We start from the raw sequence: 44,298 nt of genomic DNA, 5'->3' as shown, positions 1-44,298 counted from the left end.
CGGCACCGGCCGGTGCCGCCGCCGGGCCCGCCCACCGTCAGCTCCGGTTCAGCAGCCTCCCCCGGGGGTTCTCGATGTCGACCCGCTCTCCGCGCAGCCAGGTCCCGCGAACCACCCCCCGCAACTCTCGGCCGTCGTAGGCGCTCAGCGGGTGCCGGTGCTGCAGGGTCCGCGCGTCGACGCGGGCGGACTCGTCGGGCGCCACGACGGCGAAATCGGCGTCGTAGCCGGCCTCCAGACGCCCCTTGCCGCTGACCCCGGCGATCTCGGCCGGCCGGCGCGACATCCAGCGCACGACGTCGGTGAGGGTGTGCCCGCGCCGGTCGGCCTCGGTCCAGATCGCGGAGAACCCCACCTGCAGACCGGAAACCCCGCCCCACGCGGTGCCGAAATCGCCCGTGTCGAGGTCCTTCAACTCGGGAGTGCTGGGCGAGTGGTCGCTGACGACGCAGTCGACCAGCCCCTCGTCCAGTGCCCGCCAGAGGGCATCGCGGTTGGCCTCCCCCCGGATGGGCGGGCAGCACTTGAACTGGGTCGCCCCCGCGGGCACCTGCTCGGCCGCCAGGGTCAGATAGTGCGGGCAGGTCTCGACCGTGAGCGGCACCCCCTCGTCCCTGGCCCGCGCGATCAGCGGCAGGGCCGTCGCGGTCGACAGGTGCAGGATGTGCGAACGGGTGCCGGTGCTGCGCGCGGTCTCGACGACCAGCTCGATCGCGGCGTGCTCGGCCTTGTCGGGGCGCGAGGCGAGGAAGGACGCGTACTCGCGCCCGTGCGCCTGCGGGGCCGAGTCGAGGACGCCGGGGTCCTCGGCGTGCACGATGATCTGCCCGCCGAAGCCGCCGATCGCGGCGACGGCGGCGCGGAACCCCTCCGGCGGCAGGTGGCCGAACTCCTCGACCCCGGAGGGGGAGAGGAAGGACTTGAACCCGTAGACCCCGTGCTCGTGCAGGGCGCGCAGCTCCCCCGCGGTCTCCGGTGCGCTGTTCTCGGGGACGGCCCCACCCCAGAAACCGACGTCGACGGCGACCTTGCCGCGCGCCGCGTCGCGCTTGGCCATCAGCGCCTCGACGGTGGTCGTGGGCGGAACGCTGTTCAGCGGCATGTCCACGATCGTGGTGACGCCGCCGGCCGCCGCCGCGCGCGTGGCGGTGGCGAAGCCCTCCCACTCGGTGCGCCCCGGCTCGTTGACGTGTACGTGGCTGTCGACCAGGCCGGGCAGCAGCACTTCGTCATCGGCGAGGTCGATCGCGCGGGCGGTCTCCATCGGGGCGTCCTGGGGGTTCACCGCCGCGATCCTGCCGTCGCGGACGCCGACCGCGACGGGCCGCTCCCCCTCGGGGGTGACCGCGCGCCGCGCCCGGATAACGAGGTCATAGACGTGTTCTGGCATGCCCTTACGATCCCACCCGCTGTGTCCGCCGCCACAGTCGGGATGGCTTCGCCGGGGAGTGGGGACGCTCAGGTGTGCGCCGCGCACGCCGCGAGAATGCCGTCCCATCTGTCCAGCGCGAAGTGCCCCTCGCCTTCGATCCAGCGGAAGTCGACACCGGGGAGTACGCGCTCCAGGTAGCTCCCCATCCGCCGGGGGACGAACACGTCTCTGTCGCCCAGCCGGACATGCGTGGGCACGTTGACCGCCGCGATGTCGAAACCCCAGTCGCGGTAGGCGATGAGGGCCTCGTGGGCGGGGCCCCGGCCGCCCTGCCGGAAGGCTTCCCGCTGCGACAGGCTCAGACGTTCCCGCAGGCGGTCGTCCAGCAGCGCCGCCCGGTCAGGGGGCGAAACGGCCGACCGCAGCAGGGAGAGGAACAGGCGCGGCCGGTGTTTCGCACACCATCCCAGCGGCGCGAAAGAGGCCCGCATGATCAGGGGGGTACGCCGGGCCAGCCTCGCATAGAACCGGTCGAGGGGGTTGAGGCCGGCCATGATCTCCGGTGTCGCAACGGGCCCCCATGGGGCAAGGGCGCCGATGAACTTCAGCCGCTCCGGGGGGAGGAAGCAGCCGCAGGCGAACAGGTGGGGGCCGGCTCCGGAATGGCCGACTACACCGAACTCGTGGATGCCGAGGGAGTCGGCCAGCGCTCGGACGTCGTCCGGCCAGTCCCGAAAGCTCCTGTTCCGCTGGAACGTGGACAGCCCGTACCCCGGACGGTCGAGGGCGATGAGCCGGAACCCGTGCTTCTTGGCCGCCTGCCCGGCCAAGGCGCCTTCCAGCCGGCTGCCGGGTGTTCCGTGGAAGTAGAACGCCGGGTACCCGTCGGGGTCTCCCCAAGCCGTGTAGGCCAGTTCCCGCCCGTCCTCCAGGGCCAGGACGCGCGTGTCGCCGCTTCGGCCGGAATCCGGTGCCGCACGCTCGTCACGGGTCATCGCTCGGTGCCCCGGGGAAGCGGCCCGGCGGCGCGCTCCGGCCCCCGGCGGGTGGCGTCGAGTTCCCTGATGATCGCGGTCGGCTTGCCGGCCAGCGCGCTGGCGACGTACCGGTCGACCCCGGGCACGCGAGCGAGTTTCATCGCGATGCGGCGCACCCGGAGCCGCATCCGCGAGTCGGGCAGGAACCAGCGGACGCCCTTCCGCGCGACCTGCTGCTTTTCCGCCACGACCGGCCGCCACACCTGTTCGTAGCGTTCCAGGCCGGTTTCGATCGAGCCGGTCCGGGCCAGTTGCTCGGCGAGCACGTAGGCGCCGGCGATCCCGAGTGAGGCTCCCTGGCCGGCGATCAGCGACACGGCATGGCAGGCGTCGCCGACGAGTACGACCCGGTCGCGGCTCCAGCGCGGCATCTCGATTTGGGCGACCTGGTCGTAGTACATCGCGGCGGCCGGCGGGCACCGGTCAAGGGCCCGCGGGACGATCCACCCGAGCGAGCCGTATTCTCGTCGAACGGCGGCCCGCGGGTCGTCCGGCAGCGCGGGGTCGGTGGCCCGGTGCACGGCGAACGCCGCCACCCGGCCGTCGCGCAGCCCGTAGAACCCCATCTGCCTGTCGATGGTCTCGGTGAGACAGAACCGGTCCCGCACCTCGGCGTGGACCTCCGGATCGTCGAAGACGAACGCGGCCGTGTGCAGGCCGAGATAGCGCAGGTAGTGCCGCTCCTCGCCGAAAACCAGAGCGCGCACTGTCGAGTGGACGCCGTCCGCGCCGACGAGCAGGTCGGCCTCCAGCGTGCTCCCGCCGGTCAGCGTGACCCGTACCCCCTGGGAGTGGGTGTCGACGCCGGTGACGCCGGCGCCGAACCGCACATCGACATCGCCCGACAGCGACTCACGCAACGCCCGTTCGAGGTCGGGTCGCATGATGCTCAGCAGCCGGCCCCGCACAACGTCGGCGAACTTCAGACTGGCCCGCCGCCGGCCGGCCCCGTCCAGGTAGCTCGCCTCCTGAACCCGGTACCCGAACTCGTGGAGCCTGGGCAGTATCCCCATGGCCTCGGCGGCGTCATAGCCGGGCCCGAAGAAGTCGATCATGTAGCCCTGTGTTCGCGGGCCGTGCGCCTTCTCCACCACGACGACGTCCCAGCCGAGGGTGTCGAGACGCTGCGCGAGGGCGAGCCCCGCGATCCCGGCGCCGCAGATCACCGCCTTCATCCGTCCTCACCGGCCTTTCCGTTGCGTTCGCCCCCGGAATTGCGGGGGCGCGAGGATCCTGCGCAGGACCGGCGCCACGGTCGCCGCGGAGAGGCTCGGCTCCAAGGCGCGGTGCAGCAGGAAACCGTCGATCGCCGCGGCGAGCACCGCCGCGGTTTCCTCCGGGGTCCGCACGCCGTGTTCGCCGAGCCAGCCGGCGAGCTTGCGGCGGAAGTCCACGACGACACCGCCGACCGCCTGGCGCAGCTCCGCATCACGCGTCGCCGCCAGGTAGGCCTCGGTGAACAGCAGCGACGCGGGGTCGTTCCCGGTGTAGTCGTCCAGCGAGGCGAGCAGCAGGTCCACGGCCTCGGCCGGTGTCCGGGCGCGATCGAGGACCGGCCCCAGGCCGTCGACGACGTCGCGCATCGCACCGATCGCCGCCTCGGTCAGCAGCGCCTGCACCGATGTGAAGTGGTAGTGCACCACCCCCGGAGCGACCCCCGCCCGCTCGGCCAGGACCCGCGTGCTCACCGCCCGCCAGCCGCGTTCGGCGATGAGTTCGGCCGCCGCGCGCAACAGCCTCCGCCGGACCGCCCGGCCCTGTTCCGCCGCCGTGGACACGCGCACCACCCTGATAATTGGACAATCGCCTTGGACAACTGCCCAAACCCTAGCACGCGCAACGCCCCGCCCGGATTCCCCACGAGCGGCGGGGGTCGGAGGCGGCTCCTACGGCCGGTCGGTGGCAGGCGCGGCCCGCCCGCGCCGACGGTGGTGGAGCCGGTGGCGCCCTGACCGACCTGCCCCGGTGGGCGCTCGGGAAACGCTTCCAGCAGGCCAGGAACGAGACGACCGGGCCGGATCACTACCGGGTGCGCCGCTACGTCGCCGCCCGGTCCCGGCTGCGCCGCCTCTTCCGGACCCGCGCCCGCACCTCCTACCGCCGGCGAAGACGCGGAACGAACAACGAAGCACTGGGGACCGGCGCGCGGCCCGTTCGGGCTACCGGTGTCCGCGCACCCGGCGTCCGCCGGGTGCGCGGACACCCTGTGTCGGGCTATCGGGTGTGCGTGGGCTGGAGACCGTGGAGGATGTCGGCTGTCGCCGCGGGTCGGGAGACGTGGGAGCAGTGCCCGGCGTCGATCTCTCTGGGCCGGATGCCCAGGCGCTGCGCGGCGGCCCGGCGCATCCAGTCGGGGCGCAGCGTCCGGTCGGCGGTCGGCAGGATGTGGGTCGACCCGATCCCGGGAGGCACGGGCACGGGAACGTGGCGGTACACCGCAGCGGGAGCGAACTCGCGCAGGGTGCCCAGAGCCCATCGCTGGGTGTCATCCGCGCAGTCGTGGAACAGGAAACGGCGCGCCGCCTGGTGGTCGGCAACGGGGTTGACGCCGATCCAGTCGGGGTGGAACAGCGCCGCCGGGTCGTCCTGGAGTTCACCGATCAGGCTCTTGCCGCCGGCGAAGTCGGGGATATAGGCGGCCAGCCATACCATGGCCGCCGCCTCGACGGTGCCGGCGATCGCCGGGAGTAGCGCCCCCGATCCGGAGTGCGCCACCACGATCGGGTGTTCCACCTGCCCGCCGACCTGTTCAGCCGCCGACCGCGCGTAGTCGCCGACGGTGAGGTCGGGTTGGCCGGTCGGCAGGTCCACGGACACGCTGCGGTGCCCGCGCCGGGCGAGTTCGGCACGCAGAAGGTCCCACCCGGCCGGGGACTGCGTCGTCCCGTGCACCAACACGAACTCCATCAAACTCGCCCCTCTCTGTTCGTCCAGGAAACGTGCCCTGAAGGATGTCTCGTAACCCGGCCTCCCGGTCGGGGGACCGCATCGTTCATGGTCCTGCGGCCGGGGCACTCCCGCACGGGACCGGTGCGATGCCGCCCGGGGGGCGGGTGCGGACAGTCGTTTCCGGTTCGGCAGTGGCGACGCGGGTCGATACCGGAGTACGGCATGTCACACGGCAGGCCGAGGTAGTCTCGCCCGCCGGCTCTCGATCCTTCTCGCCTTCTCGGTGCGCATGGGCCGCCGCTCGTCAGGTCACCCGGCCATGTCGGTCTCGTCGAGCCTGCAGATCGCCGCGGTGGTTTCGACGCCGTCGTCGTGCAGCATCTGGCGCATGCGGGAGATGTCGATGTAGGCGGCGTCGAGGGGATGCATGACCAGGCGCGAGAGCGCAGTGCCGTACTTGGCCATCGAGTTCTTGCCCGGGATGAATATCGACAGTTCGTCGCGGGCCTCGAAGGTCTGCACCTCGACGTCGCCGGATAAAGCTGCGACCGCTTCCTCGTCCGCGGTGACGGGGATCTTCACCAGCCAGTGCGGCCCCTCCATGGTGATGATCTGCCTCTTCTGCTCCGGGGTCTCGCTGGCCCAGGCGCGCCAAGGGGTCCCCGACACCACGGCTCCGCACGACTCCACGGTCTTGACCACGTCCTGGACGGTGACGGTGACGGCGGCATCGGCTTCGGCCCAGTCGTACTGGTCGCCCCCGGTCGAGGGGCCGGGCACCAGCTTCGACACCACGGTCATCTCGGGTACGTGGCGCAGTCGCGCCTCCGGCCACGCGTTGAAGAACTCGCGCGCGTCGCTGATCGCCTCGTCCTGGGCCTGCCGCTGACGTTGCACCTCCGTACTGTGCTGCTGCAACAGGGCGGATGCCGTGTCCGGCTCGTCGAGAGAACGCCGGACGAGCTTGACACTCATCCCCGTGCCGCGCAGGACGGTGATCAGCATGGCCTGTTCGACCTGGTCGAACGTGTACGAGCGGTAGCCGGTCTGCTCGTTGACCTCGGCCGGGAGGAGCAGACCCTCGGAGTGGTAGAACCGCAGTGTCTGCGGCGACAGACGGCACATTTCACTGAATTCGCTGATGGACAACATGGCGCTATGTTCGCCCTTACAGCAACTGCAAGGTCAAGCGCCGAGGAATGGCGCAGCGCACACAGCCCGCGTCCCGTGCGGGCACTGTTCGACGCGGGCGCGGACCTCGCGGGCGGTCGGTCCGCGCGCCTCCACGGGGTCGTTACGGGGTAGGAGGCGCGCGGGGATCGTGGCTCGGTGACGTTGGCCCGTAAGGGCTGTCTTCCGCTTGGTTGTGGTCGGGTCCTGTGTGGTGGTCACATGTGTTCGAGCGGCGATTCCATCCGTTCGAACGGCGATTCCCACTTCAGAGGCGGCCGTCGGGGGCCACGGGTGGGCACCACGCACACGAGCGTTGTGGGCCCGTGGGTGGCGCCCATGACGTCGTTCCCGTCCAGTGTGATCCCGATCTGTTGTACGGGGACTTCCATGGCGCGCGCCCAGTACCGAAGCGTGTCCATGTCGGGCACTTGGCGGATCTCGCAGACGGTGGTCACTCGCCCGACACCTCCCGTAGGGAGTCGCGCAGCGCGTAGACGTCGCCCGCGCGGAAGTAGCGCCAGCCGTGCACGGTGGCGAGGTAGCGGATCCGGCCCTTGCGTGCCCAGCTCTGCATCGTGGAGGGCGAGATGCCCAGGATCTTCGCCGCTTCGCCGTTGCTGAGGTAGTTGTCCGGGGCGGTGTCGTTCACGCGACCACCACCCGGGGACGGTTCCGGCGAGGCGGTCAGCGACGGCGCGGCGCTGCCGCCGGGCGATCCAGGCCGCGCGCAACCGCCGGTCGGCCCGTTGGTGCTGCTCTGCCGTGGCCAGGTAGGGGCGAATCCGCGCGCTTGGGCGCGATGGCAGACTGATCATGTCATCAGCTCCTCGATAGCTGGTGGCCGTGCCCCCGGACGGCCGTCACCGTCGCGGGGGTCCTTCGTGTGGACACCACAATGCAGCCACACACGTACGCCTGCCATAACAGCCACACTTTCATGTCTTTCCGTCCAAACCGGTGGCAGAAAGTGCTGACTATGTATTGGATTGTGGCCATGGCGAAACAGGGTCGGACAACATGGCGGCGATTCGGACTGGAACTGAAGAGACAACGTGAACTATCGGGCGCTAGCCAGGCACAACTTGCCAAAATGACGGGTTGGTCTCCGTCGATGATCAGTGCGCTTCAGCAAGGCACGCGGACCCCCAGGCGCGATCACGCGGAAGCGTTGGACGCTGCTCTCAACACAGGCGGCACTCTGACCCGGTTGTGGCAGGAGGTTGTGAACCAGCGGGACGTGCCGGACTGGTTCCGCGACGCCGTCCTGATTGAACGCCGCGCAACCGAGATTCGCGAGTATGAGCCGCTGGTGATCCCGGGGTTGCTTCAGACCGAGGAATACGCGTACGCCATGCTAGAAGCACGTCGCAACCGACGCTCACGGGAGCAGGTACGGCAGGTGGCAAAGGCGCGAGCTGAACGCCTGCCCGCCATCCGTGAGAGCCTGCCGCTCCTCTGGTTTGTGGTATGCGAGGAGGCGTTTCGACGGGTTGTTGGAAGTGAGGCGATCATGCAGGCCCAGTTGGACCACCTCACCGAGCTTGCAGAGGTAGGAACGATCCAGTTCCAGGTGTTGCGGGACGCTCCCTTTAACCCGGGGCTCTGCCTACCGTTCCGGCTAACTTCCTTGGGGTTAACGCAATCGGTGGTATACGCAGAACATGCACTGGGCGGTGAGACTTCTGACGACCCGGAGCAGGAAGCGGAGATGTCAGCACTTTTCGGGGCGTTGCAGGCGGCTGCAACCGCGCCCGATGACTCCATCGACCTGGTGAAGAGATGGCGAGGAGAACTGTGATGAACGATCGTTGGTACAAATCCAGCTATTCCAGTAACCACGGCGGTAACTGCGTTGAGTGCCGTACCGACAGTGGCACCGTTGACGTCCGTGACACCCAGCACCGTTCCGCCGGGCATCTGTCGTTCCCTACCACCGAGTGGTCGGCGTTCCTCGCCGACGTCCGGACCGACAACCTGTAGACCCCGGTAAGGCGCCCTCGACCCGTGTGGGTCGGGGGCGCTCGTGTGCGGGCCGCCGAGGAGCGCGTCGCAGACGCGCGCGATGGTCGGCTTGGTCATGTCGATCTCGGCGGGAGAACCTGAACCGTTGTCGGGTGCGGTCATCGGCGCGGCCTCTGCGTCACAGGCGGAAACCGTGGGCGCGCCCGCGGGAGCCGGGGTCAGCCCACCCGGCGGTTGGCGAAGCCGGTCAGGACCGCGGCGTCCACCCCGGTGGCCCCGGTGACCTCGTCCTCGCTCAGCGCCCCGCACCGCAGCCCGCGGACCAGTGCCGAGGCCAGCGCCTGGGCGGTCGCCGGTTCGTCGAGGACGCCGTCGCTGCCCGCACCGAGATAGGCCTTGAGACGCTCCGCGGCCGGCGCGAACGCCTCGCGGTAGAACGCGTAGGTGGCCAGGTAGCGGGTCGGCAACTGGTGCGGGTGCATGTCCCACCCCTGGTAGTAGGCCCGCTCCAGCGACCGGCGGACCAGCCCGGCGTGCAGCCGCCAGGCCGCGCGCACCTGCTCCGCGGACCCCACGGGCAGCACGTTGGTGGAACCGTCCGAGAGCCACACCCCCGTCCCGGCCGCCGCGAGCTGCATGACGGCCTTGGCGTGGTCGGCCACCGGATGCGCCATGCTCTGGAACGCCGCGGTCACGCCGCACGCGGCACTGTAGTCGTAGGTGCCGTAGTGCAGTGCGGTCACCCTGCCCGCCCCGGTGTGGATCATCCGCGCCGCGGCGGCCGCGCCGTCAGGGGTGAGGAGCGACTGCGGAGTCTCGATCTGCAGCTCGAACCCGAGACGGCCTTCGGGGATCCCGAGCCGCCTCTCCAGCTCTGTGACCAGCCAGACCATCGCCTCGACCTGCTGCACCGAGGTGATCTTGGGCAACGTGATACGGAAGCCCCCCGGGAGCTCTCCGGTCCCCTCCAGCAGGACGTCCAGGAACATGGACAGGCTGCGCACCCCGCGGCGCCGGCCGGCGGCCTCCATCCCCTTCATCCGGAGGCCGAAGTACGGCGGCGCCTGCCCCGCGGCGAGGTCGGCGCAAAGGCCCGGGCGGCGGCACGGAGGTGCTCGTCCTCCTCGCCGTCGGGGCGGTCGCCGTAGCCGTCCTCCAGGTCGATCCGGAGGTCCTCCACGGGCTCGGCGCGCAGCTTGTCGTGCACCCGCGGCAGGCAGTCGGCGACGGCCGCCTCGTCCAGGCCGGTGGCCGCGGCCAGGGCGGGCGCATCGGGGGCGAACCGCTCCAGCGATCGAATGGCCTGTTCGCCCCACTCCCGGGTGATCCCGGCGCGGATCCGGTCGGCGGGTATGTAGACCGTGTGGACCGGCTGGCGGCGCCCCGACTCGCCCGGGTACCGCTCCAGCAGCCGGGCGTCGGCGTCGGCGAGCCGCGTGTCCAGAGCGTCGTTCAGCTCGTCGAGGCCGCCTCCGGTCATACTGTTGCCATTCGCCGCCCCGGAGCGCTGCACACCCACTACACATGTCCCTTCCCGGCCCGGCCGGGCCGACAGAAGCTCAGATAGTTTTTATATACCGGACACTAACTTTTACGATTCGGAACTACAAGAGGCGGCAAAGGTAGTGAGACCCACGCAGGCGTCATCGCGAAAGGGGTTACCGGCTGCTGCTTCCGTATCGCAGAATGAGAACTCCGAAGAGAGTGACCGCCACCCGAGCGACCCGTCGGAGTGGTCACGTGATGGGAGCTAGAGAGCTTTGGCAACGTCACAGACAGCGACCGGTGGTAACCATACCGGCAACGTAGAGGGTGAACCCGACTCCCGGAGCCGCCCCAGCGGCGTGCAGTCACTGGACCGCGCGTTCGCGCTGCTGGAGATCATGGCCGACGCCGGCGGCGAGATCTCGCTGAGCCAGCTGGCCGACTCCTCCGGGCTGCCGCTTCCGACCATCCACCGCCTCATCCGCACCCTGGTGGACAACGGGTATGTCCGGCAACTGCCGTCACGCCGCTACGCCCTCGGGCCCCGGCTGATCGGTCTCGGCGAGAGCGCGTCGCGCATGCTCGGCACCTGGGCCCGGCCCCACCTGGCGCAGCTCGTCGACGAACTGGGCGAGACCGCGAACCTCGCGATGCTCGACGGCGACAAGGTCGTCTACGTCGCCCAGGTCCCCTCACCGCACGCGATGCGGATGTTCACCGAGGTCGGCCGCCGGGTGCTGCCGCACTCGGCCGCGGTCGGCAAGGCACTGCTGGCCCAGCTTCCCGAGAACGAGGCGCTCTCGACCGTGCGCCGCACCGGAATGCCCGCCGCCACCGACCGCACCATCACCACACAGCAGGCGTTCGCCGCCGAGATGGCGCACATCCGCGATCAGGGGTTCGCCATCGATGACGGGGAGCAGGAGATCGGTGTCCGCTGCGTCGCGGTGCCCGTGCAGGGGGGACCGGCCATGATGGCGGTCTCGATCTCCGGCCCGGAGGCCCGGGTCAGCTGGGATTTCGTGGACAAGGCCGCGCCGATCGTGCAGAGGGTCGCGCTCAGTCTGGCCGGCGACCTCAACAACCAGAGCTGACCGCCGCGACCCCGCTCGGAAACGGCGTTCCGAGCGGGGCGGGGCCGCCGGACACGGCGGCTCAGGTCTGCTGGTCGAACCCGAGCTTGCGCAGCTTCTTGGGGTCGCGCTGCCAGTCCTTGGCGACACGCACCCGCAGGTCCAGGTAGACCCGGGTGCCCAGCAGCGCCTCGATCTGCTTGCGGGCGCGGGATCCGACCTCGCGCAGCCGTGCTCCCTTGTTGCCGATGACGATGGCCTTCTGGCTCGGGCGTTCCACGTAGAGCGAGGCGTAGATGTCGATGAGCTCCCGGTCCTCCCGCGGAGCCATCTCCTCAACGACAACGGCGATCGAGTGCGGGAGCTCGTCGCGCACCCCCTCCAGGGACGCCTCCCGGATGAGCTCGCCGACCAGCATCTCCTCGGGCTCGTCAGTGGGATCGCCGTCCGGATAGAGCGGGGGGCCTTCCGGCAGGTAGGAGCACAGGACATCGGCCGCGACGTCCAGCCGCTCCCCCGACTCCGCCGAGACCGGGACGATGTCGGACCACTCGCCCAGCTCCGACACCGCCAGCAACTGCTCGGCCACCCGGTCCTTGCCGACGGTATCGGTCTTGGTGACCAGGGCGACCACCGGAGTCTGGCGCTGCGCCGCGAGTTCGCGGGCGATGTAGGTGTCCCCCCGTCCGATCGGCTCGTCGGCCGGGACGCAGAACCCGATCACGTCGACCTCGACCAGCGTGGAGCGCACCAGGCTGTCCAGCCGCTCCCCGAGCAGGGTGCGGGGCTTGTGCAGCCCGGGGGTGTCCACGATGATCAGCTGCGCGTCCTCGCGGTGCACGATGCCGCGGACGGTGCGCCGCGTGGTCTGCGGGCGGGTGCTGGTGATGGCCACCTTCTGGCCCACGAGCGCGTTCATCAGCGTCGACTTGCCCACGTTCGGCCGCCCGACGAAACAGGTGAACCCGCTACGGAAACCCTCAGGGTAGGAGGGCATCGTGAGCGGCACCCGCAGTTTCTCAAGATCGAGGTCGTTCATTTTCCCAGTCTCACGCGTTCTCACAGCGAACGGAACCGCGCGGCCCGGCACTCACAGGTGCCTGACGGCCGCCGGCGTACCGTCCGGCGCGGCGAGAACCACGCTCGCGGCTTTCAGATCGCCGGCCACCGCCATGTCCTCATCGGCCGGCTGCTCCGCTTCGGTGACCACCGCGGCCGCCTCCAGGGACTCCGCGCCACCGGAGACGGCGGCGGCGACGGCAGCCCGCAGCGCCGAGAGCCGCAGTGAGGGAAGCGCGACCGTGGTCGCCACGTAGGTGCGGCCGGTCTCGTCCCGTACCGCCGCCCCTTCGGGCGCACCGTTGCGGGCGCGAGAGGCCCGGGCGAGCGTGATGAGCTTCTGGTCCTCGGGGCCGATGCTCGGGTCGGCGGTGTCGCTCACAGGTCGGCTCTCCTCGAAATCACGTGATCACTGCGGGGGCGACGGTACCGGAGGCCAGGCGCCGCCGGTGTCGCCGTTCTGGTCGCCGGGGTCCCACATCTTCTCCACCAGGACCGTCGCGGTCTGGTTCCGGTCCGCCGCGCCGTCCTCGGCCGTCAGCCGCAAACCAGCGTAGACGGCCTGGGAGCCGCTGACGGGCACCCGTCCCAGCGCGTAGGCCAGCAGCCCCCCGACGGTCTCCACGTCGGGAGCGTCCAACTCCGCCTCGAACAACTCGGCGAGCTCGCCCAGCGGCAGCCGGGCGGTGACGCGCGCCCGGTCCTCCCCGAGCCGCTGGATCGGCGGAACCTCGTCGTCGTACTCATCAGTGATCTCCCCGACGATCTCCTCGACGATGTCCTCGATCGTCACGAGCCCCGCTGTACCGCCGTACTCGTCGATCACGACAGCGGCGTGGATCCGCTGCCGCTGCATCTCCCGCAGCAGCTCGTCGATGGGCTTGGAGTCGGGGACGTAGGACGCGACGCGCATGGCGTCGCGCACGGTGAACGTTCCGGCCGCCTCCGGCTCGCCGGCCCACTGCTCGTACATGTGGGCGACCAGGTCCTTGAGGTAGACGATGCCGACGACGTCGTCCTCGTCCTCCCCGGTCACCGGTATCCGGGAGAAGCCGCTTTGCAGGGCCAGCGAGAGCGCCTCGTCCACCCTGGCCTCGCTGTTGACGAAGACGATGTCGGTGCGCGGGACCATCACCTCCCGCACGGAGGTGTCATCGAGCTCGAACACCGACTGGATCATCTGCCGTTCGTCGGCGTCGATCACGTGGCCCCGCTCCGCCAGGTCGACCAGTCGGCGCAGTTCCTCCTCGCTGGTGAACGGTCCCTCGCGCTCCCCCGGTCCGCGCGGGGTCAGCGAGCGGCCGACACGGACCAGGCCCTGCGCGACCGGTCCCAGCACCAGCGCCGCCGGCGCGACGACGGCGGCACTGGTCAGCGCGATGGACTGCGCGAACTGCCGGCCCAGGATCCGCGGCGTAACCCCGATCAGGACGTAGTCGACCAGGGTCATCACGACAGCGGTCAGCGCGATGGCGAGCCAGCCGAAACCGAACCGACCGATGAAGCCGGCCGCCAGCGCCAGTGTCGCCAGCACCTCGCTGCCCACCCTCAGCAGCAGGATGAGGTTGAGGTAGCGGGTGGGATCGGCGGCCACGGTGTCCAGCCGCCGCTGCCCCCTGCCCTCGGCCCGCGGGACTCCCTCCGGCCCCATCCGCGCCGCCCGGGTGACCGCGACCTCGGCACTCACGAAGAACGCCGCGACCAGGGAAAACAGGATCGCGGCGCTGAAAGCGATCCACGGGTCCATCATCGGACGGTATCTTCGTCTATGTCTTCCCCGGCCTGCGCCGCCTCGCTCTCCCGCCAGCCTATGAGCAGCTCACGCTGCAGGGCGAACATCTCCTTGTGCTCATCGGGCTCGGCGTGGTCGTAGCCGAGGAGATGCAGGATGCCATGCGTGCACAGCAGGTCGATCTCGTCCCGCGTGCTGTGGCCGGCCTTCTTGGCCTGACGCGCGGCCACCTGCGGACAGATGATCACGTCGCCGAGCACGCCCGGCTCGGAGACGCGCTCCGGACCGCCGGGACGCAGCTCGTCCATCGGAAACGACAGAACGTCGGTCGGCCCGGGCTCGTCCATCCATCGCACATGGAGTTCGGTCATCGGCTCCTCGCCCACCAGGACGATGGACAGCTCCGCGAGCGGGTGGATCCGCATGCCGTCGAGGACGAAGCGCGCCAGTCGGGCCAGCCGCGTCTCGTCCTCGGGGACGCCGGACTCGTTCGCGACGTCAATACTCATGGTTGCTCAGCGCGCCTATCTGTTCGTGAGGCCCCGCACGGGGCACCGCCCCGCGCCGGGTGTCATCCGGCGTTTCCGGCCGCGTCGTCGGTGTCGGCCGACGCGGGCCGGCCGCGCCTGGCCGCCGAACGGTCGCCCTGCTCACTCTCGTAGCGCCCGTAAGCGTCGACGATCTCGGTCACGAGCTTGTGCCGGACGACATCGGTGCTGGTGAGACGGCAGAAGCCGATGTCGTCGATCCCTTCGAGAATGTTCTCGATGGTGCGCAGGCCGCTGGTCTGCCCGCCCGGCAGATCGACCTGGGTGACGTCACCGGTGACCACGACCTTGGAGCCGAATCCGAGCCGGGTGAGGAACATCTTCATCTGCTCGGCCGAGGTGTTCTGCGCCTCGTCAAGGATGATGAAGGAGTCGTTGAGGGTGCGCCCCCGCATGTAGGCCAGCGGCGCCACCTCGATCGTCCCCGCCGACATGAGCTTCGGGATCGAATCGGGGTCGAGCATGTCGTGCAGCGCGTCGTACAGAGGGCGCAGGTACGGGTCGATCTTCTCGTACAGGGTTCCGGGCAGGTAGCCCAGCCGCTCACCGGCCTCCACCGCGGGCCGGGTGAGGATGATCCGGTTGACCTGCTTGTTCTGCAGCGCCTTGACCGCCTTGGCCATGGCCAGATATGTCTTGCCGGTGCCGGCGGGGCCGATACCGAACACGATGGTGTGCCGATCGATGTGGTCGACGTAGCGCTTCTGGTTCAGCGTCTTGGGGCGGATGGTGCGCCCGCGCGCCGAGAGGATGTTCGTCGTCAGCACATGAGAGGGGCGCTCCTCGTCAGCCGGGGAACGCAGCATGTTCAAGGTGCGGGTCACGGCGTCGGGAGTGATGTGCGCGCCGTTCCCGACGAGCTCCAGGAGCTCCTCGATCAGCCGCACCACTGTGGAGGACTCTTCGGGGCTGCCGCTGATGGTGATCTCGTTGCCCCGGACGTGGATGTCGCAGTCGAAGGAATCCTCGATCGTCTTGAGCAGCTCGTCGCCGGAGCCCAGCAGGCTGATCATGGTGTGCTCTTCGGGCACCTCGATCTTCACCTGGGTGCTGTGTTGTGTTGACTCGACCATGGTGTGGCCTTGCGGCCGTCTCGCCCCTGCCTCTCGCGTCCGTCGCCGTTCTCTGCCGTGTCCGGATTCCGCTGGTCCGCCGCAACCGTGATCACGCTGATCCCGGCAGCCCCGGCGAACGATTGCTGTCACCGGAAATTCTACCAACGGACCGTTCACCGGCCCCGGGCTTTTCACCCGGGCGGCCATTCAAGGCCGCGCCCGCCCAGCACGTGGCCGTGTGCGTGGAAGACAGTCTGCCCGCCCCCGGTACCGGTGTTGAAGACCAGCCGGTAGCCGGTCTCCGTCACGCCTTCGGCGGCGGCCACCTCGTGGGCCTCGCGAATAATCTCGTCCATGATCTTGGAGTCGGCCCGAGTCGCCGAGACGGCGTCCGTGAAGTGCTGCCGCGTAATGATCAGCACGTGGGTCGGCGCCTGCGGGTTGATGTCGCGAACCGCGATCGTGCGCTCCGCCTCCCGCACGATCTCAGCAGGCACTTCGCCCGTGACGATCTTGCAGAACAGGCAGTCGGACTCGCTCATGCTGTGCCCTTTCCTTCGCTCCCCGGCGTATCCGCTCGTCCTCCCATGATGCCGCAGTGACCTCGAAAACCCGTTGCCGTCACCGCCGCGCGGACTCGTCCGAATCGGCCGTTTCAGCCACATGAAGGCGTACCGCACGCGTAGCGTGAGGGCTGACCACTCCGCCGGGCCATCCGGTCCCGGCCGTGGTCCGCAAGGGACCCCACGCCCCTGCTGCCGGGCTATCCTGTTCCTTTGCGTGACTTCGGTCGTGTCGTCGCGTCTCAGGGGGCATTCTTGCGATATCCGAGGAGACCGGGGTGCGTTATACACGTTCCGGGCGAGATCCTACGGCCGCGACCTGTGGACCACAGCGTCGGATCCGACACCCCAACGAGAAGAACCAGGTATGCCCTTCCGTAAACCCGGCGACAAGGGCACGCGTCAAACCAGCGTGACTGAAACGATGGTGGCGGACGCCTCTGCGGCGCCAGTAGCGGTCGAATGGGACGCCGACCAGGCCGTGACCCGGCTGTACAGTGCGCACTACCGGCCCTTGGTGCGGCTCGCGACCCTCCTCGTCCGCGACTTCGCGACCGCGGAGGAAGTGGTCCAGGACGCGTTCGTTGCTATGCACGGAGCATGGCGACGTTTAAGAGACCCCAACAAAGCCTTGTCGTATCTGCGCCAGTCGGTCGTCAACCGGGCCCGGTCCGTGCTGCGGCACCGGGCGGTCGTGGAGAAACACGCCCCCAAGGCGCTGCCGGACGCCCCTAGCGCCGAGCACGGAGCCATGGGGGAACTGGAACGCGCCGCGGTGATTGAAGCCCTCCGCAAACTCCCCACACGGCAGCGAGAGGCCATCGTGCTCCGATACTACGGCGATCTGTCGGAAGCCCAGATCGCCGGTGCCATGGGAATCAGCCGTGGCGCGGTCAAGAGCCACACGGCGCGTGGCGTCGCCGCCCTCCGCTCGGTTCTGGAGCAGACGACATGACCGAACCATTCGACAACCACACTGAAGAGAAGCTTCGCGCCGTCCTCCGGGCCGAGGCCGACTCGGTGGACCCCTCCCCCGAAGCCCTGAATCTGATCCGCGCCCGCACCGAGAAGAAGCACCTGGTCTACTCATGGCTCCGTCCCATCCTGGCCGTGGGTGCGGCCGCGGCGATCGCGGGGTCCGTACTGGTCGGCACCCCACAGGTCCGGGAGCAGGTGCTTCCGGAGTTCTTCCCGGCGGCCGGAACGGAGCAGAGCCCGCCCTCCGGCCAGGACCGCGGCGATCGGCCGGCTGAGAGCCCGGCTCCATCGGTCTCCGGATCCGACGAGGTGGAGAACCCCGCGAACGACCGCGAGCCCGCCACCACCCCCTACGGGAACGAGGATGGCACGGAACCGCCCGAAGAGTCGGGCATGACGATGACGTGCCCGACCACCCCCGGCCGGCCGGACGCCCCGACCACGGCGAACGAGGACGACGAGGCAGAGGTGCCGGACGACGACTGCACCCCGTCTCCCGATCCCAGCGAGGACGACAGCGGCGGTGGAGACGACGGCAGCGGCGACAGCGGTGGAGACGACGGCAGCGGGGACAGCGGTGGAGACGACGGCAGCGGCGACAGCGGCGGAGACGACGGCAGCGGCGACAGCACCGATAGTCCCGGCGGAGGGGACAACGGCAGCGGGGACGACAGCCCCGAGTAGGCACGCCGGCAGCCCGGCCGCATCGGCGGTCGTGTCGGCGCGTCGATGTGCCCGCTGATCCCTCGCTCAGGCCCGCGCTACCAGCGCCCGCAGCGTGTCTGCAGGACGGCGAGCGCGGCGATCCCGGCGGTGGAGGTCCGCAGCACCGTCGGCCCGAGAAGCGCCCTGACCGCGCCTGCCTCGTCAAAGGCCCGCAGTTCGCCGTCGGTGAATCCGCCCTCCGGCCCCACCACGACCACGATTCCGTTCGAGTCCGGCTCCGCGAGGCCATCGGGCAGCGCCAGCGCGGCCAGCCGGACACCCGTGTCCTCGTGCAGTACGATGCCCAGTTCGGCGCGCGCGACCAGCGACGCGGCATCGCGCGTGGCCGCGAGATCGGCGACCCTCGGCACCCGGCTGCGCCGCGCCTGCTTGCCCGCCTCGCGCGCGGTGGCCCGCCACTTGTTCAGCGCCTTGGCCGCCCGCTCCGGCTTCCACCGAGTGACGCAGCGCTCGGCGGCCCAGGGCACGATCGTGTCCACCCCGGCCTCGGTCATGACCTCGACGGCCAGCTCACCGCGGTCGCCCTTGGGCAACGCCTGGACGACGGTGATGGGCGGGCGCGGGGCAGGGTCGGTCGTACGCTCTTCGACCGCGCAGGTCACCGTGTCCTTCCCGACGCTGGTGACCACACACCTCGCGCGGGTGCCGGCGCCGTCGGAAAGGTCCACGACCTCGCCGACAACGATCCGCCGCACCGTAGCGGCGTGCCGCCCCTCGGCCCCCGACAGCACCACCCGGTCCCGGGCGAGTTCATCCGGCTCCGCCAGGAACACCGGAGGTGTCAACGCCCTCCTCCACTCCTCGCACACGCGGCCGGGTCGGCGGAGCCCTCGGCTCCGCCGACCCGGCCGTCACGTCGTCCTCCCCCGCGTAGCGGGTACCCTGGCGGACTGGTCACTTGGTGCCGAACGCGTCGCGCAACCGGGTGAAGAAGTTGCCGTGCCCCGGGCTGAACTTGCCGGGAGGGTGGTCCTCGCCGCGCAGCTCGGCGAACTTGCGCAGCAGCGACTCCTGCTCCTCGTCGAGCTTTCCGGGGGTCTCGACGTTCACCTGGATCCGCAGGTCGCCGCGGCCGCCGCCGTCGAGATGCTTGCTGCCCCGCCCTTCAAGGGTGATGACGTGTCCCGAGTTCGTCCCCGGCCGCAGGTCGATCTCCTCGTTGCCATCGAGCGTCTCGATGGTGAGCGATGCGCCCAGGGCCGCGGCCGTCATCGGCACGGTGACCGTGCAGTGCAGGTCGTCGCCTCGCCGTTCGAAGACCGGGTGCGGGCGCTGCACGATCTCCAGGAAGATGTCGCCGCGCGGGCCGCCGTTCGGGCCGACCTCTCCCTCGCCCGCGAGCTGGATCTGGGTACCGTCCTCGACACCCGCCGGAATCTGCACCTTGCGCGTGACCTTCTCGCGGACCCGGCCCTCGCCGGCGCAATCGGCGCAGGGGTTGGTGATGACGCTTCCCTCTCCCGAGCACTGCGGGCACGGACGGGTGGTCATGACCTGGCCCAGGAACGAGCGTGTGACCTGAGAGACCTCACCGCGTCCCTGGCACATGTCGCAGGTGTGCCGCTGGCTGCCCTTGGCTGTGCCCTCACCCTGACAGGTGTCGCACAGAACCGCGGTGGGGAAAGTCACGTCCTTGGTGACGCCGAACGAGGTCTCGGCCAGGTCCAGTTCGACGCGCACCTTGATGCTGCGCCCGCGGCGCACGCGGTCGCCGGGGCGGCGTGCACTGCCCGGACCGCCGCCGAAGAAGGCGTTCATGATGTCGTCGAACGGGAAGCCCGTCGCGCCGAAGCCTCCGGCGCCTCCCGGTCCGCCGCCCGAAGGCGCGAAGGGGTCCGCGCCCATGTCGAACATCTGGCGCTTGCTCTGGTCGGAGAGGACCTCGTAGGCCTGGGTCACCTCTTTGAAACGGTCCTGGGTCTCCGGGTCGGGGTTGACGTCCGGGTGCAGTTCACGGGCAAGTCGTCGATACGCCTTCTTGATCTCGTCCTGGGTAGCGTCGCGACGTACTCCGAGGATCTGGTAATAGTCTCTGGCCACTTACTGCCCCGCTAGAATCGAACCGACGTACCGTGCCACTGCGCGTACCGCTCCCATCGTCCCCGGGTAGTCCATACGGGTAGGACCGACCACTCCGAGCTTGGCCAGCGATTGGTCACCGATCCCGTACCCGGCGGACACGATCGAGGTGGATCTGAATCCCTCGTGGGAGTTCTCCGCGCCGATGCGTACTGTGAGCATGGAGGGATTGCCAGCCTCACCCAGCAAACGGATGAGGACCACGTTTTCTTCCAGTGCTTCGAGTACCTCCCGCAGGCTAGCCGAGAAATCCATCGCGGCGAGATTCGCGGTGCCGCCGAGGACGACCTTTTCGTCGTGCCGCTCCACGAGGCTCTCCATCAGCACCGAGAGCACGGACCTCGCCAAAGGGCGGTCGTCCGGCGGAACCTGGGAGGGCAGATCGACGACCGCGTCAGGGACGTTGTTCAACCACTTGCCGTCCAATACGCGGTTGAGCAGCTGCCGCAGGTTCTCCACCGCCTCTTCGGGGACCTCGTCCAAGCCGTCGATCACCCGCTGCTCCACCCGGCCGGTGTCGGTGATCACCACCATCATCACACGCTGCGGACCCAACGGCACCAGTTCCACGTGCTGCACCGAAGAACGGGTCAGCGAAGGGTACTGGACAATCGCCACCTGGCGGGTGAGCTGGGCCAGCAGCCGTACGGTGCGGGCCACGATCTCATCCAGATCGACGGCGCCGCCGAGGAACGTATCAATGGCGCGGCGCTCGGCCGCCGACAACGGCTTGACCGTGGACAACCGGTCCACGAAGAGACGGTAACCCTTGTCCGTGGGAACACGCCCGGCGCTGGTGTGCGGCTGGATGATGTAGCCCTCCTCCTCGAGGGCCACCATGTCGTTTCGGATCGTCGCCGGCGACACGCCCAGGCCATGCCGGCCGGCCAGCGCCTTGGATCCCACGGGTTCGTTCGTGGACACGTAGTCCTCGACGATGGCGCGCAAGACCGCCAGTTTCCGGTCGTTGAGCACGCGCTCACCTCCTGGCACTCCGTGGTCTTAAGTGCTAATTCTATGTCGTTACGCAAAGTCGCTGCTGACCGCGTTGCCTCTATCGACACGGTCCCCATGTCCTCCTGCCCGGGTTCCCTCCAAGGATTGGATCCCCGATTCCGAGGCCGATTCTCCCCTCTCACGACAACTGTCCGTATCCTCTCGCGGCGCCTCTTGTCGGCCCGGCCGACCGCGGCACCCGGAGACCGGCACACCGCCCGGAACGCCGGCGGCGCGCTCCCATGGACGCGTCCGACTCGCGGGTGAAAGGACTGGCACTACAATCCAGGGCCGTGCGCAAAAACGCCAGCAAGCGCTACGACGGCGACGTTCTCGCGAGCGGCCATCGGCGCCCGCCCAGGGACCGGGTCGCTGAGGTTCCGGCCGAGCAGGGCCTGGTCGTCGAATCCGCCGACGAAGGATTCTGCGGCGCCGTCGTCGGCTGGGACAAGTGGACCGTCACTCTGGAGGACCGGCACGGCCGGCGCCGGGTGTTCAACCTCGAACCGGCGGCGTTCCTGATCGATGGGGCCCCGTCACGATCGTGCGCCCCGCCGAACGCCCGGCCGGGCCGGTGCGCAGCGCCTCCGGATCGCTCGCCGTCCAGGGCGCGAAGTCCCGGGTCGCCAAGGAGAGCCGGATCTACGTGGAGGGCGTGCACGACGCCGAGCTCGTGGAGCGGATCTGGGGGCACGACCTGCGGATCGGGGGTGTGGTCGTGGAGTACATGGAGGGGATCGACCACCTGCCCGAGATCGTCGCGGAGTTCGGCCCGGGACCGCAGCGGAGGCTCGGTGTCCTGGTGGACCACCTTGTTCCAGGGAGCAAGGAGAGCCGGATCGCCGAGCAGGTCAGCTCACCGGACGTGCTCGTCGTGGGCCATCCGTTCGTGGACGTGTGGCAGGCCGTGAAACCATCTGTCCTGGGCATCAGATCGTGGCCCGATGTGCCGTACGGGGTTCCGTGGAAGGAGGGGGCGCTCAGCGCGCTCGGGTGGTCCGAGGATCCCGGCGCGGCCTGGCGGCGCATCCTCGGATCGGTACGGTCCTTCACCGATCTGGAACCCGAACTCCTGGGACGGGTCGAAGAACTGATTGACTTCGTCACCGCCCCGTACACCGCAGAGAGCTAAGCTCGTGCGGAGCAGCGCGCAGAAACGAGCAGGAACGATACGCGGTGGCCCCCCGCCGGGACGCCGGACGTCATCCATCGCAATCGGCCAAAGCCAAGGGACAAGATGAGCGAGACCCCGCCACACCAACCACCACCCCAGGACCAGCCCTCTGGGGGCCATCCGGTACCGGGCCACACCCCCGCAGGCGGGCAGCCCGGCCAGGGGCAGCCGGAGACCAGTGGCCAGCCGGGCTATCAGGGCCACACGGGCGTACCGGGTGGAACACCGGCTGGGGGGCAGCCCGGAGCCGGGCAGCCGTGGCCCGCGCAGCCCGGATACGGACAGCCCTCCGGGCCGCAGCCCGGATACGGCCCCGCGACCGGCGGGCAGCAACCCTACCCGCAGCAGGCACAGCAGCCCTACCCGCAGGGGTATGGACCGCCGACGGGTGGTCAGCCCGGCTACCCGCAGCGGCCACCGCAGCCGCAGCCCGGCCAGCCCCCGCAGGGCTACGGCCAGCCGTATCCGCCTCAGCCTCCCCAGGGCCCACAGGGCTACGGTCAGCAGCAGGCCTATGGGGCGCCGCCGCAGGGCTACCCGCAGCCGCCCTACGGCCAACCGATGCCCGGCCAACAGCAGGCCGGCGGGGGCTCCGACGCCACCACATGGGCGATGATCGCCCACCTGTCCGGCGTGCTCCTGGCCTGCTTCGGCTGGCTGCCCGCGCTCATCGTCTACTCGGCCAGGAAGAACCACTCGGCTTTCATCCGGCACCACGCGAGCGAGGCTCTCAACTTCCAGCTGACCCTGCTGATCCCGTACCTGATCATGTGGATCGTCTACATCGGGCTCGGAGTCTTCCAGCCCGACATCTCCTGGATCGGCTCGGTGCTGATCGCGGTGATCTGGGTGGTCTCCATCGTGTTCGGGCTCCTGGGCGCCTTGGGGGCCAACAAGGGAGCCTGGTACCGCTACCCGGTCGCCATCCGAATGGTGCGGTGAGCGCCGCCCCGGCGCGCCATCGCCGGGCTGCCTCGGGAACCGCGGCGCCGGCGGGCCCGTCCCATCCACGGTCCCGCCGACGCCTGCGTATCGGCCCTGGTGCGCGATAACGTGAACCGCACCGGCAAAGCAGGCGCGGCCAGCGAATCGAGGAGAGCTGTGAGCACCCCCTACCCACCCAACGACGGACAGAGCGGCCAGAGCCACTACCCGGGCGGCTACGGTCCCCCTCCCGGGGGCAACCCCGGCTACGGCTCACCGTCCGGACCCTACCCCGGGTACGGCGGCCAGTACCCGGGACAGTATCCGGGGCAGGGCGGCCAGATGCCGCAGCCCCCCTACCAGGGGCAGTACTACCAGCAGCCGTACACGCAGGGCCCCGGCGGCCCGGTCTCGTCCGACGACCGCACGATGGGGCTGATCATCCACCTGGGCGGGTTCCTGCTCGGCTTCCTGCTGCCGCTGGTCCTCTACCTGGTGAAGAAGGACGAGTCGCCGTGGGTGCGGTACCACGCCGCCCAGGCGTTCAACTTCCAGATGACGATGCTGATCGGCATCATCGTGTCATCCATCCTGATGGTCGTCATCATCGGGATCCTCCTGCTGCCCGTCGTCCTGATCGCCGACCTCGTCTTCGCCATCCTGGCCGCGGTAGCCGCCAACAGGGGCGAGTGGTACCGCTACCCGGTGGCGATCCCGATGCTCACGTGACCGCTTCCGCGTTCAGGTCAGGTCCCGGACCACGGCGTCGGCCAGCAGCCGGCCGCGCCGGGTGAGTGCGGCGCGGCCGCGCGCGTGCGCCTGAGGGTCGAGCAGACCGTCGGCGACCGCGCGGGCCGCGGCGGCCCGCCCGGCGCCGTCCAGCAGCTCCAGCGGGCAGCCCTCCGCGGTCCGCAGTTCCAGCAGGACGCGCTCGAACCGCCGCTCCTCGTCGCCGAGGACCTCGCGCGCCTGGCCCGGGCTCAGCCCCTCGGCGAGCCGGGCCGCGTACGCGGCGGGGTGCTTGACGTTCCACCACCGGGTGCCGCCCACGTGGCTGTGGGCCCCGGGGCCGACACCCCACCAGTCACCACCGGTCCAGTACAGCCGGTTGTGCCTGCTCCGCCCCGCCTCGCTGCGAGCCCAGTTCGACACCTCGTAGGCATGGAACCCCGCCGCGGTGAGGGCGTCGTCGGCCATGAGGTAGCGGTCGGCCAGGGTGTCCTCGTCCGACGCGGCCAGCTCGCCCCGGCGGACGCGCGCCGCGAGCCGGGTGCCCTCCTCCACGATCAGCGAGTACGCCGAGACGTGGTCCGGGCCCGCGCCGATCGCGGTCCGCAGCGAGTCCTGCCAGTCGGTATCGCTCTCTCCCGGTGCTCCGTAGATCAGGTCCAGGTTGACGTGCGCGAACCCGGCCTCGCGCGCCCAGGCGACGCAGCTCTCTGCCCGTCCCGGGGTGTGCGCGCGGTCGAGCACCCGGAGCACGTGCGGCCGGGAACTCTGCATGCCGAACGACACCCGGGTGTAGCCGGCCGCACGCAGCCGCCGCAGGTACTCCCGGTCGACCGTTTCGGGATTGGCCTCGGTGGTGACCTCCGTGTCCGGTTCCAGGCCGAACTCGGCGTCGACCGCCGCCAGGATGCGTCCCAGGTCCTTCGCGGGCAGTAGGGTCGGGGTGCCGCCGCCGACGAAGACCGTGCTCACCGGGATGTCGGCACCGCCGAGGACCCGGCGCGCGAACCGGATCTCGGACACGGCGAGGTCGGCGTAGGTCTCCCGGGAGACGGTGGCTCCGCCCCCGGCGGAGTGGAGCTCGCTCGCGGTGTAGGTGTTGAAGTCGCAGTACCCGCAGCGGGTGACGCAGAACGGAACGTGGACGTACACCCCGAACGGGCGCCGCCCGGCTCCCGCGACCGCGGCGGCCGGCAGCGCGCCGTCGGCGGGGACGGGGTCGCCGTCAAGAACGACAGAGGGCATGCCTCCAGTGTCGGCCATCCGGCGAGGTGGTTCGATCGGGGTAGCCGGGGCGGGTGGGCCGCTCCGGGGGTACCGGCGCCGCCGAGCGCGCACGGCCCGGCCGGCGGCTTCGGGATCGTTGTCCGGACCGCTCCGCGCCCGGGATCAGAAACCGGCTCCTGAGAGCTTTCGCGGAACTCCTCCACTGCCTCGCTGGTCCGGCGGGATGGCGATCGGTACGACGCTCCACCACGTCACGCAGCGCCACACCCATTCCACCGGCCCATAGCGGAAACGCCTCAGCCAGCACGTACTGAGGACCCACTGGACCAGCAGAACGCACGCGGCAAGCGCCCCCAGTATGGTCCAGTCGACCGGGCGGTCCTTCAGCCCCAGCAACGCCCCGGTCAAGAGCACCGCGACCGTCGCCGAAAGGTAGTTGGTCAGTGCCATCCGCCCCATCGGGGTGAACAGCTTCCGCAGGAACCGCGACAGTGGTGTACGCATCAGCAGGCAGATGCCGGCGGTGTGGACGGCTGCCATGAGAAGGCCCGCGACGGCTCCGGACGAGGCGAAGCCGGTCCGCTCGATCTCCTGGAAGTGCCAGACCATGGCGGGGACCGAGGAAGCGAGCAGGAGCACGAACACGGCCGCCACCTGCCGCGTGCGCTCCGGAAGCGTGTGCGGAACGCGGTACCGGGCAGTCGCCGAACCGAGCAGGAACAGTCCCGGGGTAAGCGCCGCGCCGCCGTGGACGAGAGTGACGGCGGCCGCCGACCAGACGAGGCCGGCTCCGAGGACCAGCCGCCGCGGCAGGTACGAGGCGGGGAGCAGGATCACCAGGCCGAATACGGCGTAGCTGAGCAGTACCTCACCCGGATAGAGGAGACTGTGCAAGGCACCGATGACCGCGAGTGCCACCAGCCGCCGGACCAGTGGCAGCCGCGGCCGAGGATGCCGCTCGGCGGGGGATTCGAGGAACATCGCGAACCCGGCGCCGAAGAGGAAAGCGAAAACCGGTATGAACCGGCCCTCGGCGAGCATGCTCAGCGCCGCTTCGGTCATGTGCGGCGGACCCGCCGCGGCGGGCGGCGGCGCGGCGAATCCCATGCCGGTGATGGGCTGGACGTTGACCAGCAGGATGCCGCACAACGCGAACCCCCGCAGCACGTCCAGTTCCTCGATCCGGGGTCTCGAACCAGTCATGTCCCGCCTTCCGCTCGCTCCAGCGATGTGGGGAGCGGTCAGGCTAGGTTTCGGCGGCCGTGGGCCACATCGGCCTTTCGGCCGGTTCGGCGGCGGTCCGGAGCCCGCAGTGGACGCGGGGCGAGTGCCGTGCCGCGCACGCCGTGGCCGATAGGGCTCGCGGCGGCTAGGGCACGAGTCCCCTCTCCCAGACCCACGCCGCGATCTCCACCCGGTTACGGGCCCGCAGCTTCTCCTGGATACGCGTCAGATGACTCTTGACCGTGCCTAGGGAGATGAACAGGTCACCCGCGATCTCGTTGTTGGTGCGGCCTCGCGCCACCTGCACGGCCACCTCTCTTTCGCGGGCGGTGAGCGGCTCGACGGTGTCGGTCGCCGTTGTGTCCCCGTCGGCCCCGGTGAAATGGCACAGCAGCCGAGTGGTGACGGCCGGAGAGACCAGCGCCTCACCGTGCACGGCGGTGCGGACCGCCTCGGCCAGCAGCCGAGCCCCGGAGTTCTTCAGGATGAACCCGGCCGCCCCCGCCCGCAGAGCACCGTAGACGTACTCGTCGATGTCGAACGTGGTGACCACGACGACCCGGGTCGTCGTGGTCTCCGGAAGCCGGCGGATGGCCGCCAGGGCGGCGAGGCCGTCCATCACGGGCATACGGATGTCCATCAGGCACACGTCCGGACGCAGTCGGCGCACGCGCTCGACGGCCTCGGCGCCGTCCGCGGCTTCCCCGACAACGTCTATGTCGTTCTGGGCGTCGAGAATGAACCGGTACCCGGTGCGGATGGTCTCCTGGTCATCGGCGATCAGCACGCTGATCGACATCGTGGCCCTCCTTGTCCCCTGAGTTCACCGGAACCGACGCGGACAGCTCCCAGAGACCCTCGATGGTCTCTCCCCATGTCAGCCGGCCGCCCAGCGCGTCGAAGCGTTCGGCGAGCCCCGTCAGACCGTGGCCGCTGGACCGGACCGCCCGCCTCCGTCGCCCGGAACCGTCGTTGCGCATGCTGACCATGAGCGCACCGTCGGTCATCTCCACGACCACCCGTACCCCTGTGCAGCTCGGCGCGTGCTTGCCCACGTTCGTCAGCCCCTCCTGTACCAGCCGCCCGATCGAGGTCGCCACGTCCGGCGGCCAGCGCCGCGGGGCGACACCCGGGCGCTCGTCGACCTCGACTGGCGGGCCGGTGCGCGAGAAGCGCTCGGCCTGCTCGCGGATGGTGCCGATCTCCTCGCGGGGGTGGCGCGTCGCCGCGGCCGGGTCGGAGGCGTCGCGGAGGAAGGCGACCATCCTGCCCATGGAGACCAGCCCCTCCTGCCCGGTGCGCTCAACGTCGCGGAACAGGCCGCGTAGAGGAAACTCCGTTTCGCGTACCAGCTCCTGACCCGCCTGCGCCAGCACCACGATCGCCGTGACGTGGTGGGCGACGTCGTCGTGGAGGTCGCGTGCGAGCTCCAGCCGCTCGGCGCGGCGGGCGGCCGCGACCTGCTCCACACGCCGCCTGTCCTCCGAGCGCAGCGAGAAGCCGTTGGCGACGGCGAACGTGAGCAGGAGGAAAACAACGGTGACGACCTCGTCGTAGCTGAAGAACGTCGCCAGGGTGCGCGTCCTTAGCACGCCGGCGGCCAGCGCCACCGCCGGGACGGCCAGGGCGATCCCCAGGGCGCTCGACCGGCGGCATACCAGCGCCAAGAGCAGCAGCAGACCGAGGTGCTCCAGCACTCCGGGGGTGGCTGGTGGAACGTCTGGTTGAGCAGCACGGTCACGGCCAGGGACAGTGCGGTGGCCGTGCCCGCCGCGGCGGTCGTCCAGCGGGGGTGCAGCGCCGCGAACCAGGCCAGGGCCACGGCGGCGGCACCCGAAACGATCAGCGGTGCACCGGACGTCTTCCCGCCGATGAGCGCCAGGTCGATGAGGAGCAGCAGGAGGCCCGCGCCGAGTAGCAGGCGGAACCGCGGCCGGTCCAGTCCCACGGCGCGTACCAACATGAGCATGCCGCACAACTTAGCCGGTGCGGTGTCCTACCGGATCCGACCTTCGGCCGGGTACGGCGGCGCCCGAACCGGCCGGACGGCGGATGTTCCCCCGCGCCTCCTCCTCCAGTATTTGTCCCGCACCACTTCTGACCGTGGTGACCGCCGAGCCCAATGGAGGACCGCATGCTGGTACGTACGTCATTCGCGCTGATCGCTGTGCCCGTCCTGGCTGCGGGGCTGTCAGCGTGTTCCCTCCTGGGGCAGACCTGGGAGGTGGAGATGGAAGTGGACGGCCCCGGCAGCGCCAAGGTGGCGGGGGGCTTCTCCGGTCAGGAGGACTCGGAGGCCGAAAGCCGGACGCTTCCGTGGCGGGAGGCCGCCAATGTCGGGTTCGGGTTCAACGACCTCAGCGTCAGCGAGGCCGAGGAGGGCACCACTTGCCGCATCACCGTCGACGGCGAAGTGATCTCCGAGGAGACCGTCGACGAGGGCGGCAACGCCGAGTGCTTCGTCAACCTCCAGGAGGGGAAGGCGCCGAAGGACTCGTGGGGCGGTTGACCGGCCCCGGCCGGACCGCCCGCACAGCCGCCCTCGACGTCACGGCCCCGACCGCTCCCCGGCCGAACGGCGTTGGGCCGGGGGATGTGGCGAGTGGGACCGCGAGAGAGCTCCGAGAGGTCCGGCTCCTGCGGTCCCACAGCGGGCGGGGCGCGGGCTCTGCACAGCGCTCGCGGCGCCCGTGCTCACCGCGCCGGAACGGCGGGTTTCGCGCCCAGGCTCATGAGCGCGTAGTGCAGGAGCGCGCCGAAGGCCGCGCCGATGAGCCAGGCGAATCCCGAAAGGGCCTCCAGTGCAGGGACCCACACCGTTGCCATGGAGAAGACCGCGGGGATCGCGAACGCGCCGAGCGCCCGCCGGTTCCACCCCTTGGAGTAGTAGTACTCGCCCTCCGGCGCGGCGGAGAACAGGTCCTGGACGTTGAGGCGCTGGCGGCGGAGCAGATAGTAGTCGACGACCATGATGCCGTAGAGCGGCGCCAGGACGGCTCCCAGCGTGTCGACGAACGCGTCGATTCCGATGTTGCTGATGAAGGAGACCCACAGCCCGCCGATGACGAACGCGATCACCGCCGTGATGATGCCGCCCGTACGGGCGCTGATCTTCGCGGGCATCATGTTGGCGAGGTCGTAGGCCGGCGGGATGAAGTTCGCCACGAGGTTGATGCCAACGGTGGCGATGAAGAAGGTCAGCGCGGCGACGACCGTCAGCCAGATGTTGTCGACCCGCTCCACGATGTCCGCGGGGTTGGTCAGCGCCTCCCCGTAGAGCACGCTGGTGCCGGCCGTGATGACCAGAGCGAGGAACGAGAAGAGCGCGAGGCTGACCGGGAGGCCGAGCAGGTTGCCGCGCTTCATCTTCGACTCGGTCTTGACGAAGCGCGAGAAGTCGCCGTAGTTGATGATGACCGCCGCGAAGTAGGCGACCATCGTGCCGACGATCGCGACGAACGCGGCGACCGGTCCGCCGTCGTAGTCCCCGCCGCCGGCGAAGACGGCCCCGAGCTCGCTGAGCAGTCCTCCCCCGGCCTGGAACCAGATGGCCGCCATGAGGGCGATCATGACCACGTAGACCATGGGACCGGCCCAGTTCAGGTACCTGGTGACCCAGTCGATGCCGCGCAGGAAGAGAGCGAGCTGGAACACCGCGACGATGAGGTAGGAGAGCCATCCGACGGCCGACATGCCGAGGAACGTGGCCTCGCTTCCGGCGCCGAACACGGCGGTGATGAGCAGCGCGATCGCGGTCGAGGCGAAGTAGGTCTGCACCCCGTACCAGAAGATGGCGACGATGCCGCGGACCAGCGCAGGGAACTGCGCGCCGCGGACCCCCATGCTCGCACGGGCCATCACCGGGTACGGGATGCCGTACTTCACGCTCGGTTTGCCGGTCAGGTTGACCAGGAACATCACGATGAACCCGGCGAGGACGATCCCCGCGAACACCGCCCAGCCGTTGAGGCCGTAGGAGATGAACAGCGTCGCGGCGAGCGTGTAGCCGAAGAGGCTCTGGATGTCGTTGGACCACACGTTGAAGATCTCGAACGACCCCCACTTGCGCTTCCGGTGCGGTAGCGGTGCGAGGTCGGCGTTGTACAGCGTGGGATCGATGGTGTGGACGGCGAGCGGGTCGTCGGGCGGGGTCCGCCCGGTGTTCTGGGTGGACTGGTCGTCGTGCACGGTCGCCCCTGTGGGTTGGGAGATGGCGGGATGAAGGAGGGCCGGAGGCTCAGATGTCCTCGCGGCCGGTCGCGCGGTCGGCGAGCTCCTCCGTCGGGACGCGGAGGAAACCGCGGCTCTCCGGGTCGTAGACCCAGTTCCTTCCGGCACTGGTGGCCAGGAAGTCATCGGATTGGCCGGCGTCGATCTCGGCCTGCGGGAAGCGCGGCAGGATCCAGGTCTTCATCAGCACCAGGTACACCACGAAGGCGATCGGGAAGCCGATGATGTAGGCGTAGTCCAGCTGCCACAGGGCCGCGATGGAGGCGGTGAACCACGCGATGAGGGCGGCCGGGTTGAATCCGCGCATGTACCGGTACTGGCCGTCGTTGCGGTAGAGGTGCGGAACGTTCACCCGGCGGCGGCGCAGCACGTAGTAGTCGGCGATCATGATCCCGGCGATCGCCGCGATGAAACCCCCGTAGTAGCTGAGGAAGGTGAACAGGTTCTCCAGCAGCAGCCACGGCATGACGGCGGTTCCGGCGACGCCGGCGAGGAGCACGCCCATCCGGTAGGAGAGGTAGGGCGCTGCTGCGTTGACGAAGTTGAGCGCGGCGGGGACCACGTTGGCCGCCGTGTTGGTCGACCACTGGGCGAGGATGATCATCACGAGCAGCACCGCGAGCACCACCCCCGTGCTCTCGCCCTGGATGACGTCGATCGGATTCCAGTGGCCCGTGACGATGAACGAGACCGCGCCGATGAACGCGATCCAGGCCTGCATGACGGGAAGGACGAAGAACTGGGCCACCAGGATGGTGCGGTTGCGGCGCAGGAACCGGCGCTCTCCGGGGACCGTCGCGACGAACCGGGTGATGTTGGGGATGTCGACGGCGAGCGGCGCCCACACGACCATGTTGATGAGGAACAGCGCGACCAGTGACATGTCCCCGTCGCCGGCGAACGTCCAGATGTTCCGCCCCTCGAGCTGGGCGATGTCCTCAAGCGTGTAGTACATCCAGATCGATATGGCGAGGATGCACGGCGCCGCGACGGAGGCCAGCTTCTCCACGGCTTTGATGCCGAGGGCGACATTCACCACCTGCACGATCAGGAACACCGCATACCACAGCGGCCAGGAGCTGAACCCCGTCCAGTACTCGACCAGCCCGTTGATGGCCAGGGCGCCGAGGTAGGTCTGTATCCCGAACCAGCAGGCCGCCACGATCCCGCGCGACACCGAGGGGAAGTGGGTGCCGACGGCCCCGAAGGGCGCCCGGAGGAACACCGCGAACGACAGCCCGTGCTCGGTCCCGATGTCAGCGGTCATGGTCATGATCACGGACAGGGTCATGGTCGCGGTCAGCACGATGAGCATCACGGTCGGCAGTGAGAACCCGCCCTCGACGCCGTTGGCACCGTACTGGAAGGTGACGATGACGACCGCGAGGCCGATCCAGATCCAGACGAACCCCCACAGCGAGATCGGCCGCTGTGTGAGCCAGGTCGGCAGGATGGACTCTTCGAGGAGGTGGTTGGCCGGCTGTCTCTGGGCTTGGGGAGGCGGGGACGGCTCCATGGGGGATGTCTCCTAGTCTCTGGAGGGATGGGCGGCCTCGAGTGAGGAGGGCGGCCGGCTCCCGAGTGCCGTGCTCAGCGGCCAGCCCGACACGGTCTTGGGGCGCGGTCGGGTGTAGGCGCGCACCTTGCTGGTGGTGAGGCCGAGGCCCACGAGCGACTCCGCGAGCGCGACCGCCGCGGCGACGCCATCGACGACCGGGGCGCCCGCCGCGGAACGCACTTCGCTGTCCAGTCCGGCCATCCCGCCGCAGCCCAGGCAGATGACCTCGGCGCCGTCCCGGTCCACCGCCAGTCGGGCCTGCTCGGCAATGGCGCTGATCGCGGCGGCGTGATCCCGCTCCAGGTCGAGGACGCCGAGCCCGCTGGCGCGGACCGACGCGCACCGCCCGTCCAGCCCTGCCAGCCTGAGCCGGTCCTCGATCTGCGGCACGGTGCGGTCGAGGCTGGTCACCACCGAGAAGCGGTGGCCCAGGAGGCAGGCGAGGTGCGCGGCCGCGTCGGTGAGGTCGACGACGGGGACGTCGCACAGTTCCTGCAGGCCCTCGCGGCCGTGCTCGCCGAATCCGGCCTGGATCACCGCATCGTAGGACCCGTCGTAGGTCAGGACGCGGTCCATCACGGCGACCGCGGCCAGGTAGCTCTCGAAGTTCCCCTCGACCGACTCGGGGCCGAAGAACGGCGTCAGTCCCTCGATCTCCGTCCCGGGCCGGGCCGCGGCGCGCGCCCGGGCGGCGATCGCGTCGGTCACCGAACTCGTGGTGTTGACATTGACCAGCAGGATGCGCATCGAGCCTCTTCCGTAATGCGGAATGTATTGTCGGGTCGCACGAATGGCCTCTGACTGGTCAGCAGGGGACTCGTCCGCCCGTCCGTAGCCGGCCGACCGGGGGATGTGAGACATAGAACATGGTGTGAAGTTATATATTTATCGACTATAAAGCAATAGCTTCACATGATGTCTGCGTGCATTTAACAGGGGTAACGTCCGCTTGCCGGGTTCTCGCCACCGCCCCGGCAACGGCACCGCTCCGGCGAGCGTGAACGCGGATTCCCTCTGCGGCGCGGCGAGCCGGCCCGTCCTCTTTCCGGTCGTTTCCGGTCGCACGGCCCCCCGTACCGGATCGCGCCGGACCCGGCCTACCGGTCGCTTCAGTGCCCGGCGGGTAGAACCAACCGGCCCCGGTACGGCGGACGCCCCTGGGCGAGGAGGCGGGTGTCAGTCCGCGGTATCAGCCTCGGCGAAGCTGCCTCTCGACCCTGGCGGCGGTGTCGCGCCACTTGTCGGCTCGGCCCGGGATCTCCAGGACGCGGCGCAGCAGGGCGAGGTCGCGGTCGTATCCGGCCCGGAACGCGCTCATGACGGTGATCCCGTGGTCGGGCCGGTACTCGACAATGATCGCGTCTCCGGCGGCGACCGTCCCCTCGGAGAGGACGCGCAGGTAGACGCCGGTGCGGCCGTCTTCGGTGAAGCGCCTGACCCAGCCGGACCGCCGCAGCCACGCCTGGAACACCCCACACGGTGTGCGGGGCAGGGTGGCTTCGAGCACGGTGCCGCCGATACGCCAGCGCTCCCCGATGAGGCACCGCTGACATCGAGGTCGGAAGTGGTCAGGTTCTCGCCGAACACGCCGTCGTCGAGCGGGCGGCCGAGCCGCTCCTGCCACAGGTCCAGGTCCTCGCGGGCATAGGCGTAGACGGCCTGGTCGGCCCCGCCGTGGTGGGCCCGGTCGGCCTGGCTGTCCCCCGCGACCCCGCTCGTCGTGACACCGGCCCGGCCCTTCACCGGCCGCTTGTCGATCGCCGTCCTGCCCAGGTCGCCCGCCCACGGCGCCTCGACGACGGCGCCGACGTTCACCGACCGCAGGATGCCGCTACCGGGCCTCGCTTCCACCACAGGGGCAGAGTAGCCGCTCCCGATCCGGTCGGGCGGAGCGGGTGCGCACCGGGACGCAAGAGCCGCCCGGCGGGAGCCCGGGGCCTCAGAGCGCCCGCAGCGCGTCCGCCTCCGCCGCGGAGGCCACCCCGGTGGAGCCGCGCACCACGAGTTCGGGCGCGAACATGAACTCGGCGCGCGATACCTCGTTCCCGGCGATCTCGTCGCAGATGGTACGCACCGCGGCCATCGCCATGGACTGGACGGGCTGGCGGACCGTTGTCAGCGGCGGGTCGGTGAACGCGATGAGCGGGGAGTCGTCGAAGCCCACCGCGGAGAAGTCGCGCGGGACGGACAGTCCCCGCTGCCGCGCCGCCCGGATCGCCCCGAGCGCCATGAGGTCGGAGCCGCAGACCATGGCGGTCGCTCCGCGCTCCAGCAGCCGGAAGGCCGCGGCGTGTCCGCCCTCGACCCCGAACATGGAAAGCTCCACCATCTCCTCGTCCGGCAGGCCGTTCCGCGCCATCGCCTGCCTGAAGCCCTCCAGTTTGCGGTGCACCGGCACCTTGCGCTCGGGGCCGCTGGTGAAACCTATGCGGGTGTGCCCCAGGGCCGCCAGGTGGTCGACCGCGAGCCGGCTGGCCTCGTGGTCGTCGCAGGAGATGAACGGGGCCTGGATATCTTCGGCATACCCGTTGACCAGCACGATCGGTAGCCGCCGCGCGAGCAGCTCGCGGTAGCGGCCGTGGTCGTCCGTGGAGTCGGCGTGCAGTCCGGAGACGAAGATGATCCCGGAGACATTGCGCTCCAGCAGCAGTTCGACGTAGTCGTCCTCGATGATCCCGCCGGGGCTCTGGGAGCACAGAACGGGAACGTAGCCGCGCTGGGCCAGCGCGGTCTCGGCCGCCTGGGCGAAGACCGGGAAGACGGGGTTCTCCAGTTCCGGGACCACCATGCCGACCAGGCCCGCGGACCGCCGCCTGAGCCGAGCGGGGCGCTCATAGCCCAGAACGTCCAGAGCGGCCAGGACGGTTCTGCGCGTCTCTCCCCCGACACCCGGTTTGTCGTTCAGTACCCGGGAAACCGTCGCCTCGCTCACGCCTGCGTGCCGGGCGATGTCGGCCAGTCGTGGACCCATGTAAGGCACTGTAGCGAAGGTCATCCGCTGCTTTCTGCAAACCTGAGATAATCTCTCGCAAGAATTTGCGCAAGATGACACGGGAGGACCTCTTGATGCAGCCGAAGTCCGAGTGGTGGCACAGCGCCGTCATCTACCAGGTCTATGTCCGGAGCTTCGCCGATTCCGACGGCGACGGGGAGGGAGACCTGACGGGCGTGCGCCGGCGCCTCCCGGAACTCGCGGCTCTGGGCGTCGACGCGGTCTGGCTGACCCCCTTCTATGTGTCGCCGCTGGCCGACGGCGGCTACGACGTGGCCGACTACCGCGACGTGGACCCGCGCTTCGGCACCCTGGCCGACTTCGACTCCCTGATCGCGAGCGCGCACGACCTCGGACTGCGGGTGATCATCGACGTCGTGCCGAACCACACCTCTTCGGCGCACCGCTGGTTCCGGGCGGCCGTGGAGTCCGAACCCGGCAACCCGGAGCGGGCGCGCTACATCTTCCGCCCCGGCAAGGGCCCCGGCGGAGACGAACCGCCCAACAACTGGCAGTCGATCTTCGGCGGCCCGGCCTGGACCCGGCTCAAGCGACCCGATGGCACTCCCGAGGAGTGGTACCTGCATCTGTTCGACGCCGAGCAGCCCGACCTCGACTGGTCCAACCCGGAGGTGCACGAGGAGTTCGAGGACGTGCTGCGTTTCTGGCTGGACCGCGGTGTCGACGGCTTCCGGGTCGACGTCGCGCACGGCCTGGTGAAGGACCCCGCTCTACCCGACATCGCGCCCGGCCAGCGAGCCGACCTGCTCGACGGCAGCACCCGGCTGCCCTACTTCGACCAGGACGGCGTGCACGACATCTACCGGCGGTGGAACGCGATCGCCGCCTCCTACCCGGGCGACCGGGCACTGGTCGCGGAGGCGTGGGTGGAGGACGCCCAGCGGGTCGCGCGCTACCTGCGTCCCGGCGAGCTGCACCAGGCCTTCAACTTCGAGTACCTGGTCGCGCCCTGGGACGCGGCTGCGCTGCGCGGTGTCATCGACCGATCGCTGGCGGCCAACGGCGATGTCGGTGCGACGACGACCTGGGTACTGTCCAACCACGACGTGCCCCGGCACGTCACCCGGTTCGGCGACGGCGGCACCGGACTGCGGCGGGCCCGCGCCGCCGCCCTGCTCACGCTCGCGCTGCCCGGCTCGGCCTACCTGTACCAGGGGGAGGAACTGGGCCTTCCGGAGGTCACCGACCTGCCCGAAGAGGCGCTGCAGGACCCCACGTGGGAGCGTTCGGGGCGTACCCGGCGCGGAAGGGACGGCTGCCGGGTCCCGCTGCCGTGGGAAGGCGAGGAACCCCCGTTCGGGTTCGGCCCGGCGGACGCGGAACCGTGGCTGCCGGTGCCCGAGGAGTGGCGCTCGCTCACCCGTGCCGCGCAGCGGGCGGACCCGGATTCGACCCTGTCGCTGTACACCGCGGCGCTCCGGTTGCGCCGCGGACTGCACAACACCGCGCCCTCTTCGCTCACCTGGCTGGAGGCTCCCTCCGATGTGCTGATCTTCGGGCGCGGCGCGGGTTTCGTGTGCGCGGTGAACCTCAGCGAGCAGGCGGTGGAGATTCCCCTGCACGGCGAGGTGCTGCTCTCCAGTGAGCCTCGGTCCGGCGATCGCGCCCCCTTGTCCCTTCCTCCGGACACGGCGGTGTGGCTGCGGGTCTGAATCCGGCGCGGGACGGGGCCCCGCCGGTCCTTCGCTGTCCCGGCGCGCGCCGAACACTTCGGATGTTTCCGGAGAATGACGGAACGGGACTGCAAACTCTTTCAAAAGTTGCGCAATCTTGTTAACGTCACACCCGCACATCCAGGACGGCTGTGCCGCGGGGGGACACAGCACATCTGCGCACCGAGAGGGAGAGTCATGAAGTTCCGCAGTGTTGGTGTCCTCGCGGGCACCGCGACCCTCGCGCTCACCGCCACCGCGTGCGGCGGCAACGACGACGGCACAGAGGCGCCCGCCGGCATGGTCGTCTGGGCAAGCGAGGAGCGGGTCGACGTCCTTGAACCTTTCGCCGCGGAATTCGGCGAGGCCAACGGGGTCGGCGTCGATCTTCAGGCCCTCCCCAACGACGAGCTGCAGGCCAATTTCGTCACCGCGCACGAAGCCGGCTCCGGCCCCGATGTCCTCATCGGCGCACACGACTGGATCGGGAACCTGGTCCAGAACAACGCCGTCGATCCCGTCCAGCTCCCCGGCGAGACGATCGATGACCTCGACGAGACCGCTCTTGAGGCCGCCAGCTACGAAGGGCAGGTCTACGGCTTCCCCTACGCCACCGAGAGCCTGATGCTCGTCCGCAACACCGAGCTCGCCCCCGACGCACCGGAGAGCATCGAGGAGCTCGTGGAGACCGGCTCCGCCCTCAAGGAGGAGGGCGACACCGCCGAGATCCTGTCGGTGATGGTGGGACAGAACGGCGACCCCTACCACCTCCACCCCTTATACACCTCCGGCGGCGGCTACCTGTTCGGGCAGGACGAGCACGGCGACCACGACCCGACCGACCTCGGTGTCGGCACCCCCGAGTCGATCGAGGCCATGGAGAGGATCGCCGAGCTGGGGGAGGAGGGCGAGGGCGCGCTGAAGCGCTCGGTCGGCAACCAGAACGCTCTCGCGCTGTTCGCCGACGGCGACGCTCCGTACTTCATCACCGGCCCCTGGGACCTCAACGAGATCAGGAAGTCGGGGATCGACTACGACATCTCCCCCGTCCCCGGCTTCGAGGGCGCCGAAGAGGCGCGCCCGTTCCTCGGCGCCCAGGTCTGCTACGTCGCCTCCGGCGGCGAGAACAAGGTGCTGGCGGAGGAGTTCGTGACCAACCACATGACCGACCCCGACGTCGCCGCCGCCTTCTACGACGCCGAGCCGCTTCCGCCCTCCCTGGGCTCGGCCCACGACCAGGTGGAGGACCCCGATCTGGCCAAGATGGCCGAAGCCGGTGAGAACGCGGAGCCGATGCCGGCCATCCCGCAGATGGCCTCCGTCTGGGACCCCATGGGAAAGGCGCAGGCGTCGATCATCGGCGGGGCGGATCCGGAGAACGCGCTCAGGGCCGCTGAGAAGACCATCGCGAACGAGATCGGCTGACCGGTGGTCTCCCAGTACGGCAACGACAAGGGCGCCTCGTCACGGGCCTCCTCCGCCCCGCCGCTCCCCGGCGGCGCCCTGGCCCCCGACGGTTCACTGCCCGGCCAGATCGCCAAGATCGGCATGCTGGGCCTGGCCGCGGCGGTGGGGCTGTGGGCGGTCTTCCCCCTGTACGCAGAGGGCAGGTGGATCGGTGTGGCCACCGTCGTGGCGGTGACGGCGCTGATCTTCCACGTCTACCTCTCCAAGCGCACCGTCCCCGCCAAGTACCTGCTGCCCGGCACCCTGCTCCTCGTCGCCTTCCAGGTCATCCCGGTGCTCTACACGGTCGGCACCTCGGTGACGAACTACGGCGACGGCCACCGGGGAACCAAGGAACAGGCGATCGCCGGGATCGAGGCGACCTCGGTGTCCCGCACCGCCGATTCGGCGGACTACACGCTCACCGTCGCGGCCAGGGGCGACGCCGACACGGGCGACCTGGTGTTCCTGCTCACCGGCCCGGACGGCAGCGCATACGCCGGCACCGATGAGGGGCTCGCTCCCCTGCGGAACGCGACCGTCGAGGACTCCGGGAAGATCACCGAGGCCGGCGGGTACACGATCCTCGCCCCCGGCGAGGTCAACCGGCGCAGCGGCGAGGTCGAGGAGTTCGCCGTCCCGACCGGCCCCGGCTCCGGGATCCGCTCCAGCGGGCTGTCCACCGCCTACGAGGGCGAGGCCGGCCGGGTCTACGACGCGGGCTGCGACTGCGTCACCGACACCGACAGCGGCCAGGTCTTCACCGCTGACAACGAACGGGGCGGCTTCTACGCCGAGGACGGGCAACGGGTGTCGCAGGGCTGGAAGGTCGGTGTCGGCCTCGACAACTTCGTCCGCTTCCTCACCGACCCCACCCTCGGCTCCTCGTTCCTGTCCATCCTGACCTGGAACCTCGGGTTCGCCGCCGGGACCACGGCGCTGGTGTTCGCGCTCGGACTCGCGGTCGCGCTCACCCTGCACACCCGGCACCGCCTCCGCGGGCGGACGACGTACCGGCTCCTGGTGGTACTGCCCTACGCCATGCCCTCGTTCGCGATGTTCCTGCTGTGGCGGGACATGTTCAACGCCGACTACGGCCTGCTCAACCGGCTTCTCGGCTGGGATCTGGACTGGTTCGGCGACCCCTGGACCGCCCGCGCCGCGGTGCTGCTGGTCAACCTGTGGCTCGGCTTCCCGTACATGTTCCTGGTGGCCACCGGTGCGCTGCAGGCGATCCCCCGGGAACTCGTCCAGGCCGCGCGGATCGACGGCGCGGGCGCCTGGCAGGCGTTCCGTACGGTCACCTTTCCACTGCTGATGGTCGCGATGCTGCCCATCCTCGTCGCGACGTTCGCGTTCAACTTCAACAACTTCAACGCCGTTTGGCTCACCACCGAGGGCGGGCCCTTCCCCACGGACAACCCCATGGCAGGCGCCACCGACCTCCTCATCACCTACACCTACCGGCTCGCGTTCGGCGAGGCCGGAGCGCAGTACGGGTACGCGGCCGCGGTCTCGGTGTTCATCTTCATGATCGTGACGCTGATCTCCGTCGTGGCCCTCCGGCGGAGCAAGTCCCTGGAAGAGGTGCACAACTGATGGTCAGGCCGCTGCTGAACCGACGCACACTGCTGTGGGCCCGCCGCGACGGCTGGCGCCACCTCGTCATGTGGGCCGTGCTGGCGTTCGCGCTCTTCCCGATCCTGTTCGTGGTCTCCGCGGCGCTGAATCCACTGGGCACCCTGAACAGCTCCCAGCTCGTCCCGGCGGGAGCCGGGCTGGGCAACTTCGCCGACCTGCTCACCGAGACCCGCTACCCCCGGTGGTACCTCAACTCCGTGGTGATCGCGGTGACCAACGCCGCTGCGACGGTGCTGCTGTCGGCGCTCGCCGCCTACGTGTTCAGCCGCTTCCGGTTCGCCGGCCGGCGGTTCGGGCTGCACGGCCTGCTGGTCATCCAGATGTTCCCGCAGTTCCTCGCGATCGTGGCGATCTATCTGATGTTCGCCGCCGTCACCGACTACTGGCCGAAGATCGGTTTCAACACCCACTGGGGGCTGATGCTCGTCTACCTCGGGGGCGCGCTGAGCATCAACACCTGGCTGATGAAGGGCTTCTTCGACACCGTCCCCAAGGAACTGGACGAGTCCGCCCGGGTGGACGGGGCCACGCACGCCCAGGTCTTCTTCCGGATCATGCTGCCGCTGGTGACCCCGGTGCTCGCGATCGTCGGGCTGCTGGTGTTCATCGCCACCATCAACGAGTTCCTGATGGCCAGCGTGTTCCTGCGGGATCCGGGCTCCCAGACCGTCGCGCTCGGTCTGTACGGGATGGTCGCCGAGAACCGCAACGCCAACTTCGGGCTGTTCTCCGCGGGCACGCTGCTGCTCGCGGTCCCGGTGCTGGCGGTGTTCTGGGGGCTGCAGCGGTTCATCGTGGAAGGCCTGACCAGCGGAGCGGTCAAGGGATAGCCCTCAGCCCCCCGCCCGAAGCGGGGCGGGGGGCTACTTCTTCTTCGTGTCCTTCTCACCGCTGTCGTCGGTGGAGAGCGCTGAGATGAAGGCCTCCTGGGGCACTTCCACCCGGCCCACCATCTTCATCTTTTTCTTCCCTTCCTTCTGCTTCTCCAGCAGCTTGCGCTTACGGCTGATGTCGCCGCCGTAGCACTTGGAAAGGACGTCCTTGCGGATGGCGCGGATGTTCTCGCGCGCGATCACGCGCGAACCGATGGCCGCCTGGACCGGTACCTCGAACTGCTGGCGCGGGATGAGCTCGCGGAGCTTCTTGGTCATCTCGACGCCGTAGGCGTAGGCCTTCTCCTTGTGCACGATCGCGGAGAACGCGTCCACGGTCTCGCCCTGCAGCAGAATGTCCACCTTGACCAGGTCGGCGACCTGGTCTCCCGAGGGCTCGTAGTCGAGGGAGGCATAGCCCTTGGTGCGCGACTTGAGCTGGTCGAAGAAATCGAACACGATCTCGGCGAGCGGCAGCGTGTACCGCATCTCCACGCGGTCCTCGGACAGGTAGTCCATGCCCTGGAGGCTGCCGCGGCGCCCCTGGCACAGCTCCATGATCGGTCCGACGAACTCGGAGGGAGACAGCAGGGTGGCCCTGACGATTGGCTCGTGGATCTCGCCGATCTTGCCCTCGGGGAACTCGCTGGGATTGGTCACCGTGTGTTGCTCGCCGTCCTCCATGAACACGTCGTAGAGACGTTGGGCGCGGTGGAGATGAGGTCGAGGCCGAACTCGCGCTCCAGCCGGGCCCGGGTGATCTCCAGGTGCAGCAGGCCGAGGAAACCGCAGCGGAACCCGAAGCCCAATGCCGCCGACGTCTCCGGCTCGAACACCAGAGCGGCGTCGTTGAGCTGCAGCTTCTCCAGGGCGTCGCGCAGCACCGGGTAGTCCGAGCCGTCGATCGGGTACAGCCCCGAGAACACCATCGGCTTGGGGTCCCGGTACCCGGGAAGCATCTCGGTGGCGCCCCGGTTCGCCGAGGTGATGGTGTCGCCGACCCTCGACTGCCGGACGTCCTTCACACCGGTGATGATGTAGCCGACCTCGCCGACCCCCAGGCCGGGGACCTTCGTGGGCTCCGGCGAGATGACGCCGACCTCCAGTGTCTCGTGGGTGGCGCGGCTGGACATCATCTCGATGCGCTCGCGGGCACTGAGCCGGCCGTCGATGACCCGGACGTAGGTGACGACGCCGCGGTAGGTGTCGTACACCGAGTCGAAGATCATGGCGCGGGCGGGCGCATCGGGGGCGCCGACGGGCGCAGGCACCTGACCCACGAGCTCGTTGAGCAGCTCCTCCACGCCCTCGCCGGTCTTGGCGCTGACCTTGAGCACGTCGGAGGGCTCGCAGCCGATGATGCCGGCCAGCTCGGCGGCGTACTTCTCCGGCTGGGCCGCCGGCAGATCGATCTTGTTGAGCACCGGCAGGATCGCGAGGTCGTGCTCAAGCGCCATGTAGAGGTTCGCCAGCGTCTGCGCCTCGATCCCCTGGGCGGCGTCGACGAGCAGGATCGCGCCCTCGCACGCGGCCAGTGAGCGCGACACCTCGTAGCTGAAGTCGACGTGGCCGGGGGTGTCGATGAGGTTCAGGGCGTAGGTGACGTCGTCCAGCGCGGTGAACGGCAGCCGCACCGCCTGCGACTTGATGGTGATGCCGCGCTCGCGCTCAATGTCCATCCGGTCGAGGTACTGTTCGCGCATCCGGCGGTCATCGACGACTCCGGTCAGCTGGAGCATGCGGTCGGCCAGCGTCGACTTGCCATGATCGATGTGCGCGATGATGCAGAAGTTGCGGATCAGCGCGGGATCGGTCCGGTTTGGCTGTGGCACCGTGCTCCGTTCACGTTTCTCTCGGGCGGACTGGGGTGTGAGATGCTGCGGCGAGCGTGGCTCTCAGGCGGATTCGGCGTCCATGGTCCCATGTCCCGCGCGAAGGCGCGGCCCTCGCGGGAACGGGACACACGGCACGTATCAGGCTATGCGAGGTACCGGGAAGCGGGAGACATCTGGTGACGTGGCTGCTCAAACGAATCCTCGCGGGTCTTGCGGCGCTTCTGGTCGTCGCCGTGGGAGCGGGCGCCCTGCTGGGCATGCAGTTCTCGGGTGACCCGGCTCCGTGGGCGGCCTCCCAGGGAGAGAACGCGGCCTGGCTCAGCGGCGCCTGGGTCAATGGCGAGAAGGACGAGGAGGACTTCGCCGCCCTGGTACCGCGGATCGAGGAGGGCGAGCTCACCGAACTGTACGTGCACGTCGGCGACATCGACGCCGCCGGGGAGAGCGACCCCGCCGACTACGCTGCGGCCGGCGCGTTCCTCGGCTGGGCCGAGGAGGAGATCCCGGATGTGGACGTACTCGGCTGGATGGACCACTCCACCGAGGCTCCTCGCTCGTGCGGGACCGGTTCGCAGAACCCGCCCGCGACGCCGTCGCCGCGTCGGCGGGAGAGGTGACGGAGGCCGGTTTCGACGGCGTCCATCTCGCGATCAGCCCGGTCACCACGAACGATCCGTCACTGCCCGACCTGCTGGAACGGACACGGGAGGAGATCGGCGACGATGCGGTGCTGTCGGTGCAGGCCCAGCACGTGGAGCCGGTGTCCGGCGCCCGGATCCCCTCCTTCGTCGTAGCCCGCGAGGAGAAGTACTGGTCGAAGGGGTACCTGAGGAGGGTCGCCGAACACGCGGATGTGGTGGTGGTCCCGGGGCACGGGACCGGGATGCCGGTGTCGTCGCTGTACGGCGGTTTCATGGTGCGCCAGACCAAGGAGTCGCTCGCGGCGCTGGAGCCGCTGTCCGGCAACGGTGGGGCCGAGGACGCGGAGGACGGGCAGGACGGGAGCGGTCCGGCGGTCCGCTTCGGCGTGCCGTCCTACCAGAGCGAGAACTGGGCTCCGGTGTCCTCCGCCGAAAGCGTCGAGACGGCCGCCAGAGGGATCCGGCTCGGCCTGACCGACCACGGCCGCCGCGACGGCGCCGGTGTCGGGCTGGCGGTCTACGTGCTCGACGACACGGGCGAGGAGGACTGGGCCGCTCTCACCGACGGCTGGCTGAATCCGCAGCGCTGACGTTTCCGGGACGGGCGCGAGTGGTCCGCGGACGGATGCATAATGGAAGTCCGTGTCTTGGACGTTCCACGTTCAGTTCTGAGCCCTCAGAACTCGCACACCCAGCGTCGACTCTCGACCGGCCTTCCCGCGGATCGGCTGCCCGCGGTGCGGGTCCGAGCCGTCGGCGCATTGATCGAAGGTAACTGGAGCACGATTTCGCATGGCGAACATCAAGTCGCAGAAGAAGCGCAACCTGCAGAACCAAAAGCGCCACATGCGCAACAAGTCGGTGAAGTCCTCTCTGAAGACCGCCGTCCGCAGGTTCCGTGAAGCTGCGGAGGCCGGGAACACCGAGCAGGCCGTCGAGCGGCAGCGCGCCGCCGCGCGGCAGCTCGACAAGGCCGTGAGCAAGGGCGTCATTCACAAGAACCAGGCCGCCAACCGCAAGAGCCGCATGGCCAAGCGCCTGACCAAGGCGCAGGCGGCCTGAACGGTTCGTCCTTCCCGTCGTTGACCGGCCCCGCCGCACTCCGGCCGGGGCCGGTCTTCGTGTGCGCTGAAGGCGTTCACCCGCCATTGCGGGAGACCCGCCTCCCGCGGAGCGCGGCCCCGGAAGAGGCTCCGGTCCGAGACGTCGGGGACCGCGCCCCGCGCTTCCCTGAGGGATGTCCACAGCCGAGGAATCCGCGCTGACTCAATGCGCGGCGGATCCCTAGCGTGGTGCGCATGTCGCGTTCGCATCGGTCCCCGCGCCCCTCCGATGACACAGCACGGCGGCGGCTGCAGGCGCTCACCGAGCCGCCCGCGCCCGCCGCCCCCTCCCCGCCCGCGCG

Annotated in this window: 41 protein-coding genes and 4 pseudogenes; 16 read left to right on the top strand and 29 right to left on the bottom strand. The window is 69.6% G+C overall.

Features of this window, described 5'->3' with window-relative positions; translation table 11 throughout:
* Positions 1-37: 37 nt before the first annotated feature.
* The 8 genes from allB to VS93_RS17570 all read right to left on the bottom strand — a co-directional run bounded on the left by allB (position 38) and on the right by VS93_RS17570 (position 7,120).
* The gene (allB, locus tag VS93_RS17605) at positions 38-1,390 is read right to left on the bottom strand and encodes an allantoinase AllB (protein ID WP_046471001.1); all 1,353 of its coding nucleotides are present in this window, start codon (positions 1,388-1,390) and stop codon (positions 38-40) included.
* A gap of 68 nt (positions 1,391-1,458) precedes the next feature.
* On the bottom strand, positions 1,459-2,367 hold the full coding sequence (locus tag VS93_RS17600) for an alpha/beta fold hydrolase (protein ID WP_046471000.1): 909 nt from the start codon (positions 2,365-2,367) through the stop codon (positions 1,459-1,461).
* Entirely contained in the window at positions 2,364-3,584 is a 1,221-nt protein-coding gene (locus tag VS93_RS17595; RefSeq protein WP_046470999.1) for an FAD-dependent monooxygenase, read from the bottom strand. The genes VS93_RS17600 and VS93_RS17595 overlap by 4 nt, the downstream gene beginning before the upstream one ends.
* 6 nt (positions 3,585-3,590) lie before the next feature.
* Entirely contained in the window at positions 3,591-4,187 is a 597-nt protein-coding gene (locus tag VS93_RS17590) for a TetR/AcrR family transcriptional regulator (RefSeq protein WP_046470998.1), read from the bottom strand.
* Positions 4,188-4,623: 436 nt separating this feature from the next.
* Entirely contained in the window at positions 4,624-5,316 is a 693-nt protein-coding gene (locus VS93_RS17585) for an alpha/beta hydrolase (protein WP_046470997.1), read from the bottom strand.
* Positions 5,317-5,607: 291 nt separating this feature from the next.
* Positions 5,608-6,450 carry a MerR family transcriptional regulator gene (locus tag VS93_RS17580; protein ID WP_046470996.1) on the bottom strand — a complete coding sequence of 281 codons (843 nt, stop codon included), beginning with the start codon at positions 6,448-6,450 and terminating at the stop codon, positions 5,608-5,610.
* A 236-nt stretch (positions 6,451-6,686) separates the two neighbouring features.
* Entirely contained in the window at positions 6,687-6,926 is a 240-nt protein-coding gene (locus VS93_RS17575; RefSeq protein WP_052745826.1) for a hypothetical protein, read from the bottom strand.
* Positions 6,923-7,120: a helix-turn-helix domain-containing protein gene (locus VS93_RS17570; RefSeq protein ID WP_046470995.1), complete on the bottom strand. Its 198-nt coding sequence runs from the start codon at positions 7,118-7,120 to the stop codon at positions 6,923-6,925. The genes VS93_RS17575 and VS93_RS17570 overlap by 4 nt, the downstream gene beginning before the upstream one ends.
* 234 nt (positions 7,121-7,354) lie before the next feature.
* On the opposite strand from VS93_RS17570, the gene VS93_RS17565 reads away from it, so the two are divergent.
* On the top strand, positions 7,355-8,269 hold the full coding sequence (locus tag VS93_RS17565) for a helix-turn-helix domain-containing protein (RefSeq protein ID WP_156184898.1): 915 nt from the start codon (positions 7,355-7,357) through the stop codon (positions 8,267-8,269).
* Positions 8,269-8,451 carry a DUF397 domain-containing protein gene (locus tag VS93_RS17560; RefSeq protein ID WP_046470994.1) on the top strand — a complete coding sequence of 61 codons (183 nt, stop codon included), beginning with the start codon at positions 8,269-8,271 and terminating at the stop codon, positions 8,449-8,451. The genes VS93_RS17565 and VS93_RS17560 overlap by 1 nt, the downstream gene beginning before the upstream one ends.
* 200 nt (positions 8,452-8,651) lie before the next feature.
* Here VS93_RS17560 and VS93_RS17555 read toward each other — a convergent pair.
* Positions 8,652-9,913 (bottom strand): annotated as a pseudogene (locus VS93_RS17555) (DUF6986 family protein).
* A 364-nt stretch (positions 9,914-10,277) separates the two neighbouring features.
* Here VS93_RS17555 and VS93_RS17550 point away from each other — a divergent pair.
* Entirely contained in the window at positions 10,278-11,012 is a 735-nt protein-coding gene (locus tag VS93_RS17550) for an IclR family transcriptional regulator (protein ID WP_046470993.1), read from the top strand.
* Positions 11,013-11,073: 61 nt separating this feature from the next.
* On the opposite strand, the gene era is transcribed toward VS93_RS17550, so the two are convergent.
* From era to VS93_RS17520, 6 genes are all read right to left on the bottom strand, one after another.
* A complete protein-coding gene (gene era, locus VS93_RS17545; protein WP_046470992.1) occupies positions 11,074-12,030 on the bottom strand; it encodes a GTPase Era in 957 nt (318 codons plus the stop codon).
* A 51-nt stretch (positions 12,031-12,081) separates the two neighbouring features.
* Positions 12,082-12,432, bottom strand: a complete 351-nt coding sequence (locus VS93_RS17540) for a hypothetical protein (protein WP_046470991.1) — start codon at positions 12,430-12,432, stop codon at positions 12,082-12,084.
* 27 nt (positions 12,433-12,459) lie between these two features.
* Positions 12,460-13,800: a hemolysin family protein gene (locus VS93_RS17535; protein ID WP_046470990.1), complete on the bottom strand. Its 1,341-nt coding sequence runs from the start codon at positions 13,798-13,800 to the stop codon at positions 12,460-12,462.
* Positions 13,797-14,291 carry an rRNA maturation RNase YbeY gene (ybeY, locus tag VS93_RS17530; protein ID WP_046470989.1) on the bottom strand — a complete coding sequence of 165 codons (495 nt, stop codon included), beginning with the start codon at positions 14,289-14,291 and terminating at the stop codon, positions 13,797-13,799. Before ybeY ends, VS93_RS17535 begins: the two co-directional genes overlap by 4 nt.
* A 62-nt stretch (positions 14,292-14,353) precedes the next feature.
* The gene (locus tag VS93_RS17525; protein WP_046470988.1) at positions 14,354-15,403 is read right to left on the bottom strand and encodes a PhoH family protein; all 1,050 of its coding nucleotides are present in this window, start codon (positions 15,401-15,403) and stop codon (positions 14,354-14,356) included.
* Between the two features lie 173 nt (positions 15,404-15,576).
* Positions 15,577-15,927 (bottom strand): histidine triad nucleotide-binding protein, encoded by a 351-nt coding sequence (locus VS93_RS17520; protein WP_046470987.1) that lies wholly within the window; start codon positions 15,925-15,927, stop codon positions 15,577-15,579.
* A gap of 445 nt (positions 15,928-16,372) precedes the next feature.
* On the opposite strand from VS93_RS17520, the gene VS93_RS17515 reads away from it, so the two are divergent.
* Positions 16,373-16,903: a SigE family RNA polymerase sigma factor gene (locus VS93_RS17515; RefSeq protein ID WP_046470986.1), complete on the top strand. Its 531-nt coding sequence runs from the start codon at positions 16,373-16,375 to the stop codon at positions 16,901-16,903.
* Entirely contained in the window at positions 16,900-17,610 is a 711-nt protein-coding gene (locus tag VS93_RS17510) for a hypothetical protein (protein ID WP_046470985.1), read from the top strand. The genes VS93_RS17515 and VS93_RS17510 overlap by 4 nt, the downstream gene beginning before the upstream one ends.
* Positions 17,611-17,687: 77 nt before the next feature.
* Here VS93_RS17510 and VS93_RS17505 read toward each other — a convergent pair whose 3' ends face one another.
* The 3 genes from VS93_RS17505 to hrcA all read right to left on the bottom strand — a co-directional run bounded on the left by VS93_RS17505 (position 17,688) and on the right by hrcA (position 20,706).
* Positions 17,688-18,437, bottom strand: a complete 750-nt coding sequence (locus tag VS93_RS17505; protein WP_046470984.1) for a 16S rRNA (uracil(1498)-N(3))-methyltransferase — start codon at positions 18,435-18,437, stop codon at positions 17,688-17,690.
* A gap of 109 nt (positions 18,438-18,546) precedes the next feature.
* Positions 18,547-19,692, bottom strand: a complete 1,146-nt coding sequence (gene dnaJ, locus VS93_RS17500) for a molecular chaperone DnaJ (protein ID WP_046470983.1) — start codon at positions 19,690-19,692, stop codon at positions 18,547-18,549.
* Entirely contained in the window at positions 19,693-20,706 is a 1,014-nt protein-coding gene (gene hrcA, locus VS93_RS17495) for a heat-inducible transcriptional repressor HrcA (protein WP_046470982.1), read from the bottom strand. It lies immediately after the preceding gene.
* Positions 20,707-21,020: 314 nt separating this feature from the next.
* Here hrcA and VS93_RS17490 point away from each other — a divergent pair.
* The 3 genes and pseudogenes from VS93_RS17490 to VS93_RS17480 all read left to right on the top strand — a co-directional run bounded on the left by VS93_RS17490 (position 21,021) and on the right by VS93_RS17480 (position 23,554).
* Positions 21,021-21,859: pseudogene (locus VS93_RS17490) on the top strand (DUF3097 domain-containing protein).
* Between the two features lie 105 nt (positions 21,860-21,964).
* Entirely contained in the window at positions 21,965-22,843 is an 879-nt protein-coding gene (locus tag VS93_RS30095) for a DUF4870 domain-containing protein (protein ID WP_173434318.1), read from the top strand.
* Positions 22,844-23,002: 159 nt separating this feature from the next.
* The gene (locus VS93_RS17480) at positions 23,003-23,554 is read left to right on the top strand and encodes a DUF4870 domain-containing protein (protein ID WP_046470981.1); all 552 of its coding nucleotides are present in this window, start codon (positions 23,003-23,005) and stop codon (positions 23,552-23,554) included.
* A 12-nt stretch (positions 23,555-23,566) separates the two neighbouring features.
* On the opposite strand, the gene hemW is transcribed toward VS93_RS17480, so the two are convergent.
* The 5 genes from hemW to VS93_RS29800 all read right to left on the bottom strand — a co-directional run bounded on the left by hemW (position 23,567) and on the right by VS93_RS29800 (position 27,974).
* The gene (gene hemW / locus VS93_RS17475) at positions 23,567-24,799 is read right to left on the bottom strand and encodes a radical SAM family heme chaperone HemW (RefSeq protein ID WP_046471005.1); all 1,233 of its coding nucleotides are present in this window, start codon (positions 24,797-24,799) and stop codon (positions 23,567-23,569) included.
* Positions 24,800-24,943: 144 nt separating this feature from the next.
* Positions 24,944-25,984, bottom strand: a complete 1,041-nt coding sequence (locus VS93_RS17470) for a DUF418 domain-containing protein (RefSeq protein WP_046470980.1) — start codon at positions 25,982-25,984, stop codon at positions 24,944-24,946.
* Between the two features lie 166 nt (positions 25,985-26,150).
* On the bottom strand, positions 26,151-26,804 hold the full coding sequence (locus VS93_RS17465) for a response regulator transcription factor (protein WP_046470979.1): 654 nt from the start codon (positions 26,802-26,804) through the stop codon (positions 26,151-26,153).
* Positions 26,776-27,702: a sensor histidine kinase gene (locus VS93_RS29290; RefSeq protein ID WP_162231692.1), complete on the bottom strand. Its 927-nt coding sequence runs from the start codon at positions 27,700-27,702 to the stop codon at positions 26,776-26,778. The genes VS93_RS17465 and VS93_RS29290 overlap by 29 nt, the downstream gene beginning before the upstream one ends.
* Positions 27,591-27,974: a hypothetical protein gene (locus tag VS93_RS29800; protein ID WP_052745822.1), complete on the bottom strand. Its 384-nt coding sequence runs from the start codon at positions 27,972-27,974 to the stop codon at positions 27,591-27,593. Before VS93_RS29800 ends, VS93_RS29290 begins: the two co-directional genes overlap by 112 nt.
* 165 nt (positions 27,975-28,139) lie before the next feature.
* On the opposite strand from VS93_RS29800, the gene VS93_RS17455 reads away from it, so the two are divergent.
* Positions 28,140-28,514 (top strand): hypothetical protein, encoded by a 375-nt coding sequence (locus tag VS93_RS17455; RefSeq protein WP_156184896.1) that lies wholly within the window; start codon positions 28,140-28,142, stop codon positions 28,512-28,514.
* A 185-nt stretch (positions 28,515-28,699) separates the two neighbouring features.
* Here the strand turns inward: VS93_RS17455 and VS93_RS17450 are convergent, their stop codons facing one another.
* From VS93_RS17450 to VS93_RS17430, 5 genes and pseudogenes are all read right to left on the bottom strand, one after another.
* Positions 28,700-30,193 (bottom strand): NCS1 family nucleobase:cation symporter-1, encoded by a 1,494-nt coding sequence (locus VS93_RS17450; protein ID WP_046470977.1) that lies wholly within the window; start codon positions 30,191-30,193, stop codon positions 28,700-28,702.
* A 49-nt stretch (positions 30,194-30,242) separates the two neighbouring features.
* Positions 30,243-31,751 carry an NCS1 family transporter gene (locus tag VS93_RS17445; protein WP_046470976.1) on the bottom strand — a complete coding sequence of 503 codons (1,509 nt, stop codon included), beginning with the start codon at positions 31,749-31,751 and terminating at the stop codon, positions 30,243-30,245.
* 12 nt (positions 31,752-31,763) lie between these two features.
* A complete protein-coding gene (locus tag VS93_RS17440; protein WP_046470975.1) occupies positions 31,764-32,540 on the bottom strand; it encodes an aspartate/glutamate racemase family protein in 777 nt (258 codons plus the stop codon).
* Between the two features lie 442 nt (positions 32,541-32,982).
* Positions 32,983-33,536, bottom strand: a pseudogene (locus VS93_RS17435) (MOSC domain-containing protein).
* A 196-nt stretch (positions 33,537-33,732) separates the two neighbouring features.
* Positions 33,733-34,764 (bottom strand): LacI family DNA-binding transcriptional regulator, encoded by a 1,032-nt coding sequence (locus VS93_RS17430; RefSeq protein ID WP_173434317.1) that lies wholly within the window; start codon positions 34,762-34,764, stop codon positions 33,733-33,735.
* Positions 34,765-34,859: 95 nt separating this feature from the next.
* Here VS93_RS17430 and VS93_RS17425 point away from each other — a divergent pair, with 95 nt between their 5' ends.
* The 4 genes from VS93_RS17425 to VS93_RS17410 all read left to right on the top strand — a co-directional run bounded on the left by VS93_RS17425 (position 34,860) and on the right by VS93_RS17410 (position 40,375).
* Complete coding sequence (locus VS93_RS17425) at positions 34,860-36,458, top strand: glycoside hydrolase family 13 protein (protein ID WP_046471002.1); 1,599 nt, start codon at positions 34,860-34,862, stop codon at positions 36,456-36,458.
* Between the two features lie 198 nt (positions 36,459-36,656).
* A complete protein-coding gene (locus VS93_RS17420) occupies positions 36,657-37,883 on the top strand; it encodes a sugar ABC transporter substrate-binding protein (protein ID WP_046470974.1) in 1,227 nt (408 codons plus the stop codon).
* 3 nt (positions 37,884-37,886) lie between these two features.
* Positions 37,887-39,503, top strand: coding sequence for an ABC transporter permease subunit (locus VS93_RS17415; RefSeq protein ID WP_046470973.1), 1,617 nt, complete (start codon positions 37,887-37,889; stop codon positions 39,501-39,503).
* A complete protein-coding gene (locus tag VS93_RS17410; protein ID WP_046470972.1) occupies positions 39,503-40,375 on the top strand; it encodes a sugar ABC transporter permease in 873 nt (290 codons plus the stop codon). The genes VS93_RS17415 and VS93_RS17410 overlap by 1 nt, the downstream gene beginning before the upstream one ends.
* 33 nt (positions 40,376-40,408) lie before the next feature.
* On the opposite strand, the pseudogene lepA reads toward VS93_RS17410, so the two are convergent.
* Positions 40,409-42,249, bottom strand: a pseudogene (lepA, locus tag VS93_RS17405) (translation elongation factor 4).
* Between the two features lie 179 nt (positions 42,250-42,428).
* Here lepA and VS93_RS33070 point away from each other — a divergent pair.
* The 3 genes from VS93_RS33070 (at position 42,429) to rpsT (ending at position 43,955) form a co-directional block, all read left to right on the top strand.
* Positions 42,429-42,869, top strand: a complete 441-nt coding sequence (locus tag VS93_RS33070) for a hypothetical protein (RefSeq protein ID WP_338022762.1) — start codon at positions 42,429-42,431, stop codon at positions 42,867-42,869.
* A complete protein-coding gene (locus tag VS93_RS33065) occupies positions 42,809-43,483 on the top strand; it encodes a hypothetical protein (RefSeq protein WP_338022761.1) in 675 nt (224 codons plus the stop codon). The genes VS93_RS33070 and VS93_RS33065 overlap by 61 nt, the downstream gene beginning before the upstream one ends.
* A 202-nt stretch (positions 43,484-43,685) precedes the next feature.
* Positions 43,686-43,955 carry a 30S ribosomal protein S20 gene (gene rpsT, locus VS93_RS17395; RefSeq protein ID WP_046470971.1) on the top strand — a complete coding sequence of 90 codons (270 nt, stop codon included), beginning with the start codon at positions 43,686-43,688 and terminating at the stop codon, positions 43,953-43,955.
* Positions 43,956-44,298: the final 343 nt, after the last annotated feature.

The sequence above is a fragment of the Allosalinactinospora lopnorensis genome, assembly GCF_000981225.1.
In the GTDB taxonomy this organism is placed as follows: Bacteria; Actinomycetota; Actinomycetes; order Streptosporangiales; family Streptosporangiaceae; genus Allosalinactinospora; species Allosalinactinospora lopnorensis.
This window is presented reverse-complemented; position numbering and strand designations above follow the sequence as displayed.

Bases quoted from the DNA above. Each gene is read 5' to 3' on its own strand.
- VS93_RS17535 (WP_046470990.1), bottom strand. From the start codon at position 13,800: ATGATGGACCCGTGGATCGCTTTCAGCGCCGCGATCCTGTTTTCCCTG.
- VS93_RS17445 (WP_046470976.1), bottom strand. From the start codon at position 31,751: ATGGAGCCGTCCCCGCCTCCCCAAGCCCAGAGACAGCCGGCCAACCAC.
- VS93_RS29800 (WP_052745822.1), bottom strand. From the start codon at position 27,974: ATGCTCATGTTGGTACGCGCCGTGGGACTGGACCGGCCGCGGTTCCGC.
- VS93_RS17465 (WP_046470979.1), bottom strand. From the start codon at position 26,804: ATGTCGATCAGCGTGCTGATCGCCGATGACCAGGAGACCATCCGCACC.
- hemW (WP_046471005.1), bottom strand. From the start codon at position 24,799: ATGCCCTCTGTCGTTCTTGACGGCGACCCCGTCCCCGCCGACGGCGCG.
- VS93_RS17515 (WP_046470986.1), top strand. From the start codon at position 16,373: ATGGTGGCGGACGCCTCTGCGGCGCCAGTAGCGGTCGAATGGGACGCC.
- VS93_RS17420 (WP_046470974.1), top strand. From the start codon at position 36,657: ATGAAGTTCCGCAGTGTTGGTGTCCTCGCGGGCACCGCGACCCTCGCG.
- VS93_RS17600 (WP_046471000.1), bottom strand. From the start codon at position 2,367: ATGACCCGTGACGAGCGTGCGGCACCGGATTCCGGCCGAAGCGGCGAC.
- VS93_RS17470 (WP_046470980.1), bottom strand. From the start codon at position 25,984: ATGACTGGTTCGAGACCCCGGATCGAGGAACTGGACGTGCTGCGGGGG.
- VS93_RS17560 (WP_046470994.1), top strand. From the start codon at position 8,269: ATGAACGATCGTTGGTACAAATCCAGCTATTCCAGTAACCACGGCGGT.
- VS93_RS30095 (WP_173434318.1), top strand. From the start codon at position 21,965: ATGAGCGAGACCCCGCCACACCAACCACCACCCCAGGACCAGCCCTCT.
- VS93_RS17595 (WP_046470999.1), bottom strand. From the start codon at position 3,584: ATGAAGGCGGTGATCTGCGGCGCCGGGATCGCGGGGCTCGCCCTCGCG.
- VS93_RS17510 (WP_046470985.1), top strand. From the start codon at position 16,900: ATGACCGAACCATTCGACAACCACACTGAAGAGAAGCTTCGCGCCGTC.
- VS93_RS17425 (WP_046471002.1), top strand. From the start codon at position 34,860: ATGCAGCCGAAGTCCGAGTGGTGGCACAGCGCCGTCATCTACCAGGTC.
- VS93_RS17455 (WP_156184896.1), top strand. From the start codon at position 28,140: ATGCTGGTACGTACGTCATTCGCGCTGATCGCTGTGCCCGTCCTGGCT.
- VS93_RS17585 (WP_046470997.1), bottom strand. From the start codon at position 5,316: ATGGAGTTCGTGTTGGTGCACGGGACGACGCAGTCCCCGGCCGGGTGG.
- VS93_RS17580 (WP_046470996.1), bottom strand. From the start codon at position 6,450: ATGTTGTCCATCAGCGAATTCAGTGAAATGTGCCGTCTGTCGCCGCAG.
- era (WP_046470992.1), bottom strand. From the start codon at position 12,030: ATGAACGACCTCGATCTTGAGAAACTGCGGGTGCCGCTCACGATGCCC.
- rpsT (WP_046470971.1), top strand. From the start codon at position 43,686: ATGGCGAACATCAAGTCGCAGAAGAAGCGCAACCTGCAGAACCAAAAG.
- VS93_RS17520 (WP_046470987.1), bottom strand. From the start codon at position 15,927: ATGAGCGAGTCCGACTGCCTGTTCTGCAAGATCGTCACGGGCGAAGTG.
- VS93_RS17525 (WP_046470988.1), bottom strand. From the start codon at position 15,403: ATGGTCGAGTCAACACAACACAGCACCCAGGTGAAGATCGAGGTGCCC.
- allB (WP_046471001.1), bottom strand. From the start codon at position 1,390: ATGCCAGAACACGTCTATGACCTCGTTATCCGGGCGCGGCGCGCGGTC.
- ybeY (WP_046470989.1), bottom strand. From the start codon at position 14,291: ATGAGTATTGACGTCGCGAACGAGTCCGGCGTCCCCGAGGACGAGACG.
- VS93_RS17410 (WP_046470972.1), top strand. From the start codon at position 39,503: ATGGTCAGGCCGCTGCTGAACCGACGCACACTGCTGTGGGCCCGCCGC.
- VS93_RS17440 (WP_046470975.1), bottom strand. From the start codon at position 32,540: ATGCGCATCCTGCTGGTCAATGTCAACACCACGAGTTCGGTGACCGAC.
- VS93_RS17430 (WP_173434317.1), bottom strand. From the start codon at position 34,764: ATGGGTCCACGACTGGCCGACATCGCCCGGCACGCAGGCGTGAGCGAG.